Source organism: Avibacterium sp. 20-132 (assembly GCF_023611925.1).
Lineage (GTDB): Bacteria > Pseudomonadota > Gammaproteobacteria > Enterobacterales > Pasteurellaceae > Avibacterium.
The window spans coordinates 2510415-2568085 of record NZ_CP091456.1 but is presented as its reverse complement, the minus strand read 5'-3'; the positions used below and the strand labels follow the sequence as shown (position 1 = coordinate 2568085).

Below are 57671 nucleotides of genomic sequence, written 5' to 3'. Positions count from 1 at the left end.
GCCGTATTTATCAAATTGGGCGCGCACCATTTGTAAGCGTTTTAAGGTGAGTATTTTGCGAATTGGGCGGAAACGTAGGATTTTTACGCCATAAAGGCGTCCTAGCCAATACATTGTGCTGTCGCCAAGTAGCACACCCAATATACTGACTACCAGCATAATATGTGGATTGGTATAGCCTAAGCCAGAAATTACCCCGCCTGAAACAAGGGTGATGTCTTCAGGAATTGGCACACCAAAACCACAGATAATTAAAACAAACAGTACCGCGAAATAGCCATAGTCAGTAAAAAAGTTGATTAAAAATTCCATATCAAATCCGCATTTAATTTGCCACAATGGTGAAATTCAAGATGCTGATTATTGTAACTTTTTTTGTGAAAATAGCCATTAAAAATGTGGAAATAAGTGGATTTCTATTTGCCTTAAGGGCGGGCATTGATTATAATTTGCGACCTCAAAGATTCCTTTGAGCTTGATTTTATGAAATCGCTGGGTCGCCTGCGATTTTTTCGATTAACTTTTTATTAAAGAGAATACAATTATGTCATTCAAATTTAACGCTGAAGTGCGTACAGCGCAAGGTAAGGGTGCGAGCCGCCGCCTGCGTCATAATGGTCAAATTCCTGCAATCGTTTATGGTGGGAATGCAGAACCTGTTTCAATCATTTTAAGCCACGATGAATTAAACAATGCTCAAGTACACGATGCTTTCTATTCAGACGTGATCACCTTAGTGATTGATGGTAAAGAAGTGGCAGTAAAAGTGCAAGCAATGCAACGCCACCCATTCAAACCGAAATTAGTTCATATCGACTTTAAACGCGTTTAATTCCGTATTGAATGAAAAAGCACCTTTTTTAAGGTGCTTTTTTGTTATCCCCGTTTTAGAATGTATATTCAATTTTTGCCCAATAAGTACGAGGCATTCCAAGCACGGCAAAACTGCGGTCATATTTTCCGCGCTGTACTTGCCAATAATGCTTATTGAACAGATTTTCTACTCCAGCTCGAAGGATAACCTCTTGGTTTTGGGACATTTTGAAACGATATTTTGCCCCAAGATCTATGGTGGCATAAGACGGAAATTTATAGGTTTTTGCGTAATCTTGGTAGGATTTTCCATAATATTGCACTGCACTACTTAATAACAGATTTGGTGCGAAACTTGGTTCCCATTCTATGGCTGATTTGGCAATAATGCGTGGGCTTGCCACTTGAACGCCGCTGATGATTTCCCCCGCATAGCTTGAGAAGTCAATGAGATCGCCTTTGTTGTAAGTGATGCCGAAACTTGGTCGTAAGCGACCTTTAAGTAAATTTGCATAAAGGTTAAATTCAATTCCACGATTACGTTCTTTGCCCTGCTCCTCTCCGGAAGTGCGGTGATATTTTGTGGCAGATTTTGCACTGATGATACCAGGGCGTGTGATTTGGTAAAGGCTAAGGGTGGTGGTGAAGGTGTCCCCCCAGTTTTTTCTTGCTCCCAGCTCAATTTGACGGCTTACGCGTGGATTAGTCATTGTGCCATCTTCATCTACATAACCAGGTTCAAGATCTTCTAAATAATTTCCATAAAGGACAAAATTGGAATTAGGCACCCAAGCAAGGGTAAGCATTGGGCTAAAGCGGTGCGATTTGCCGTCTGTTTTTATGGATTTTTCTCCTGTTATTGTGTTGGTTTGATAGTTGGTTTGTTTAATCCATTGTAAGCGACCGCCTAAGGTTAAACGAATTTGATCGTCAAATAGACCGAGCGTATCCGCTAAAGCAAGACTGTAAGATTTTAATTTTTGATCCGTATTGCCTTGGGCTAGAGGTTTGAAGTTATCCACTTGAGCAAAGTGAGGGGCGTAGAGATTGCCACCAGAAAATGCTTTAAGCACAGGGCTTTGATCAAAATCTCGTTCGCGTAGTACCGCATCAAAAGCTACATTCCAATTATGGCTTAATGTGCCAGTAAAATGATTCCCTTGTAATTTTAAATTTCCGCTGGTAGTGCGAGTGATAAAATCCATCGCACGCATTTGGCTGATTTTATAATCACCGTTAGGTTGAATATGGGTGGCAAGAATTTGTCCAAAATTGCCGTAATAATTTGATGTCATATGTCCAATGCCGCCAGATAAAGTCATCTCATAAGGTAAGTCATAAGAAGCAGTAAGCATAATGGTTTGATCCCGCGTGGTTTGTCCTGACCAAGTAGGGATTAAATTGATCTGACCATTTGGTGCGGTTGGTAAGGCATAAGTGAGATTTTGAATATCTTGCACCCTTGCGCGCCCACCCTGTGTGGCACGTTTGGCATAGAGATAATCCAAATCAACGCGTAATTTTTCACCACGATAATCGGCGGAAATGGCGAATTCTTTATTGCGTTCATAATAATGATCGCGCGCTGTATCGCCATCACGATAGAGTCCATTAATGCGAATGCCCCATTCTTTATTTGCCCCAAAACGGCGACCAAAATCAAAAGATTCTTGTAAACGGGAATTGCTAAACCAAGTAAAGCCAAGACGATTGATGTTTTTATCAGTAGCGTGTTTGGTTTCAATATTAATTGACGCGCCTGATGAACCTTCAGGATCCATTCCCACAGTGGCAGTAGAGGCACCTTTAATTAGCTGGGCTGAGCTGACAGCAGCGGTTGGGGAATTGTAAGTGGAATATAATCCTGCTAAGCCGTTTAAACTAAATTGACGGGCATCTAATTGTAAACCACGCACATAAACGCCTTGCAAGGTGTTAGTTTCACCACCAAAATTCATTACAGAAGCATCTGTTTTTGCGATTGCATCAACAATATTGCGAGGCTGGCTATCAGCTAGTGCCTGTTCATCATAATTTGCTACGGTGATAGGCGAGGTAAAGGCAAGTTGTTCGCCTAAAAGGCTTAAATTGACTTCTGATTTGAGCTTATTGGTGGCTTTGAATTTTTCTAATTCTGTAACCACATTGATTTCATCTAACGATTGGCTCGTTTCAGCTGAAGCGGAAAAAGAAACCCCAAAGAAAAGTGCGGTGTAAATTGTGCTTAATTTTACAGGAATGGAATATTGCATAAATTTCTCATTGATAATATGTTGGACTTGTAAATGAAAGAAAAAAGTTATTTCTTTGCATTTGCCTATAAAAACAGGGGGGATTATAGAGTAACTATATTGCTCTTATCAATGAGAATTATTCTTGTTTATAGGTGGATAGCCATTCGCATTCCTTTATCCGCACTTTCATAGACCAATGCAATCAATTTCAGTACGTCAATGGCTTGTTGCGCCGTAACCTGCAATGGGGCTTGTTCGGTGAGAACGGCGTAAATGTTGTCGTAATAGGCTTGGTAGTTGCCACGTTCGCTCTCTATTGGGCTACGAATAACAATGCCGTTGATTTCGGTATGGAGTAATCCCCAGTTTTTTTCTGGTTCAGCATTCCAATCGCCTTGCGGTTTTATGCCTTTGAGTAATAGGGCTTCTTGGTTATCCATTGTGGCTTTGATGTAACTGCCTTTGGTGCCTTGCAACATAATATAAGGTGCGGGTTCGCGTGCGCATTTGGTGGAAGAAAGTACCACTTTTTTATCAGCATAGTAGAAAATAATTTCAAAATTATCTTCAGATTTTGCCCCTGCGCGTTGTGCTTTCATATCCGCATAAAGTGCGGTGGGAATTCCGAATAAATCCACACAATGATCGATTAAATGAACGCCCAAATCATAAACTAATCCAGCGCCAAATTCGCCCGTTTCTTTCCACGCTTTACTATTTGGTTTTTGGCTAAAACGTTCGTAACGCATTTCATAATGCACAATGTCACCCAATATTTTCTGGTCGAGTAGTTTTTTCACCGTTAAAGCACCGTTATCCCAACGGCGATTTTGGTAAACGGAAAGCATTACATTATGCTGTTTGGCAAGTTTATCTAGTTCTTCTGCTTGCGCAGGGTAAACCGCAAGAGGCTTTTCTACGATGACATTTTTTCCCGCTAAAATAGCTTGTTTAGCCATTTCATAATGCGTGAGATTAGGCGTGGTGATAATCACCAAGTCAATTTCAGGGCTGAGTAATTGTTCAAATTGATGTACCACTTGAATATAAGGGTACGCGTGTTTTGCATTTTCACTGTTACGCTCAAACACTTTACGCACTTGAAAACGTGGATCGAGATCTAAAAAAGGCAGATGAAAGGTTTTAGCAGACATTCCAAAGCCTGCAATGGCTACATTAATGATTTTTTCCATTTGATTTTCCTATTGAATTGCTTTTAATTTTTGCAAAATCGCCTGTTCGGGTAAGGCTTGAATTTTACGAATACGTTGAATAAGTAAGAATGCTGCCACGGTTAGGCTTACCACAAAACCTACCCAAAATCCTGCAGCACCGATGCTTGGCATTAGCCAATCGGTTCGCGATAATAGATAGCCCAGCGGCATTCCGATGCCCCAATAACAAAACATTGTGATGTATAAAATAGATTTGGTGTCTTTGTAGCCACGCAATGCCCCTGCGGTGATTACCTGAATGCTGTCGGAAAACTGGTATAACGCAGAAATCAACAATAAATGGCTAGCGATTAAAATCACGTCTTGATCTGAAACGTAAATTTTAGGAATTTGTTGATTAAATAAAACCATAATGAGTGCAGTAAAACAGGCGAGGCTCAGCCCCACAGCAAGCGCTGAATAGAATACTGCTTTTGCTTGTTGCAATAATCCTTCGCCCAAACGTTGCCCCACTAAAATGGTGGTTGCCATACCTAAGGACATTGGCAACATAAAAATAAAGGAACTGGTTGTCAGGGCAATTTGATGGCTAGCCACCACATCTGTTCCAAGGGGGGAGAGCAAAAGGGAAGAAAGGGCAAATAATGCCACTTCACAGAATAACGCAATACCAATAGGGAAGCCTAAGCCTAGCACTTTTTTTAATGTCGTCAGATTGGGTTTTTCGATCAATCCGTTAAACACGTTCAAATCACGCTGGCTTCTTGCGTGGCGAGAATAAGCAATCATCATTATACACATTGCCCAATTGACTATTGTCGTCGCGATCCCACAGCCTACCGCACCGAAAGCAGGCACGCCAAATTTACCATAAATAAATAGGTAATTGAGCGGAATATTGAGCAATAACCCAGCAAAAGTAATCACCATTGCTGGTTTTGTTTTTGCAATGCCATCATTCAGGCAGCGGAAATTTATCATCAGTAAATAGCCGGGTAAGCCCCATAGCATAATATGCAAGTAATCAATCGTGATATGGGCAAGTTTAGGATCCATTCCCATATGGCTGACAACATAATCGCTAAAATAAATGATAAGACCAATAGGAATGCAGCTTAATACCACCACCCATAAGCCTTGATGCACATAATGCGCAATGCGATGACGTTGCCCTGAACCATTAAGATAAGAAATAATTGGCGGTAAAGCGAGCAGTAAACCGTGTCCGAGCAAGACAAGTGGAAACCAAATTGAACCGGCGACAGAAATTGCTGCCATATCTGTGGCACTTACTCGCCCAGCCATAATGGTATCGACAATGCCCATTGAGTTTTGGGCAAATTGCGCCAGTAAAATAGGAAAAGCGATGGCGATTAACTTTTCCATTTCTTGGCGATGACGTTGAATGAACTTAAATAACATAAAAATATCCGAATTTGTTATATACTATTGCAAGTTTTACCGAATTAGCGGTGATGATTATTAAGATAAGAGAGTTAATTATGTTTACAGGAATCGTGCAGGGTGTTGCCCAAATTCATTCTATTGATGAAAAAACACATTTTAGAACACAGGTGGTGAAAATGCCACAGGAATTAACGGAAAATCTGGAAATTGGTGCGTCTGTGGCAAATAATGGCGTATGCTTAACGGTCACCAAAATCGAAGGCGATTTAGTCAGCTTTGATTTGATGACTGAAACCCTACGCATTACCAATTTAGGCGAATTGCAACAAGGCGATTGGGTGAATATTGAGCGTGCGATGAAAATGGGGGACGAAATTGGCGGTCATATTTTATCTGGCCACGTTTACACCACAGCAAAGGTATCGCAACGCATTGTGTCAGAAAATAATTTACAAATTTGGTTTACGTTGCCTGATCCTAGCTTGATGAAATATATTCTCACCAAAGGATTTATCGCCATAGACGGGATAAGCCTGACGATTGGTGAAGTAAAAGGCGATGAATTTTGTGTGAATCTTATCCCTGAAACACTTCATCGCACCTTGATTGGCAAACGTGAAGTGGGGGATTTCGTGAATATTGAAATTGATCCGCAAACCCAAGCCATTGTAGATACCGTGGAACGCTATTTAGCCAGCCGAGGTGAATAAAACATAATAAACCTAAAGTGCGGTGGAAAATCGTGAAATTTTTCACCGCACTTTGATCGGCAGCATTATATGCTAGGATATGAGCGGTTTGCAGCGGCAATAGAGGGGGGCAATATGCAAAACGATTTTTGGCATTCCGCGCTTTTTTCCATAAGCGTGACTTTACCGACGTTATTATTGTTAATACTTGGTATCGGATTACGAAAACGCAAAGTCATTGACGATAAATTTAGCCAGCAAGCCACTAGTGTGGTATTCAAAATCACCTTGCCCGCCTTACTTTTTCTTAATGTATTTAAAAATCCCATTGCGCAGTTGAATGAACAACTCGTTATGATTTTGGCGTGTGTGTTCGGAACCTTATTGCTATTCCTTTGTGCGGAGATTTTTGCGGCCAAATATGTGCCAGAAAAACGCGAACGTGGCACCTTTGTGCAAGGGGTCTATCGTGGAAATTGTAGCATTTTAGGGCTGGCGTTTTGCCTAAATGCTTATGGTGATGCAGCATTAGTGCCAGCCACCATTTATGCAGCGACTACCGCGATTATTTACAATGTGTTAGGTGTGATTACCTTAAGCCGCTCCCTTTCAGATGGGAAAGTGCATATTCCACGAATGATCTTAAACGTGGTAAAAAATCCCTTAATTATCAGCATATTATTAGGATTTTTAGCCAGTTATTTAAAACTGGCTATTCCTAAATTTATGCTCACCACAATTCAATATCTCGCCACGATGACGTTACCGCTCGCGTTAATTTGTGCGGGGGGCAATATTGAATTAAAAGCCTTGTATAAAATTTCTGGGATTTCTTTATGGGCAAGCGTTGGGCGTGTGATTATTGCACCGATCTTTATGGTGTTACTGGGCAAATTATTTGGTTTTAGCGGGGTAAATTTAGGGGTGATTTTTTTGATGAATGCGACACCAATGGCGGCTGCGGCTTATGCAATGGTGCGTGGAATGGGCGGCAATGCTAACACGGCAGCCAATATTATTGGCATTACAACCTTTGCATCAATGTTTATTTCCGCCTTGGGCTTAACCATTCTGCACCAAATGGGCTGGGTGTAAGAATAAAGCGAGATAAAAAGCAAAAAGGGCGAAAATCTTCGCCCTAAAATTTATTAAAAAATCACCGCACTTTATGGATTAAGCGAAATCTTCACCGAACAACATTCCCCTTGTTGGAGCGGTTGGGCAATTCTTGCGGTTTCCAAGCAAACCATTGTTTTATAACCTGTTTTACTAATGCCACTGGTGGATTTATGCCAAGGATTCCATAGCACGACATTACTTGCATTATGATGTGCGACATTAATGGTGCGTGCGTCCCCTTTATCTATAATTTGATGAGAAACAGGGGATTGCACTTTATAAATGCAATCAATGTGCTGATTAATTAAACGGGGAGAAGGCACATTTTCTTGTTGTTGGGTTAAGGTATTGAAACATTCGGTAGGCAAGTTTTTCACTTCCACATTAGCTACATCGCTCAAATTAAAATAACTGTGTAAGGCTAATTGAGCAGGCTGTTGAGCATAATGTTGGAAAATAATTTCGCAATCTTGGCTGAAGATCATTGTGGTTTTTGCTTCGATCAAATGATCAGATGAAAATAAGCAAAATTCCAACCGCACTTTATTTTCCTCAATTTTATAATCGCTGAGTTGCCACAAACTGATACGGGCGTAACCGTGTGCAGGGGATTTTGCTCCGCCGAACCAAGGGTAGCAAATTGGCACCCCACCGCGAATGGCATTGCCTAAGGTAAAGGGTTCAATTTCACTGAGCCAAAGCACCTCTTTTGACGTTCCTTTCGGCTGCCAGCTAAATAAATGTGCGCCTTGCAAGGCAATTAACGCTTTTCCTACGCGGTGTTCTAAAGCGATCACAGGGATTTCATTATATTGTTGTAAACGTAATTCTGGGGTCAGTTGTTTAATAGTGGTTATTGTTGTCATTCAATGCTTCTCCTTTAATTAGTTTAATGGTTTACTTCTTCCCGCAAAAATTTTCCGTGTTGTAGGAAAAGGGTGCGGTGGGTGAGTTTACCCAGTTCAGGATTATGCGTAACCATAACGATAGTTCTACCTTGCTGATTGAGTTCTGTGAGCAAATTCAGCACCAGTTTTTCATTTTTCTCATCAAGGTTTCCTGTAGGTTCATCGGCAAAAATAACGGGAGGCTGATTAACTAACGCTCTGGCAATACACACCCGTTGTTGTTCACCGCCAGAAAGTTGGCTTGGGCGGTGATTTATACGGTGTGCTAAGCCCACTTGTGTTAAAACCGCTTTTGCTGCCTCTTCATCAATCACACTGTGATAATGTTGTGCGAGCATCACATTTTCTAAGGCGGTGAGATAGGGAATAAGGTGAAATTGTTGGAATACTAAACCTATCTTTTCCGCACGGAAGCGTTGACGTCCTATTTCGTCTAGTTCTGCGGCGTCTACACCATCAAGAATCACCTTGCCTTCTGTTGCCGTATCTAGCCCAGTAAGAATGTTCATTAACGTTGTTTTACCTGAGCCTGATGCGCCCATTATGGCGACAAATTCCCCTTGAGCAATATGAATATTAATGTCTTCAAGGGCAGTAACTTGCCCAAAGCGTTTATATAAATGTTGGGTTTCTATCACATATTTTTCCATTTTATTCGCCTTTTAAAACGTTGGCTGTTTGAATTTCTAAAGCTCGGCGTGTTGGCACAATCACGGCAATAAACGCCACCGTGAGCGAGAGCAAAATCGTGATTGGAATCACTGGCAAGCGTAAATCAATATAAGCTTTAAATACGGTGATACCAAGAATTTGAGCAAGTAAATAACCTAAGATTAGCCCTACCACGATGGCACAAAATGCAATGAGCAAAATTTCTGTGCCAATTTGTTTAATAATATCTTGCTGTCTTGCGCCTAAGGCTTTTTGTAGTGCAAATTCTTTTGCTCGTTCACCTACAATCGCGATTAAGGTGGTGTTCACGCAAAGGGTGGCGAGAATGAGAATGACCACAGAAATCAAGCCCATTAATCCTTTGATTTTATCTAAAATCTGTCCTTCTGAAGCGGATACTTTAAGAATAGGGCGAATGGCAAGATCAGGATAGCGTTGTTGTAATTGGTGAGCAAATTGACTGACTTGTCCTTGATCGTTTTTCACATTTAGCAAGGTATTGGTGATCAAGCCTGTTTTATCCAGCCATTGTTGTGCAAATTCCAAGTTTACAATCAACATATTATCTGTGGCATCACCACTTTCTACAATGGCTTTAATGGTGAACTGATGCTTTTCCGCCCCTTTATTTAAGGTAATTTTATCGCCAAGATTAAGGTTTAACCGTTGTGCAAGCGATTTACCGATCATCGCATTGCGATCATCAAAATTGACGCCAATGGCTGACCCTGTGATTTGCCAATAAGGCGAGAGCGTGTGCATTGCATCAAACCATACGCCCATTATTACCACTTTTTCTAAATCAGCCCGTGCCACGCCATAAAGATAAGGGCTGGCTGCGGTAATTAATCCTTGTGGAGCTTGACGAAGAATTTGATCAAGGTCTTTTTCGTTCATTAAGCCACTGCTGTTTGAACCAATGTAAAAATTCGCCCCAAAGGTGCGTAATTCTTGGCTCATTTTGGTGTTGATGTCAAAATACACCGCTGCCATTGCCGTAACAATACTTGCACCTACGGTGAGTGCCGCAAAAATGATCATCACCCGTTGTAAACGTAACCGCAGTGCATTGATGATTAAACGCCAAAACATTGTACGTTTATGGATTAAGTGGGCATTATTGGCGACCATATAGCACCTCCACAGGATAGAGTTGTGCAATACGATGTGCTGGGAACCACGTACCAATTAGGGCAATAATAACGGACAGGACTAACACGCAAGGCACTACAATCCAAGCAAAGTCTAATGGTGCGCCAAATAGGGTGATCCCGATAAATTTGGCTAACCCCCAACCTGCCACGCAACCTAATGCACCACCAAGCAGGGCGCTGATAATGGCTTCACAGTAAAACAGTAAGACAATTTGCCATTGGTAAGCTCCTAGTGCTTTCATTAAACCAATTTCTTTGCTACGTTCGATAATGGTGGTGGTCATCAGTGAAGCTATCCCCATTGCAGCAGCAACGAGTGCGGCGACCGTAACCACTGCAAGTAAGAGCTGGATTTTTTCAATGACCACGCCTTCTGAGGCGGCAACTTGCCAGATTGGGCGAACCACTGCGCCAGAAATGGCTTCTTCTAATTGATGCGAAATAGAAGAAACATAAGCGGTGCAATACCAGCGATCATATTCTTCCGCCGCTAACGTATCAGGGTTATCGCGTGCTTTACGTGAAAGTTTATTTTCAGGTACTGTCAGGGCGGAAACCTTAATGCCTTGTACCTTGCCAGATAAATTTAATAAATTTTGCACCGCACTTAGGGGTAACACGATTTGCTGTTCTTCCGCGCCACCTGTGGTTAAAATGCCGACAATATGAATGCTAAGGGTTCGTTGGGTTTTACCTTCGTGATAACTTAGCTGAATTTGATCACCGATTTTCCATTTTGTGCTGTGCGCTAATTGATTTCCCAAAAGTGCGGGAATATTTTCAGCAAAATTATTCTGACTATCGTCCACCCATTGTCCTTCAACTTTCCAATAAGGGCTAATAATGCGTTGCCCTGTGTGGTAATCTTCTTCATCAGGAATGGCGATTTGATGGTCAAAAAAAGTGCCTAAAATGCCTATATTATGGGTATTGTTTTGCGTTAAATTGTTACCCTCAACTTCCGCACTGAGCAGAGGGGCAAAGCCCACAATATTATTACGCCAGAAAATATCTTTAACATTGGGCAATTCTTTCTCATCTAAAAAATCCTGTGTGGAAAGGCTATTACCCCCGTTAATTTCAGCCGAAAGCACTGCACTGCTGGCAGGTTCGATCAAAATATTTGCACCATAAGATTTCAGCTCACGCGCCATCTTATCGCCAATATCAATAGATACCGCAAGTAGTGCAGAAACAAGACCTGCGGCGAGAAAAATAGTCATAATAGCGAGCAGTTTACGTTTTAACCCGTGTCGCCAAGATTGTAATAACATTCGACTGAGCATTATGGATTTTCCTCTTTTGCCACATAATTTTCAGGGTGATCACGGAACGCATTGAGATTTTGCTCGTTAGCAAAAAAGTAAGTTTTGCCTGCGTAATTATATTTATGTTCCGCCGTGGTATTTTTCAATGTTGTGCCATCCACAGGATCTTTTACGTCTAATTCCACAATGGTAGAAAAATAGTTCAAGCCATCTTCAAGACTTTTTTTGCTGATGATGACGTCCGTATCCGTTTGTTGCCAATCTTCAATTGGCACAGGATTACATCCACCGGGCTTACCGATGGAAGGAATAAACATTCGTACGCCACAACCAACACAAACGACTTGATCGCCTTCCATTACATAGCCTTGATCGCCACACAAAATACAAGCATCAAACACTGCCGCCAAGCTGAGAGTTTTCGTTGAGCGATTGATAATGAAAAAACGTACCGCTTTACCATCGCTTGCAATCCACACGAAACGGTGCAGTTTTCCGTCTTTCACTTGTTCGATAGGAATGTGGATCCTGTTTTGTTTATCCAGTGTTACTACTTTAGCTTCAGAAAGTTGCGGTGGGCGAGAGGCAATTTGATCCCAATAAAGTTGTGCAGATAACATCGTACATAAGGCAATGCCTCCCCATAACAAAGTGCGTTGGCTTGTTTGCAATATCGCCAATTTTTTACGTTTTTCAATAGGCTGATGTGTCTGTTTTACCACAGCTTTATTGGCAAAATGTATTTTAATGGTAAATAAAATCAGGCTTAATGCGGTAAGTGCTGCGATAAAATAATTGGTATAGCTGATTAAATTGCTGGATTTTGCTACAAAACTTAACCGCGCTTTGGTCAGATCAATCACTTGCAATTTCATTAAGCCAAGTAACACTTCGCCTGTTAAAGGCAAGAGTAAAAAGAGGGTAGTGAGAGAAATCAGCAAAAAGGGAAGTGCGGTGCATTTTTTTGCTGTTTTCGTTTGTTTTAATAAAAGGTAGAGCCAAAATGCAAATAAAAAGCAAAAAATAAGGGCAAAAATCACCGCACTTAGATGTAGGATAAAATCCGTATTAATCACGTCTGTATTGGTAATCGCAGAAATATTGGGATCTCTTGCCCATAGCATTCCTGCGGCAAGATAAAGCATAAATTGGCAAAAATAAGCGAATTTACTTGAATGGAAAAAATGGACAAGATAGAACAGTACAAAGAGGGTCATTAAGAAAAGGTTTAGTCCTAGCTTAATTTGTTGGTTAGTTGGTAATTGTAAATATCCCATTACACCACAAATTAATCCTAAAAGAGAAAGTCCTATGATGGATTTGAGTTTAATATTTTGATAGTTAAGCCAGTTTATCCCTAATAATAATGAAATTGGTAAAATGGCTTGTAGTAGAAAGACAATGTAATAGTTCATAGCTTTTTAGATTTATATTGTATTTTAGTTATTTTAGGTGAATACATAGGTTCACCTCTACTGTTTTTGGATGTTTATTTATATCGTTGCATTGTTTTTGGACAGACATACAAGTCCGCCCTTACGGTTATGGAACTCTATTAATATTATTCCGTTGTTTTGGGCGGACAAACAGATCCGCCCCTACGGTTATGGAACTTTATTAATATCATTCTGTTGTTTTTGGGCGGACACACAGGTCTGCCGCTACGGTTATGGAACTTTATTAATATCATTCTGTTGTTTTTGAGCGGACACACAGGTCCGCCACTACGGTTATGGCACTTTATTAATATTATTCCGTTGTTTTTGGCGGACACACAGGACTGCCGCTACGGTTATGGAACTTTATTAATATTATTCCGTTGTTTTTGGGCCGACATACAAGTCCGCCCTTACGATTATGGAACTTTATTAATATTATTCCGTTGTTTTGGGCGGACGCATAGGTCAGTCCCTACGGTTATGGAACTCTATTAATATTATTCCGTTGTTTTGGGCGGACGCATAGGTCAGTCCCTACGGTTATGGAACTCTATTAATATTATTCCGTTGTTTTGGGCGGACACATAGGTCCGCCCCTACGGTTATGGAACTCTATTAATATTATTCCGTTGTTTTTGGGCGGACACACAGGACCGCCGCTACAGTTATGGAACTCTATTAATATTATTCCGTTGTTTTTGGGCGGACACACAGGTCCGCCTCTACGGTTATGGAGCTTTATTAATATTATTCCGTTGTTTTGGGCGGACACATAGGTCCGCCCCTACGGTTTTGGGAGCTTCGTTAGAAATATTGTGTGATATTTTGTATTTACTATATTATGTAGGGGGGACCTATGTGTCCACCCATTACCTTACCATCAATTCTGAAATAAGCTATCATTATTCCAATTATATGGATTACATTCTATATATTCAGCAATTTCGAGATAGGATTTTTCATTCCTTATAATATGCTCATAATAGCTTCTTTGCCAAAGTTTTCCCTCAAATGGTTTCCAATGATTGTTTTTGACATTTTTTATATAATTGTTTGTTGTCATTGTTTTAAACCATTGCACAATGGTTGGAATACTGTATTTTTGTTGTTCTTTAATGTATAAAATAAAGTGAATATGATTTGGCATCACGATATATTCTAAACATTCTACATTAGGAAATTTCTTTCCAAGTTCTAAGTACCAATATTGGATCATTTTTCCAACATCATTCATTAGCATTTTATGATTTTCGATATTACCAAATAGGCATTCTTTATTGTGAGTACAGACCGTAATAAAGTAGAGTCCTATTTGTGAATAGTCATAATGTTGTAGCCGAATTACTTTTCGTTTTGGTTTTTCCGTTACATTAGTCATTTTTATTTTGAGATATGGGCGGACACATCGGTCCGCCCCTACGGGTTATGTAACTCAATTTGTATCATTCTGTTTTCCGGGAAGACATATAGGATCGCCCTTACGGTTATGGAACTCTATTAATATTGTTTTGTTGTTTTTGGGCGGACACATCGGTCTGCCTCTACAGTTATGGAACTTTATTAATATTATTCCGTTGTTTTGGCGGACACATAGATCCGCCTCTACGCGTTATGTAACATTCAAATATTCTAGGGAATGTTAATAAGATATTTCTAGCATTGTAGGGGCGGACCGATGTGTCCGCCCAAAGACTAGAGATATTATTTTCTAATTTATCCGAGTGCTATGATATAAACTACTTCAATCCAGTAAATTTAAACTCATAGCTTACATCAAAAGGTTTCCACCAGCGACCTACTCCTGTTTCGCTGTCAGTATGGCGGTGCATACCTGCTTTTGATGGCGGATCGATATGATAGGTTACTTTGTAGTTACCCACGCCCATCATTTTCACGTTTGCGCCATAATGTGGGCCATCGCCGGCTACCATTGGCATAAATGTACCTTCTTGTTTTTCACCCGTATCGGTGTTTACAAGGGTGTATGCAATGGTTAAATATGGCATCCATTCACCTTCACCAAAGCCATTGTCGTTGCCTTTAGTGGCGTGAATATCCGCTTCAAGGTGAATATCTGAATCTTTAGCAGATAATCCCATTCCACGTGGTTCCATATCAATAGGTTGTAAATAAACGGCAGCAATTTCCATACCGTTCATTGTTACCGCTTCACCAATTGGGTATTCTTTGAAGGCAAGGGCGGAAGGTGCGGTTAAAATTCCCGCTAATAAAGTGGCTGCAACAAATGTTTTTTTCATAGGGACTCCTATCTGTTAAGGGGTTAAAATCAACATTAAGCCTGTTTTTTGCTTTGATATTTCATATAGAATAAAGCAAAAACGGCGGCGATAAGTAAAATAGCCTGAGGCGTTAGGGTTTCAACATAAGGATAAATGCCGAGCCACGAAATTTCTGGTACATTGGCAACCAGCGTTGGTTCAAACAGTTTTCCTTCAATCAGTTCTAGTACCGATTTTCCTGCGAAAATAAATGCCATTAAATACATAAAAGATCCCGTAAACATAAAGAACGGTTTAAGCGGTAATTTAACGACAGAATAACGCATAATGACATAGCAAATAGCAAGCACCACAATGCCTGCGACAATGCCCGCAAATAAATAGACATAGCTCATTGCATTAGTGGCATCCCCCGCTAACGCATAATAAAACAATACGGTCTCCGCACCTTCGCGATAAACAGCAAGAAAACTGGTGATCCACAAACCGATAAGTGATCCCGTGGTGAGGGCGGCGGAGAGTTTCCCTTCTAAATAGCGTTTCCAATTTTGCGCTTCAACTTTGGAAAGTAGCCAATAACTCATCATAAATAGCATTATTACTGCAATCATCATCGTAAAGCCTTCGAGTAATTCTCGACTTGCACCAGAATTAGAAAAGACCAATTGGAAAATCGCAGCGGTGATGACACTTGCAGTTAAGGCAACATAAACGGATTGTTTAATCACAGGCAATTTATCTTGATGATTATTTTTCACTAAATAAGCCACAATGGCCGCGACAATCAATAAGGCTTCTAAGCCTTCACGAAGCATAATCAAGAAACTGTAAAGAAACATTGTCCAATCGCTTTGCTGATTACCTTGCAACATTTCTACAGCTTTAGTTAAGTTTTGCGCTAAACCTTCTGCTTGTTGATGAAGCTGTTGTGCAGGCTGGTTGGCTTTCATCAAGCTGACTAAACGGGTAAAATAGCCCTCAATTTCCGTTTTGAAATGACTATCACGAGAGCCTATTTTATTTTCCATTCCACTGCTTTCAAAAATATCAAAATAAGTGTCTTGCACAGCAAGAATGGCTTTTTTACTTTCTCCCTTTTCAAATAAGGCAATGGCATTGGTAATACCTTGATTAACTTGGCTTGCCACGTCTGCCCAATTTTGATTATCAGAAAGATCTTGCGAATTTTGCACCGCACTTTGATTTGTAGCTTGCGCTGTTTTCGTGGTTGGAAGTTGAGGAAGTTGTTCTTCTATATCTTGTAATAAGGCGGTGATTTGGTAACCCAAGGCATTAATTTGTTGAGGCTGTTCACTTAATTTGATGAGATCGTAAAATTGCTGATTGATACTCGCAGAAATAGCAGCAGAACGATTTTTACGAATGGACATTTCCATTTCGCTGTTTTTATAGCCATCGTATTGGGCTTGCTGAATAAGTTTTTTCGCTTGGGTAAGATCACCTTTTTGGTACGTGCTGATGGCTTGTGCGAGTAGATCATCAATGGTTCTAAAACTTTCCTGCCAATAAGGATCAATCTCATTATGCTGATAAACATCGTGCTGATTAGAAGCGTTGAGCTGATGACCTTGTTCTAAAACAGGCAAGACGAATTGCAGATCTTGTTTTAGTTGGCTGATTTTATTCTGCACTTCAGACAAGGGTTTACCTTCACCGATCATTTTACGGATTTCACCAAAAGTGGCTTCCATTTGGTAACTTTTTTGCGCAGAAAAGTTAATGCGAATTGGCCCTTCTAAATTTTCAAACACTTCAAAATAAGCCATTTGCACTTCGCTGCGCGCGTCATCAACTTGCTTTTCTTGGTAAAGCTGAGCGGTTTTATCAAGACGATTTTCGATGTCTTGAATCCATTGTTGATAGTTTTCAGATGCAGAGGAGAAAGAAGTGAAAAAGATCAAAGCTAAACATAATAGATAACGATAGTAACGCAAAAGCCCCATTTTTATTCTCTAATCTAAATAAAAGTTATTCTTATTTCTCTCTATTATCCTCACATTTAGGAATTTGGCAAGAAAAAGAGCAGGAATATTCTGAAACGAGTTTCTTTAGTTGATAGAGATCAAAGTTCATTTTCCCAGAATGATTAGGAATATCCTAAAAGGAATGTGTTTTTAAATTTACAAAAGATTACATAAAAAAATTTGAGAATTTTCTATTTAATTGATACTATTTAATCGATTTACTCTAGGCTAGGGTATCACTCTATTGTTGAGTTTTAAAGTAGTTAGCCAGTTAATCATGTTGGTTAATTTTTATTTTTTAATTTCCATTTAGGATTTTTAGTATGAACAAAATATTTCGTATCGTCTGGAATCAGTCCCTACAGACGTGGGTGGTTGTTTCCGAATTAGCCTCTCGTCATGGCAAACCGACAACAATCGTTGGTTCTGTTAAAAAGACATCAAAAACCTTAAAAAGTTTCTTTTTAAATTCTCTTTCTCTCAGTGTGCTTCTTGCATTGCCTACAGCCGCAAATGCGTATGTAGCATTTAACTATACAGATGAAGATGGCACAGTACATAATGTTGATACAGGTGTTATAGGCGGTGATTCATCTGGCACAACAGTTAGACGTAAGGCACAGGCAAGCGATGATCCTAAAATTCAGCCTTTAAATTATAGAACCCCTGGTAATATGACTTTTGCAACGCCAGATGATACTACTCTTTCTACTGCGGCTACAGGTTCAGGTGGATCTAAATTATATACTGAAAATACCGGTATGACTCAAAGTGGTATTGCGATTGGTAATTTTGCTAATACAATTAGTAAAGCTGGACAAAGCAGAACGAATGGTGGGGTTGCATCTTCAGGGATTGCAATTGGTAATTATGCAACTGCAGAAGGTGGTATGTCTATTGCCTTAGGTTCTTTTACTCATGCGAGTGATATTGGTGCGATTGCTTTAGGAACAGCAGCGCGTGCAGCGGCATTCAATTCTTTAGCGGTGATGCGCCAAGCTTCGGCAGCAGGGAACATGTCGATGGCAATTGGTACTGCAGCTTATGCTAAAGGAACTGGTGGCATCGCAATGGGACAATCAGCTACCGCAACAGGTAATCGTTCGGTTGCTATCGGTAGTGCAAATGCGGATATTAAATTAGTTGATGGTGGTTTAGGCTCTACTGTTGGAATGACTACTTATACAGAGGACAGTAGTACAAAAGCTGATGGTGATTCCTCTGTGGCCGTGGGGTCTGTAGCTCGAGCGGGAGGAGACAGATCAATTGCGATAGGTGCTAATGCGAGAGTCGAAGCTGATAATACAAGTGCCGATAATAAAGCGCCTAATGCTATTGCAATTGGTTCAAGTGCAAGAACTAACTATGAAAATAATATTGCGATTGGTAATCAGGCTACGGCCACAAGCCCTTCATTAACCTATTCAGGAGTGCGTGGCAATAATGGTCACCCTGGAATCTTAGAAGCAAATGCTTTAGATATGTATTATCGTAATGCTGATTCAGAAGCTCTTAAAGGATTTGGTACTGTTTCAGTTGGTGATAGAGCAAGTGCTATGAATGGTGGGGTTGCGCTTGGGGGAAATGCCATTGCTAATACAGTGTCTGTTTCGGTGGGTTTACAATCTAACTCTGCTAATTCGGGTGTATCTGTAGGTACAGCGAGTTACTCTGACAATGCTTCCGTTGCAGCCGGTCGTCAAGCATATTCTGATAAATTAGGTGTTGCTGTAGGTACAACAGCGGTAGCCAATGCGATTAGTACTGTTGCTGTAGGTGCTTCAGCCACTGCAAATGCTAAGGGGGCGATTGCTATTGGTGGGCGTGATACTTCGACCAATACATTAACTAATGGGGATTATGATTATTCTTTAGAAAATTCAACAAAAGCAACGGGCGCATCTTCTATTTCTATTGGTACAAAAGCGAGTGCAAGTAAAGCCAACGCTATTGCCCAAGGTACCTTATCAAATGCGGCAGGAACGAGAAGTATTGCTATCGGTACAGAGGCTGTTGCGGGTAATAAAAGTGAACAGGTAGATACTATTGCGATTGGTACTAAGTCTTTAGCCAATACCGTGGGAGGTATTGCGCTTGGTGGAGAAGCTAAATCTACAGGCAATGGCGCTACTGCGGTAGGTTCTTATGCAAATGCTTTGGCAACAGCATCTTCTGCGTTTGGTAATCATGCAAACGCTTCTGCAGAGGCTGCTACTGCGATTGGTCGTCAGTCTCTTGCTGGTAGAAATGCTTCTGCACTTGGTACAGCAGCTAAAGCGACAGGAGATAGCTCTATTGCTATTGGTGCTGGAGCCCAAGCACAAGGAGCTAATGCCATTTCTATTGGTACAGGAAACGTCGTAAGCGGAAATAACTCTGGTGCAATTGGTGATCCTACAACAATTAGTGGTGAAGGTACTTATTCTTTAGGTAATAATAATGGCACTATCGCTGCTAGTAATTCTGGAGTCTTTGGTAATGATAATACTTTTGCAGAAGGCGCTAATGATAGTATCCGTGTGATTGGTAACCATAACACAATACAAACTTCCAATGTTCAGATTTTAGGTAATGATATTACTGCTGGGGTTGCTAACTCTGCTTATATCGGTTCAAGTAGCCGAGCAGCTGCTGGCAATACAGTAGGGTCTAAAAATAAGAAAAAAGATGGTTCAGATGGAAATACGACAACTGCAGGTGATGGCGGTACAGTAACTAATGCAACTGTTGGTGCAATCACTTATGGTGGTTTTGCCGGGGCTCAAGCTCACGGTGTAGTAACCGTTGGAGCAGCTGGAAATGAACGCCGTATCCAAAATGTTGCCGCAGGTGAAATTTCTGCAACTTCAACAGATGCAATCAATGGTTCACAGCTTTATGCAACAAATAATGTGGTTAATAATGTTGCGAATAGTGTTAAAAATGTTTTAGGCGGCGATGCAGCAGTAGATCCGAATACAGGAAATATTACTTATGGTAATACAACTCAAAACGGTAGTGGTGATACCGATGGTGTTGGTGGTACTGGTAAAACAACGATTGATGAAGCCATTAAGCATGTAAATCAAGGTTGGAAAGCAACAGTATCTAATTCTGATGGTGGCGAACAATCTGGTCAAATGGAAGATGCTATTCAACCAGGTGAAACTTTAACTTTTGATGCGGGTAAAAATATTAAATTAACCCAATCAGAAGGTAAGATCAGCATCGCAACTAAAGATGATGTTAATTTAAATAGTGTAACAGCAAATACTGTAACAACAGGTAATACATCAATGAATACTGATGGTTTAACTATCACTAAAGATGGGAAACCTACAAAAGTTGAAGCTGGTAAGGTTACAGGTTTAGATGAGCGTAATCCAACTGATAATAAGGTTGATTATGGTACAGGTGAAAATGCTGGTCGTGCTGCAACTGAAAGTGCGGTGAAATCTGTTGATGATAAAGTAAATGCGGCTGAATTTGGCTTAAAAGCACAAGATACCAAAGAGGTTAAGAAAAAACTTAATAACACTATTGAAGTGGTTGGTGCTGATTCAAATATTTCAACTAAAGTTGAGGACAGCAAATTAAAAATTGAACTTGCTAAAACCCTTGATTTAGGTGAGAACGGAAGTGTTACTATCAATGGCAATACTCTAAATAAAGATGGATTAACACTTGCAAATAATGGACCAAGCATCACTAAAGATGGTATTAGTGCAGGTAATAAAAAAGTAACTAATGTTGCTGATGGAGAGATCTCTGAGACCTCTAAAGATGCAGTAAATGGTAGCCAGTTATATGCAACTAATAAGAAAGTTGATATTAATACTCAAAACATTGCCAAAGGCACAAAATATGCCGGTGATGTTGGCGAAAACAGTGGTGCAAACACGTTTACTCGTCAGTTAGGTGAAGTAACTAATGTTAAAGGTGGTGTTACCGAAGCGGAGAAACTTTCTGATAATAATATCGGGGTGGTTTCAAATAACACTGATACTTTAACTGTTAAATTAGCGAAAAGTTTAGCTGGTTTAACTGATGCAACTTTTGGTACATCAGATGCTGACAAAACTGTTATCAATAAAGATGGTGTAACTATCAACAAAGATAATGGTAGCGGTGCAAATGATCCAGCTAAAACTGTTAGTTTAACAGAAAATGGATTAAATAATGGTGATAACAAAATCACTAATGTTGCAAGTGGTTTAGATGGTCAAGAGTTAGATAAAGCTTCTGGTGATACGCTTAAAAATGCTACCAATGTAGGTGATTTACAAAAAGCTGCGAATGATTTAACCGATAAAGGTTTTGCTTTAGCTGATGATAAAAACACTCAAGTGAAGAAAAAATTGGGTGAAGCTATTCAGATTAAAGGTGAAGATGGCATTACTGTTACTGCGGATAGCACAGATAATTCATTAAAACTAGCTTTAGGAAATACTGTAACTGTTGGTGAACCTGAAAATGGTGGAGCTGGTCAAGCTGGCACAATCAATGTTGTTGGTAAAGATGGCAAAGATGGTGTAAGCATTAAAGGTGATACTGGAGCAGAGGGTAAACCAGGTATTAGCATTGCAGGAAAAGACGGTGTTGATGGCGTAACTTTAACGACAAAAGTTGATGGTCAGCCTGGTGTTGATGGTAAAGGTGCGACTGACGGTACAAACACTAAACCTCGTCTTGAAGTCAATGGTGAAGAAGTTGCGACTTTGAATGATGGTTTAAAATTCCAAGGTGATAAAGGCGATGTCATTAATAAGAAGTTAAATGAAACTTTAGCTATTAAAGGCAAGTTAGGCTCAGATGCAGAAGTTACTGATAAAAACTTGCGTGTAGATAGTGAAGGTGGTGAATTAGTTCTTAAAATGGCTAAAACCTTAACTGAATTAACCAGCGCGACTTTTGGTAATGATCCTACTGCTTCTGATGCAGGAACAAAACCAGGGGTTAAAATTGATGGTGATACAGGTGCTATTACCTCTAATAATGCAGCAGGTAACACGATTACGATCAATAACCCAGAAGGTCAAATTACAGGTGTTACTAGTGGTTTAGGTAGTAAGACAATTTCTTCATTAGGAGATAATGCACCTGAATTAACTAATGTTGCTAATATTGGTGATTTGAAAAATATTGCTGATACGGGTTGGAAGTTACAGACTAATTCTAATACTGAGACCACAGTTAAAATTGGTGATACTGTTCAAGTAGTTGATGGTGCAAATACCAAAGTTTCAACGGTAACTGATGCTGATGGCAAACATACTTTCCATGTTGATGTAACTGGTTTACCAGTTGCGTATACTGACGCAAATGGAAATCCGTTAGTGAAAGTAGGTGATAAATTCTATAAAGCTAGCGATGTAACTAACGGTGTTGTAAATAATAATGCTGAAGAGGCGACCCCAACAGGAACAACTTTAGTTTCTAAAGATGGTGCAGCAGAACCTCAAACACTAGATAATGTGAAGAGTGCGATTGACCCTGATGGTAATAAAACCGACAGTGACTTTACTGACGCTTTAGAGACCGCAGCAACAAATTCACCAAATAAAGCAGTAAATGTTAAAGATCTGAAAAATACATCGGATGCACTGACAAATAAAGGTTTTGCTTTATCTGATGATAGTAATACCGAAGTGAAGAAAAACCTTGGTGAAGCAATTCAGATCAAAGGTGAAGACGGTATTACGGTTACTGCTGATACTGCAAATAACTCATTAAAATTAGCATTAGGCAATGAAGTTACAGTTGGCGAAAAAGCTAAAGATGGTACGCCTGGACAAGCGGGTACAATCAATGTTGTAGGTAAAGACGGCAAAGATGGTGTAAGCATTAAAGGTGATACTGGACCAGAGGGTAAACCAGGTATCAGCATTGCAGGAAAAGATGGTGCTAATGGTGTAACGTTAACCACAAAAGTTGATGGTAAGCCTGGAGTTGATGGTACAACTAATAAGCCTCGTCTTGAAGTCAATGATGAGGAAGTCGCAACCTTGAATGATGGCTTAAAATTCAAAGGGAATGGTGATGAAACTGTAGCTAAGAAACTGAATGAAACCTTAACTGTTAAAGGTGGATTGGCTCAGGGTGAAGATGCTACTGATGCGAATACGCGTGTTGATGTAACAGGCGGAGAGCTAGTTGTTAAATTAGCTAAGAATCTTACTGATTTAACTTCTGCAACATTCACTGATAATACGACAGGTGATTCTACAGAAATCACAGGCGGTGCTATTACTACAACTAATAATGATGGTAGTAATGTAGCATTACGTACAGCAACTGAAACCAGTTTCATCGGTGGCCCTAATGATACCGTTAAATTAAGCAATGAAGGCTTAGATAATGGTAATAATCAGATCACTAATGTTGCAAGTGGTTTAGGTGACACTGCTCTTGAAGATGCAACGGGTGATACATTAACTAATGCTGCAAATATTGCTGATGTGAAAAAAGCTAGAACGACAGTAACTTCTAGTGATGACTCTATTCTAGTTGGAGAAACAACCGAAGAAGATGGGCATACAAATTATGATTTAACTGTTGATAAACAAAAAATTGTAGAGGGTGCTCAATTACCAGTTGTTTATACAGATGCTGAAGGCAATAAATTATATAAACAAGCAGATGGTTCGTTTAATACTCAGGCAGATGGTCAGGGTAAACGTGTTGAAGCAGCTGATGTTATTGCTTCTATGAATAGTGGTGACGGTTCAACTTCTACACCAACTAAGTTAGCTAATGTTGGTTCAAGCATTGCAGATCAAAAAGGCGATACTTATCTTGATAAATTAGATGCTGCAAATACAGCAAATGCGAACAATGCTGTAAATGTAAGTGATTTGAAAAACACTGCTGATGCATTAACTAATAAAGGTTTTGGTTTAACCGCACAAGACGGTAACGCTGTAACCAAAAAACTTGGTGAAACAGTTGAAGTTGTTGGTGGGGCTGAAGATGCTGTAACTACTACCGCGAAAAATGTTCGTACTGTTGTGAATAACGGTAAAATTGAAGTTCAAGTAGCAGAAGCACCGGAGTTTAAAGAGGTTACTGTAACCAATGGTAAAGATGGTGCAGATGGTAAATCTGTTGTTGTGAAACCAGATGCAATCGTATTCAACGGTGTTGATGGTGTGGACGGCAAAGATGGTACCGATGGACAAAATGGTCAAGTAAGCGTAAAAGTAGAGAAAGGCGAGCCTGGACTTGCTGGCAATGATGGCAAAGATGGCGAAAGCAAAACTCGTATCGTTTACGAAAAACCAAATGGTGACAAAGAGACTGTTGCAACCTTAAATGATGGCTTAAAATTCAAAGGTAACGGTGACAAAGTTGTTGAGAAAAAACTTAACGAAACTTTAACTGTTAAAGGTGGATTAGCCGAAGATAAAGATGTAACGGATGCAAATACCCGAGTTGATGTTGATGATGAAGGTAATTTAGTTGTGAAAATGGCTAAAGAGCTGACAGATTTAACCAGCGCGGTGTTTGGTAATAATCCTGTTGATAATAAAGGTGTAGAAAATAAACCAGGTGTCAATGTAGATGGTTCAACAGGTGCAATTACCACACAAAATGCTGCAGGTAACCAGATTGTGATTAATAATCCTGCTGGTCAAATCACGGGCGTTGAGAGTGGTTTAGGTGATACTAAACTTGAAGAAGCTAAAGGCGATACATTGAAAAATGTTGCTAATATTGGTGATTTGCAGAATGTTTCTAAAAAATTAACGGATACTGGTTGGAAGTTACAAACTAATGATGGTACTGAAAGCACAGTTAAATTAGGTGAAACTGTTCAAGTGGTTGATGGTGCAAATACCAAAGTTTCAACAGTCACTGATGCTAATGGCAAACATACATTCCATGTTGATGTAACCGGTTTACCAGTTGCTTATACTGATGAAGATGGAAATCCGTTAGTGAAAGTAGGCGATAAATTCTATAAAGCTAGTGATGTTACAGATGGTGTGGTTAACCAAGATGCACCAGAAGCGACACCAACAGGAACGACTTTAGTTTCTAAAGATGGTACTGCTACGCCTCAAACATTGGATAATGTGAAGAGTGTAATTGAAACTCCGACTGAGGATAAAGATTTCTCAACAGTATTAAAAGAAGCTGCTGACAGCAAACCAAACAGTGCTGTCAATGTAAGTGATCTGAAAAATACTTCAGATGCTTTAACAGCTAAAGGATTTGGTTTAACTGATGATAGCGGTAATAAAGTTACTCAAGAATTAGGTAAACAAATCCAAATTAAAGGCGTTGATGGCGTAACAGTAACGGCTAAAGATGCAGAGCAAGACGGCCGCCGCCTAGAAGTTTCACTTTCTGGTGATGTTCGTGTAAGCGGTAAAGATGGCAAAGATGGAACTATCGGAGTCAAAGGTGCTGATGGTCGTGATGGCACAACAATCACTAAAGATGCAATTGTCTTTAATGGTGTTGATGGCGTAAACGGCAAAGATGGTGCTGACGGTAAAGATGGTCAAGCAAGCATTAAGGTCGAGAAAGGAGCAAAAGGCCTAGATGGTAATGACGGTAAAGATGGCGAAAGCAAAACTCGTATCGTTTATGAAAAACCAAATGGCGAAAAAGAAGAAGTTGCAACATTAAACGATGGTTTACGTTTTGAAGGTGATACTGGTGAAACCATTGATAAGAAACTAAATACCACGTTAAAACTATCTGGAAAAGCAAGTGAGAATGGTGGTTTAGAGTCCGATGCTGCAGTAACAGATAAAAATTTACGTGTAGATAGCATCAATGGTCAATTAGTAATTCAAATGGCGCAGGCATTAAGAGATTTAACTAGTGCAACATTTGGTAACCCAGAAAATCCAACATCAGATAATCCGGTTACGACGATTACTAATAATGGTATGACTATCAATAACGGTACGCCAGCAGAAACGGTAAGCTTGACGAAAGATGGCTTAAATAATGGTGGAAATCAAATCACAAATGTTGCGAGTGGTTTGGGAGATAAAGATATTTCTTCATTAGAAGATAATGATCCTACATTAACTAACGCAGCTAATATCGGTGATTTGAAAAATGTTTCTGATAATTTAACTAATACAGGTTGGAAATTACAAACTAATGACGGTAATGCACAAACTGTTAAATTAGGTGAAACTGTTCAAGTTGTTGATGGTGCGAATACAAAAGTTTCTACTATTACAAGCAAGGATGGCGTTCATTCTTACCATATTGATGTAACAGGTTTACCAATTGTTTATACTGATGAACAAGGTAATCCATTAGTGAAAGTAGGTGATACATTCTATAAAGCAAGTGATTTAGAAAATGGCTTGCCAAAAGAAGGTGCACAGCCAGCTACTCCAGCAGGTACATCATTAGTAGCACAAGATGGTTCAGCGACTCCACAAACTTTGGATAATGTGAAAAGTGTGATTGCTCCTCAAAATGGTGAAGATTTCACAAAAGCATTAGAAAAAGCAGCTGAAAGTAAGCCAAATAGCGCTGTAAATGTAAGTGACTTACATAATACGGCAAATGCACTAACTGAAAATTTAACGCAAAAAGGATTTGGTTTAACTGATGATAGCGGTAAGGAAGTTACTCAAGAATTAGGTAAACAAATTCAAATTAAAGGTAAAGATGGTGTTACTGTTACAGCCGATGCGAATGATAAATCATTAACCGTTGCTTTAGAAGGTGATGTTCGTGTAAGCGGTAAAGATGGCAAAGATGGAACTATCGGAGTCAAAGGTGCTGATGGTCGTGATGGCACAACAATCACTAAAGATGCAATTGTCTTTAATGGTGTTGATGGCGTAAACGGCAAAGATGGTGCTGACGGTAAAGATGGTCAAGCAAGCATTAAGGTCGAGAAAGGTGCAAAAGGCCTAGATGGTAATGACGGTAAAGATGGCGAAAGCAAAACTCGTATCGTTTATGAAAAACCAAATGGTGAAAAAGAAGAAGTTGCAACCTTGAATGATGGCTTAATCTTCCAGGGTAATGGTACCGACACTGTTGCGAAAAAACTAAATGAAACCTTACAAATTAAAGGTGGTTTAGATAATAATGCAAAAGCAACGGATGCGAATACCCGTGTTGATGTGGAAGATGGTGCTTTAGTTGTGAAAATGGCTAAAGATCTGACAGACCTAGATTCTGCTACATTCGGTAAGGATGGTGATAACACAGTCATTAATAAAGATGGCATTACTATTACTAATTCTAATCCAACTAAACCAAATGTAAGTTTAACTGAAAATGGTTTAAGCAATGGTGATAATAAAATTACCAATGTTGCGGAGGGGACAGATGATACTGATGCTGTTAATGTGAAGCAGTTAAAAGAAGCTGCTGCGGCAGCGACAACAACAGTTGAATCTTCTGATGGTACAATTGATGTAAGTCGTCCTCAGCCTCAACCAGAAGATGGTCATATTCACTATGACTTGAAAGTGAACTCTCAAAAAGTGGTTGAGAATGCACAATTACCAGTGGTTTATACCAATAAAGATGGTGATAAAGTGTATAAACAGGCAGATGGTTCATTTAATACTAAGCCAGATGGTAGTGGTACAAAAGTTGAAGCTGGTGATATTATTGCATCAATGAATAGTGGCGATGGTTCAACTACTTCTCCGACTAAATTAGCGAATGTAGGTACATCTATTGGAGACATTAGTCCAACTGTAGATGGTAAGGCTGTTCCTGCTGACAAAGCGAACTTCTTAGATCAACTTGCAGAAGCAGGTAAAGATGGAAGTAAAGTAGCTAATAATGCAGTTAATGTAAGTGATCTACACAACACAGCAGATGCATTAGTTAATAAAGGCTTTAACATTGCAGCAGATAAGGGTGGTGATGATAATGTAAGATTAGGAGAAACAGTTAAATTTACTGATCCTAATAAAAATATCATTACAACTGTAAAAGACAATGAGATCCAATTTGCCTTAAATAGTGAAGTATCTATTGGTGGTAAAGATGGTAAACCTGGCTCTATTGGTGTGAAAGGTGCTGATGGCAAAGATGCTGTAGCAATCAATGGCGCTGATGGCGGCTCAATTGTTGTTGGTGGCAAAGATGGTGTTCCAGGAAAAGATGGTGCTCCAGGTATTGCAATTAATGGCAAAGATGGTTCTATCGGTATTGCTGGTAAAGATGGTTCAAATGCTGGTGTAACTGTTGCACAAGGCGAAAAAGGACTGGCTGGTAATGATGGTAAAGATGGCGAGAGCAAAACTCGTATTGTTTACACTAAACCAGATGGTAATACTGAACAAGTCGCTACCTTAAATGATGGCATCAAATACCAAGGCGATGTTGGTAATGCTCAAATGACATTAAATAACACAACTCAAATTGTGGGTGGTGTAACTAATGCAGAAGATCTTACTGATAACAACATTGGTGTTGTTGCAAAACAAGATGGTAAGAATGCTAAGCTAACAGTTAAACTTGCTAAGGATCTTAAAGGTCTAAATTCCGTCACTACGACAGATGCAGCTGGAAACTCTACAACTGTTCAAGGTAATGGTGTAACAATTAGCGGTCCAAATGCAGCTGGTAATAACAGTACAGTAAGTTTGACAACTAATGGCCTAAATAACGGCGGTAACCGTATTACTAATGTAGCAGATGGTAAAGATGATACTGATGCTGTAAATGTAAGACAGTTAAAAGGTGCTGTTGGTAACATTAACAATAACATCAATAAACTTAATAAAGACCTTCGTGCAGGTATTGCAGGAGCAACTGCGACAGCTGGTTTACCACAGGTTTATATGCCTGGTAAATCAATGGTAGCTGCAGCGGCAGGTACTTATAAAGGACAAGGTGCTATTGCTGTTGGTTACTCAAGAGCAAGTGATAATGGTAAAGTTATCTTGAAATTAACCGGTAATGCAAATACTCGTGGAGACTTTGGTGGCTCTGTAGGTGTTGGTTATCAATGGTAATTTTCTAAGATAATTATTTATCTCATAAGAATCCTTCCCTTTTAGGGAAGGATTTTTTTTATAAGAATTATATGAAGATTAGTGATATAGGCGTTTGAAATGAAAATAAGGCAATGTGCAGCAACCGCTGTTTACAGATAGCACATAAAGGTGTTGGTAAGATCGTATTATTTTTAGTTTAAATGACTATAAAAATATTGCATTAGATGTATTATTAACGTTAGCTATATAGTTTTTTAAGTATGAAATGAGGTAGCCAGTTGTTAAATATAGTTGATTAAAGTTAAAAAATGAAAGAATGATCTAACTTTACTGGCAGGTACTCAAGGAGTTACTAATACAGTATTATTCATTTACTTTATGTTTTATCTTATATGTATCAATTCTATTTGGTTGCACTGGTAATGAGAAAACAGAGGAAAAACATAAATTTGTTGCTGGTAGCAAGGGCTTAGAATTCTGGTTAAAACTCTAAAAGAAAGTAAGAACAATGCGTTTTACCCCAATTTACCTTATTGGTGTTCAAAGTATAAAGATAATTTAGAAGAACGTTCAGCTAAATCAGCTGACAAAGGTAATTTCCTTATAAATATAAAAAAGAGTAAGAGTGTGAATTATGCTAATCTTAAATATTACGAGAAATAAGCATTTATCTCTAAAGAGCATCTTGAATTAAATATTGAAAAGACAACAAATAGATTATAAGGATTATTTAATGAATTAAAGAGTGCGTTGATAAATTATAACTGATTGAAAAAATGTAATATTATGTTTATGAATGATTTTTTTTAAACGAAATAGTCGCTAACAATCTAAAAAATAATTATTAGCAACTAGTTGTCCGTTACACTGAAAAAGTACTTAGCATAGAATTCGTCAAATATTAAAAATATAATTGAATAGAAAGAAATTTTAGAAAGACTATTTTTTACTCTAAAAGATCATTTTATAAAATATCTATCATTTAATTACACTCAATTTTTCAACCTCAAATTTGCAAATAGTAATTGGTTTTTCTATACAAGGATAAGTAAAAAATATATTATTGTTAGTGCTAATATTTTTAGATAACACAAAAAAATTATTACTTTTTGCAAGGATATAGTACTTTTGATGTTCAATTTCTAGAGATGCATATTCGTGTTTAAAAGCTGGTCTGAAATATCCAATAGTAAATGCAGAAACAATAAAGTATAGGTATATAAAGAGCATAATATAAATTGGATTTAGCTTCTTTCTTTTGATCAGTCTATTAAGATTTTGTGGGCTTATACTTTGATATTTAAGCTTTACAAATAGTGGAATTGTAATTGCAATTAATGTATAACTGATTAGTAATACAGCACTGACATGTTGTATTAGTAAGATTGCTTGTAAAACAATAGGGGAAGAGAGTGCCGTGAAGACAATAAAAACACGTAAGCGGTTCATAAATCTATCAGAAAAATGATCTTTTGCTTTTCTAATAATATACAAACCAACAATATAGACAAAAGAAATAATTATAGAAATAAATAAGACATACCCTAAACTTCTTGCTATATTTGGAATGCCTACTTCCACAAGTTCCCAGGGAAATTGATAATAAAAAGATTGTGCCCAGCCATAGGAATAGGCTACAGACCAACCAATTCCGATTAGAAAAGTAACGATAATTGATGAACGAAGAATTTTTTCTAAGTAGTTATCCATATAACCTTTATTCAGAGAACAAAAAGCCTTGCTTTATAAGCAAGGCTAAAATTCTATTTTTTAATTATAAACCTTCAGAAGCCCATTTAGCAGCAACACAACGATTTGGTGCGGTAACAATTGTACCATCTTTTTTCTTATATGGAGTTGGGTCGTATTCTTTTGTACAACCAACACCATTGTATTCACTTGGATCAACTGGAACTGGTTGGCCAGCTGAAGCGATAACTTGTGAAGATAATAGGGCTGCGATAGCACCTAACATTAATTTAGATTTAAGTTTCATAATGAACTCCTTTGTTATTATTTTTTTGGATTTATTGTTAAACATGAGTTAATAACAACCTAACTCGTTTGTTAGATTACTCTTTTATGTGGGAAAGTCAATACTTTATCTTGTCTGACCAGAAATAATAATTATTTTATTAACTTAAATAAATTCAATAGGTTATGCTTAATATTCTTATTAAGGTTATAGCCATATATATCCATGGATAAATAAAAGATTATTTTGTATGAATAGCATGTTTTCTAGAAAATAGAAAACAGTACACCTTAATGTTTTAGAGAGCTGATGAGCTGAGTATTTGCTCTTTTTCTTATTTTAATTGACGTATAATCGCTGGAGATATTGTTTCGTTAAATTTATGTAATGACCTGAAAAACGATGGCTAAAATTTAATAAATAATAAAGCTGATAAAGCGGTTTACGTTGTGCATAGCCCTCATCAATAGGTAAAGTGCGGTGATAATTTTGGTAAAATTTTTCTGGGAATGGTTGAAACAATTCGCTAAATGCGAGATCGCATTCGTGATCGCCCCAGTAGCAGGCTGGATCGTAAGTAAAAGGTTTGCCAGTTACTGTTGCACAATTTTCAATCCAAAGATTACCGTGTAATAGCGCAGGCTTTGGTTGATGTTTGGCTAAACGTTTGGCAACAAGGGCAACCAACTTATCAATATCCGCAAAGTCTAAACCTTTTTCTTTACAGATCTGTAATTGCCAGCCAATACGCTGTTCGCTAAAAAAGGTTGCCCAATTATCTGACCACCCATTTGGTTGATACACTGGTCCAAGCCAAGTATCGAAATCAAATCCGTAATGCTCAACGTTTCCCCATTGATGAAGTTGAGCTAATTGGGGCGCGAATTGCGCCATACTTTGTTCAGTAGGGGAGGTGAAAGGAAGGGCTTCTAACAGTAAAAAACTGTGGTTTGACGAACAGCCTACACCGTAAACTTGCGGTACTTGAATACAGCCCGTTTTGGCTAGCAACGCCAATTGATCCGCTTCGGCGCGAAACATAGAGCGGTAGGATTTTGTATTGATTTTGACAAAAACAGGCTGGATTCCATCATCAATAATCCAAGCTTCGTGCATTTCGCCCGTATGCACTTTACGTTTTTGCTTGATAAAATAATATGCACCAAGATGTTCGGCTAAAACTTGAGAAATTGATTTCCACATAAGTCCCCCTATATTCAACTTGTACCACTGCTTGATCGTAAAGAAAATTGGCAAAATAATCTGTGATGAACATCAAGTTTTTTATTTGCGGATCAAAAAATTTGCGGTAAGGTAGCCCTGATTTACATAAATAATTTATTAAGGAGCAAAAATGAAGTTATACGTTTATGATCATTGTCCATTCTGCGTGCGTGCCAGAATGATTTTTGGCTTAAAGAATTTGCCCGTGGTAGAGCTAATGCTATTAAGTGATGATGAAGCAACGCCAGTTTCCTTGATTGGAAAGAAAATGGCGCCAATCTTGATTAAAGAAGATGGCACAGCAATGCCAGAAAGTTTAGATATTGTGCATTATGTGGATCAAAACTATGGCAATCGCTTACTGCCAGATGATGAGGTGCGTAGCGATCTGCAAGCGTGGATGAAAGCAGTCGGTAGTTATTATAATCATCTGTTATTGCCACGTTTTGTGCAGTTAGGCTTGCCTGAATTTGCTACCCAAAGTGCGGTGGATTATTTCGTGAAAAAGAAAACAGAAAGTATTGGTGATTTTGCTGAAAATCTTGCGAATTCTGCGCAATATATTGAAAAATTACAGCAAGATTTTACCGCTCTTGAACCATTGATTTTGTCAGAAAATGGGGTAAATAATCAGCTTTCGATGGAAGATATTTTGCTTTTCCCAATGTTACGCAACCTCACTTGTGTGAAAGGGCTTGTTTTCCCGCCAAAAGTGAAAGCCTATGTGGAAATGATGGCGAGCTTATCGCAAGTTGAATTATATTTTGATAAAGCCGTTTAGCGTTGTAAAACGCCGAGGAAAATCGGCGAGAAAGTTGGTTTTCAACGCAAAATAGCGTATGATCACTCGCTTAAATCGAAAGCCCTACCAAAAGCGATTCGATAATAGAGAAAGCACAGTGCGGAAAATACATTGTAGGTATAACAAAGTGCGGTGCTTTTTTAGTTTATTTTTAATTTAATCAACAAGTTACCTCTCGTATGGGTAACCACTGTATAAGGATTTGATATGCCAATTATTACTTTACCCGATGGCTCACAACGCCAATTTGATAAACCCGTTACAGTGCTTGACGTTGCACAAGATATTGGTGCAGGTTTAGCCAAAGCGACTATCGCAGGGCGTGTGAACGGTGAACGCCGTGATGCGTGTGATCTGATTGATCAAGATGCCAAGCTAGAAATTATTACCGCCAAAGATGAAGACGGACTAGAAATTATTCGCCACTCTTGCGCCCATTTATTAGGACACGCGATTAAACAGCTTTTCCCTGATGTAAAAATGGCTATCGGGCCAACCATTGAAAACGGTTTTTATTATGATGTGGATTTAGACCGCTCTTTAACGCAAGAAGATCTTGACGCCATTGAAAAAAGAATGCTTGAACTAGCAAAAACCAATTATGATGTGGTGAAAAAACGCGTAACTTGGCAAGAAGCAAGAGATACTTTTGAACAACGTGGTGAGCCATATAAAATGGCGATTTTAGATGAAAATATCGAAAAAACAGCCACCCCAGCGCTGTATCACCACGAAGAATATATTGATATGTGTCGTGGCCCACACGTACCAAATATGCGTTTCTGTCATCATTTCAAATTACAAAAAGTGGCAGGCGCATATTGGCGTGGCGATAGCAAAAACAAGATGTTACAGCGTATTTACGGCACAGCGTGGGCGGATAAAAAGCAACTTGCCGCCTATTTGCAACGTTTAGAAGAAGCAGCAAAACGCGATCATCGTAAAATTGGTAAAGCGCTTGATCTTTATCATATGCAAGAAGAAGCACCGGGTATGGTGTTCTGGCACAATGACGGTTGGACGATTTTCCGTGAGCTTGAAACTTTCGTGCGTACTAAATTAAAAGAGTACGATTATCAAGAAGTGAAAGGGCCATTTATGATGGATCGTGTTTTATGGGAAAAAACAGGGCATTGGCAAAACTATGGTGATTTAATGTTCACCACCTCATCAGAAAACCGTGAATATGCCATTAAACCAATGAACTGTCCCGGACACGTGCAAATCTTCAATCAAGGCTTAAAATCTTACCGTGATCTGCCAATTCGTATGGCGGAATTTGGTTCTTGTCATCGTAACGAACCGTCAGGTTCATTGCACGGATTAATGCGTGTGCGTGGTTTTACCCAAGATGATGCACATATTTTCTGTACGGAAGATCAAATTGAAAGCGAAGTAACCAGTTGTATCCGTATGGTTTATGATATTTACAGTACGTTTGGTTTCAATAATATCCAAGTGAAACTTTCTACGCGTCCAGAGAAACGCATTGGTTCTGATGAAATGTGGGATCAAGCAGAGCAAGGTCTAGCAAATGCCTTAAAACACAATGGCTTAGAATACGAAATTCAAGAAGGTGAGGGCGCATTTTACGGGCCTAAAATTGAATTTGCTCTGCGTGATAGCCTTGATCGTGAATGGCAATGTGGCACAATCCAGCTTGATTTTGCTTTACCGGGTCGTTTAAATGCGTCTTATGTTGCGGAAGACAATGATCGCCGAACTCCAGTAATGATTCACCGTGCGATTTTAGGTTCATTAGAGCGTTTTATCGGCATTATCACCGAAGATTACGCGGGTTTCTTCCCACCTTGGCTTGCTCCAACTCAGGCTGTGGTGATGAATATTACCGATAGCCAAGCGGATTATGTAAAAGAGGTGGTGAAAGCCCTTTCTGATGCGGGCTTGCGTGCTAAAGCGGATTTACGTAACGAGAAAATTGGCTTTAAAATCCGTGAACATACCTTAAAACGCGTACCTTATATGTTAGTTTGTGGCGATAAAGAAATTGCCGAAGGCAAAATCGCCGTGCGTACTCGTAAAGGGGCTGATTTAGGTACATTCACTATCGCAGAATTTACTGAAATGCTGAAACATCAAGTGAAAAACCGAGAATTAAAATTGCTTGGTGAGCAAGAGTAGAAAACCGCACTAAACATCACAGCAAAAATCACCACACCTTTAAGCATTTTACTTAGTGCGGTGGTTTTTTTTTTTGAGATTTTATCTATTTTTATATTTTTGCCGATAACTCTCTCCCCATATAGCCATTGCATCAAGCACGCTTTTTAGGCTTATTCCGTCTTCTGTAAGAGTATATTCCACCCGTGGTGGCACTTCCGCATAGACTTTTCGCGTTAATAACCCTTGGCTTTCCATTGCCCTTAAATTAGCCGTTAGCACTTTTTGTGAGATGCCGTTTAAGGTTTTTTTCAATTCACCAAAACGCTTTGTGCCAGATAATAATTCACGAATAATCAATACACGCCAACGTTCACTCATCATCATTAATGTGATTTCCACTTCACAATCGGGTAATTTTTTATCTGTTTCTTTCAACATTTTTCCTTATTTTTCAATATAAGTTTCCTTTAAGTAACTACTGCACTTTTGGGTGCTTACTTTCTTTTTATTTGCTAAAGAGATATTATCACGCTCAATAAAAACGTAACAGAACTATTTTTAGTTATCATTAAACAAGGAGAAAGAAAAATGAAACTAGCAGTAATTGGCGCAAATGGTAAAGCAGGGCGTTTGATTGTCGCAGAAGCGGTAGCACGCGGTTTTGATGTAACTGCGGTGGTTCGCAATGAAAATCACAGCAGCGCACAAAATATACTGAAAAAAGATTTGTTTGATTTAACCAACGCAGATCTTGCAGGATTTGATGTGGTTATTGATGCCTTTGCCGCGTGGACACCTGAAACATTGCCACAGCATAGCAGCTCTTTAGCCCATTTATGTAATATTTTGGCAGGAACAAATGTTCGCTTACTCGTTGTGGGTGGCGCAGGTAGCCTTTATATTGATGATAGCTTAACGGTGCAACTTGTAGATACGCCAGATTTCCCCGTTGAATATAAATCGTTAGCCCAAGCAATGGCAAAAGCGTTAATGGAATTGCGTAAACGTGATGATGTGAAATGGACATACATTAGCCCAGCGGCAGTTTTCGATCCTGAAGGCAAGAAAACGGGCCATTATCGTTTAGCGGGTGAAATTTTTACGCTAAATGAACAAGGTGAAAGCTATGTGAGCTATGCTGATTATGCCATTGCGATGATTGATGAAGCAGTAAAAGGAGAGCATATCCGTCAGCGTATTTCTATTTTTTCATAACTCATAAGTCAATCATCTTGTCATTTGAGTTTAGAATAAGATAACAGCGCCGTTATAAAAAGCAGTGCAGGAGATAGCCTTTTAACATCAGACGATGGATATAATGAAAGTGCGGTCAAAAAAATGAAAATTTTTGACCGCACTTGATTTTTTGATGAAGTCTCATCATTCCTCTTTATAAGCAGAGGAATAGCAAGAGGTTAGCGACTTATTTTTGTTTTGCAAACACCATTTTCACCATTTGCCAGAAGAAAGCTAATGCCCCTAAGCCGAAGATAACATCGCCTACCATACGCACCCAGCGTAAGGTAACAAAAAGTTCTTGTTGCATAAAGGCTTCGCCACGCGCATACCATAACCCGTGTACCATATTAGCGTGAGCTTGAATAACACCAATTGGTAGTAGGCTTGAGATAATCATTACAACTAAACCCAGATTTAAACTCCAGAAACCAAATTTCATCAATTTATCATCAAATTGGTGGGTTGGGCGTAAGTAACGTACGATTAAGAATACAAATCCTAAGGCAAGGAAACCATAAACGCCAAATAAGGCGGCGTGTGCGTGTACTGCTGTGGTGTTTAACCCTTGAACATAGTAAAGCGAGATAGGTGGGTTGATTAAGAAGCCAAACACACCCGCTCCTAACATATTCCAGAATGCAACAGCCACGAAGCAATAGATTGGCCATTTTAAACGTTCCATCCAAGGTGCTTTTTGTTGCATAGACCAATGTTCCCAAGCCTCATAACCGAGTAAAACTAAGGGAACAACTTCTAATGCAGAGAATGAAGCACCTACCGCAATAATAGGGGTGGTTGCACCAGCAAAGTAAAGATGATGGAAGGTGCCGGGGATACCACCAATAAGGAAAATCGAGGCAGAAGCAATCGTGGAAACGGTTGCTGTGCGGCGTGAAACAAGCCCTAAACTGACAAAAATAAAGGATAGTGCGGCAACCGAGAATACTTCAAAGAACCCTTCCACCCAAAGATGCACAACCCACCAACGCCAATATTCCATTACAGATAAGTGAGTATGTTCTCCGTAAAAGAGGGCTGGTCCATAGAATAGCCCGATTGCAATGACAGAAGCAAAGAACAACGCGAGTAAATTTTTATCTCCCGGCTGTTTAAACGCATTGATTGTGCCACGTAGCATTAGCACTAGCCAGAACAAAATACCGGCATATTTTACCGCTTGCCAGAAACGTCCTAGGTCAATAAATTCATACCCTTGATGACCGAACATAAAGCTTAATTCTTTTGGAATTTGATGTGCAATGGCTAAATAACTTCCGGTAAAGGAACCGACAACCAACGCCACTAATGCCCAAAAGAGGATATCTACGCCTAATTTTTGATATTTTGGATCTTTACCGCCATTGATAATTGGGGCTAGGAATAATCCGCCCGCTAAAAATGCCATAGCAATCCAGAACAACGCACTTTGTACGTGCCAAGTACGAATGAGGGAATAAGGAAGGTAATCTGATAATGGGATACCATAAAAATCCTGACCTTCAACCGTATAGTGTGCGACGATAGTCCCAAACGTAACCTGTGCAATAAATAACGCCACAACCGTAAATAAATATTTACCAAGCGCTTTTTGTGAAGGGGTGAGTTGAATTTTAGTTAGCGGATCAACGGCATCAGGAATTGGATCTTTCTCATCTTCTTTTTTCTTAAATGCCCACACCCAAACCATCATACCAATGCCTAAAATCAGGAAGACAACACTGGCAATAGACCACATAATATTTTCTGCGGTTGGCACATTATTAATGAGTGGTTCGTGTGGCCAGTTATTGGTATAAGTTGCCTCTGTATTTGGACGATTCGCCGAGGCAGTCCAAGCAGTCCAGAAGAAAAATTTTGTTAAATCTTGACGATCTGCTAATGCGGGCAAGGTGTTATCTTTCATCGCAAAATGATCGCGAGTGAGTTTGAACTGCGGATCATCACCATATAGCGAAATATAATATTGTGCTGTTTTTTCAATGGCTTGCTGACGTGTATCAGATAATTGTACAACACCATTTTCGATTTTACTGCCTCGATATTCACGAGTAAGACGCGCTTGTAAAATGGCTTTTTGATCGTCATTTAATTGATCAAAATTTTTACCAAATTCTTTTTGTGCTGTAATATCTAACCAGTTGGTCAATTCACGGTGTAACCAGTCAGCCGTCCAATCAGGCGCTTGATATGCACCGTGTCCCCAGATTGAGCCAAGTTGCATTCCTCCAGTCGTTTGCCAAGCGGTTTGACCTTGCAAAATATCATTTTTAGTAATTAGGGTTTCACCATTTGCATTGATGTATTTTTCAGGAATAGGCGGCGCTTCCCGATAAATATCTACCCCAAAATAACCCAGAATAGAAAATGCCCCGATAAGCACAACGATCAACGTGTACCAGAGCTTTTTATATTGCCCCATAATCAATTCTCCATACATAAAAATAGAATAAACCATAGCAATCGCATTGCTATTGTGTGCTAAGGATAAATGGTTATTTCTTTACAAAAAATAATACTTAACCTTAAATATCGTATTAATACCTGACTAATTTTATCAACTATTTTATGTATGCGTGATCTAAATGCGATTTTCTTGTCTTAGATCAAAATTTATTAGCCACTTTTTGACAGCAGGCTTCCATTTGGCAAGTTTGACATTTATTGAGGTGAGAAAGATTTTGCATCGCATTTTTTCAAAATAGTGCTAAAATTTTCTGCGTTACAGCAATCTTTAGGCTAGTACACCATTATTTTGATATTGATTTATAGAAGGAAAAGTTTATGAGTACATTAACGATTACATTTACAACAACCCGCATTTTCGCTCACGATTTAGTTTCTGAACTATTAAATATCGGTGCGGTATCGGCAGAAGAAACGAAACAAAAAGGCGAAGATGTAGCAGAAGTTGTTGCCGTTTTCGGTGAGAATGTTGAGGCACAAGATGTTATCGCTGCTTTAGCAGAATCAGGCATCACCAACATTCCTTATGTGGTGAGCTAAGAATAAAAAACCTGTTTATGCAAGTAAGCAGGTTTTTTTAGTTTTGTTATAGAATCTAATGAAGCGTGAATTTACTCTCCACTAATTTGGTTTATGGTGGAGCCTCCTAGAAGATTGTCGCCTTGCGTTTCCTGTATTTATATAACGTTTAACCTCTTCGTTTTTATCCTTTAAAAAATATTATATGTCAATAAATTTTAATTTATTGTAAAGCCCTTTTTTACATAAGTTTACGCAACCTTTTATTTTTCTTTATGACTAATGCAATGTTAGGCGATATGCCTACTTATTTTATTATTTAATTTAACTTATAGGATTCAAAAAATGAAAAAACTGTTTGCTGAATTTTTCGGAACATTTTGGCTTGTGTTAGGAGGCTGTGGCTCTGCTGTGTTGGCGGCGGCATTTCCTGAACTTGGGATTGGTTTTGCGGGTGTTGCATTGGCATTTGGTCTCACCGTTTTAACAATGGCATTTGCGGTGGGGCATATTTCAGGTGGACATTTTAATCCAGCTGTTACATTAGGCTTAGTGGCGGGTGGACGTTTCCACGCTAAAGAGGCATTTGGCTATATTATTGCTCAAGTTATTGGTGGGCTTTGTGCTGGTGCGGTGCTTTATGGGATAGCTTCAGGTAAAGCTGGGTTTGATGTCACAGCAAGTGGCTTTGCTTCAAATGGTTTTGGAGAACATTCACCCGGTGGTTATTCTTTAACGGCAGTTATTCTTGCGGAAATCGTTTTAACCGCATTTTTCTTAATTGTGATTCACGGCGCAACAGATAAACGTGCTTCAGCGGGGTTTGCACCTATTGCAATTGGCTTAACCCTCACAATTATCCACTTGGTTTGTATTCCTGTGTCCAATACATCGGTAAATCCTGCACGTTCTACTGCAGTAGCGTTATTCCAAGGCACTTGGGCTATTGAGCAACTATGGGTATTCTGGCTTGCGCCTATCGTAGGTGGAATTATTGGTGGTGTAATTTATCGTACATTATTAGAACAAGAGTAACTTACAAACTTAGGCGGCTAGAATTAGCCGCCTTTTATTTTACTCAAAAGTTGGAAAATTTTAACCGCACTTTATATTTTGTATTTTAGTCTAATCCAATAATTTTCCAACGATTATGGCTTTTTCCTTCAATTTTTCCTTGTTTCACTTCGCGGATATAATTCATCATCATATTTTGAATTGTGCCATTTTCCTGTCCTAATGCCACTTTAGATTCCCATAATAATGGAATTTGTTGTCCTTCAAAAATTCCGCCTTTTTTGATTAATTGTCCAAAACGATAAGAATTCATTCCTACTTTAAGTTTCATTTCATCAGTTACTGGACGACCATCAGCCAAACGAAGGTTTACAATTTTATGACCTTGCTGGTTACGCAAATCAATTTGATAATTTACGCCACCAAATAAATCAAAAGTAACGTATTTAGATTTAGCTCGTTTGGTATTATAGCGATAGACTTTATCACCCGGTTCAAGGGTATCAAAATAATCTGCAGACCATTCCATATATTGTTTGAGTTGTTTTCCTGTCATCTCATAAACGCTAACATCACCACCAGCGTAGCGATAATTGTAAATAATGTCTTTTTTCTTAATATCTCCTTTTTCTAGGCGAACTTTCTGATGATCAAAAGCAAAGGAAACAACATCCGCTTGGCTATAATATTGTTCTACATCGTGGATAAAAGAAGATAACCCCGTATCTTGAGAAAAAGCAAAAGAGACACCATAATTTTCACCTTGAGGTACCATGGTATTTTCTGTTTGACCAATAATCACATTATTTAAACGGCGTAATTCATCGTGGTAAGGTTGATAAATTTTAATAATATTTTCATCAGCTTGGAAATCTTTTACTGGCACTGTTTTTGCTGTTTTATTTATCAGTTTTACGTGAGCGTTCTTAATGTCAAAGGTAAGATCTACTTCTGAAACGACAGTGCCATAACGATGAGGTTCTGTAATCAATGTATCCTTAATAGTTACGCGAGGAATATTTTTATGCATATGTCCTGCAATAATCACATCAATGCCATCTACTGCATTGACAAGATCAGCAACTCCCGTATCTGGAATGTTATTTTCATTTTCAATGCCCATATGAGCTAAAACCACAATCGCATCAACCCCTTTCTGTTTTAATTGGGTAATTTGTTTTTTGGTTTCTTCAATTGGGGAAGTAAAAATCATTTGATCGAGATAGCCTGTGTCTAGCTCAAAAGTGGCAGACATTGGCGTAGTCAATCCAATTACACCTATTTTTACCCCATCTTTTTCAATTATCGTCGTTGGTGTAAGATAACGGCGACCATTTTTATAGTAAAAATTTGCCGTTAGCTTTTGCGCCCTTATATCTTTTAGGATTTCATCTAATGCGGTCATACCAAAATTGAATTCGTGATTGCCTAGAATGAAAATATCATATTTCATTTGATTAAGTATTTTAGGAATAGGGTGATTTTTATAATATTCAGGTGTTTTTGCGAATACTTCTACTTGATTATCTTGAATCGCATCACCAATATCTACCAGAATAACATTAGGATTTTTTTTGCGGACTTCATTTACATAAGTGGAAATTTGAGCATAAGAACCTGAATAGTCGGCAATATCTGCGCCATAACTCCAAGGTACAACTCTACCATGTACATCTGAAGTACCTAAAATTTTGATATTTACCTCTTTCGCAACAGCAATACTTATAGAAGAAAGAGTAAGAATAGTGGTGAGAAGTTTTTTCATCGTGTCTCCTAGTAATATGAATAAAAGCTTACTAAATTTTGGCAAAAACATAGAAGATTATCAATAGGTTAAATATTTTATTAGTTGGTAAGGACAAAGTTTGGAGGGGATTGCTCGTGTGAAAGTCAGTCGCTACTTTTAAGGAAAAGCCGATCTTATGATCGGCTTAGATAAAATTTTCGGTTAAATTAACCAATCACTTTCGGTAAATAACCCGCTTGGATTAAAAATGGGACATTCATAATTAATAATCCTAATAACAAGGCAATAAATAAGCTTATATTTCCACCTAGTACACGGTATGGCATATCAGGATAGCGTTTCCGTGCTTGCCAAGCCATTCCAACGGGTAACACTAAACCATAGAAAGTAAACATTTGTCCTGCATAACCTAAGGCAGCAATAAAGCCATCTGGATAGAATAAAGCAAAAGCAAGTGGTGGAATAAAAGTCAGTAAACCGAGTTGGATGCGATTTGCTTTAATGTTTACACGTTTTAATAAATCGTCTAAGCAGTCAAACAGTGATAATGCCACGCCAAGGAAAGAGGTAACTAATGCAAGGGTTGAGAATGTTCTTACAGCACCGCTAATTAATGAACTCCCTGTCGCTTGGAAGGTGGCATTGATTAATCCATTTAGTGTGGGATCATTATTTACAATTTGCACAAATTCAGATTGTGGGAAAACGCCGTGCGTTGCCATTTGCCACAAAATATAAGCTACTAATGGGATTGCTGTTCCTCCAATAATGGCAATACGTAAACGGCGAATATCACCATCTAAGTATTTGTTTATGCTTGGAATAATCACGTGGAAACCAAATGAGGTGAAAAATACAGGGCTTGCAGAAATGATTAAGAAATCTTTTAATGGCATTGCAAGCAAGTTATCTGTTGTAACTAGCGGTAACATCATACCTAATACAAGTAAAAATGCCGCAAGTTTAATTAAGAAGAGTAAGCGTGTTAGCGCATCAACTGCGCCTGTACTAATCACGATAAAGACACCTAATACCAGCGTAAATAAAACGATGGATACAGAAGTGGCGTTATCCCCTAAAAATGGCATTAGCCCAGCAAGTAATGAACCACCGCCTGTAACATAAGCGGAAAGAATAGCATACATAAAAATAACAAGGGAAAGGGTAGCAAGTACACGCCCAGCGATACCGAAATATTGTTCAGCCAATGTGGCGATCCCTGCATCTTTGCGTTCCGCTTTTTGATACACTTCAACAAATAATAATGCGCTGTAAGAAAGTAAAATCCAAAGTGCGAATAATAATGCAAGGGTATAACTAAAGCCCATCTCCGCCGAGGTGAGAGGCATTGCTAGCATTCCGGCGCCTATTGTCGTTCCTGCGACAAGTAAGGCACTGCCAAAAGTCTTATTTTTCATAATATTTTCCTGATTAAGTTTAGTAAAAGTGCGGTAGATTTTATCGTATTTTTATTGAAATGTAATTATATTTTTACATAGTGTTTTTATTTCTTTACAAGTGAGCTGTGAGGGAATTGCTAATGTAATATTGAGAAGAGGTAGGAAAATATCTTTCCGTGTCAAATTGTTTTTTCTTTGTATTTAACAATGGGGGCTTACTGAATGCGTTATTCTCTTTTGTTACATTATAAAATGTAGAAGATCACTTCCGATCTTCTACATTCAACCAAAACTAAGCAGCAAGTTTTACGGCTGTTTACCAATATATGCCAAGATACCGCCATCAACGTATAAAATATGACCATTGATGAAGTTTGAGGCATCAGAAGACAAGAATACTGCCGCACCTGCGAGATCTTCTGGCGTACCCCAACGCGCTGCAGGTGTTTTAGCGATGATGAATTGATCGAATGGGTGGCGAGAGCCATCAGGTTGTCTTTCGCGTAATGGCGCTGTTTGTGGTGTGGCGATATAACCCGGGCCGATCCCGTTACATTGAATATTTGCTTCACCAAATTCTGAACAGATGTTTTTGGTGAGCATTTTTAATCCACCTTTGGCGGAGGCATAACCCACCACAGTTTCACGGCCTAATTCACTCATCATTGAGCAGATGTTGATGATTTTACCGTGTCCTTTTTTGATCATAGAAGGCAATACCGCTTTCGACATAATGAATGGACCCGTCAAATCGATGTCGATAATTTTACGATAGTCTGCTGCGGTGGTTTCTAGCATTGGGATACGTTGGATAATCCCCGCATTGTTTACTAAAATATCAATTACGCCCACTTCGTTTTCAATTTTAGCGACGTGTTCTTTTACCGCATTTTCGTCTGTTACGTCAAATAAATAACCCTGTGCATCAATACCTGCTTCTTTATAGGCAGCGAGACCTTTTTTGAGGTTTTCTTCATTTACATCATTGAATACAATTTTTGCACCTGCCTGACTGAGTGCTGACGCGATAGCAAAGCCGATACCGTATGATGCCCCTGTAACTAAGGCGATTTTACCTTTTAATGAGAATTGCTCTAAAATATTTGACATAGTTGCTCCTTAAACTCCTTAAAATGAGGTTGTCATTGAAATTTATTATTTAGACTTTGTAATTTTAAAATTATTAAACCATTATTTCAATTTTATTATAGCGAATTATGAGAAATAGAATGTGATGTAGTTCACATTTTTGTGAATTGCACCGAATTTTTATGCCTTATGAGGTTTTTGATGAAAAATTTGAGTAAATAATCAGCGATTTTATTTTTGAACTCTGTTTTTTGTTTAATCTCTCCTCACTCTTTTTAGTCAGTGAATTAAATGTTGAATAATAAAGTGCGGTAATTTTTTTAAAAGTTTTTAAAAATAGAGGATTTTTTAATTTTTTATTCTCTTTTTTATCCTAATTGTTCTCTCTTTATATAAAATCTATTAGAATGCAGTCTTTCATTATGAGGAGAAATTATGATTGAGCAAATTATCAGCAACGTGGAACACGCCTTAACGTGGTTTGTCGAAACATTTGATGGCCCTCTTTGGGATATTACCGTAATTACCCTTTTAGGTGTCGGCATTTTCTTTACCGTGACGACGGGGTTGGTGCAGTTACGTTTATTTCCACAAAGTTTACGTGAAATGTGGTTTGGGCGCGCTTCTACGGGGGATTCTTTAACACCCTTTCAAGCCTTTGCAACAGGGCTAGCGAGCCGTGTGGGCGTAGGGAATATTGGCGGTGTTGCCACAGCAATTGCGATTGGTGGTGAAGGTGCGGTGTTCTGGATGTGGGTAACGGCGTTGATTGGTATGTCTAGCGCAGTGGCAGAGTCGTCTCTTGCTCAATTATATAAATTAAAAGATAAAGATGGGGTGAGCCGCGGTGGACCTGCTTATTATATTGTGCAAGGCTTAAAATCTCGCTGGCTGGCGGCGTGCTTTGCCATTGCGTTAATCTTTACCTTTGGTTTTGCCTTTAATGCGGTACAATCTAATGCCATTGTTGAAGCAACAGGTAATGCGTGGAAATGGAATCCAAATTACGTAGGAATTGGCTTGGTGATTTTAACCGCCTTAATTATTTTTGGTGGGGTGAAACGTATTGGTAAAGTATCGGCTCGTATTGTACCGATAATGGCACTGTTCTATTTAATTATGGCAGTAATCATTATGGGAATGCATATTGAAATGATCCCAGCTGTGATTGCTAACATTGTGCATAGTGCTTTCTCTTTTGATGCAATGGCTGGCGGTATGTTTGGTGCGATTTTCTCTAAAGCAATGCTAATGGGAATTAAACGTGGTTTATTTTCTAACGAAGCGGGTATGGGATCGGCGCCAAATGCGGCGGCCACTGCGGATGTTAAACACCCGGTGAGCCAAGGGGTAATTCAAATGCTTGGCGTGTTTGTTGATACCATTATTGTATGTTCTTGTACGGCTATCATCATTTTGCTATCAGACAATTACGGTGGTGAAACGCTGAAAAGTATTTCCCTTACACAAAACGCTTTACAATATCACGTGGGTGAATTTGGTTTGCATTTCCTTGCTTTTATCTTATTGCTATTTGCATTTTCTTCTATTATTGGTAACTATGCCTATGCAGAAAGTAATATCCGTTTCCTCAAAAATCGCCCAGTAGTGGTGTTTCTTTTCCGCTTAGTGGTGCTATTTTTCGTGTACTTTGGTGCAGTGAATTCAGGGAATGTGGTATGGAGCTTCGCCGATACGGTAATGGCGGTGATGGCATTAATTAACTTGGTGTCTATCGTGTTGCTTTCCCCGATTGTTTGGACGTTATTAAAAGATTATCAACGCCAAATTAAAGCAGGCATTCGTGAGCCAGAATTTAAAATTAAAGAACATCCAGAGCTTCTTAAACGTGGCGTAAATCCGGATGTTTGGAAATAATTATTGATGTAAGTATAGTATGAGGTTGTTTGATGTCAGCACAACACATTGAATTTCAAGAAAAGGTGCAAGCCTTGCTAAAACAGCATAAAGGTGAGCGAATTATTAGCTTTGAATATGAAAATCAGCGCTACTGGCTCAAACAACCTGAACAACTTAAAGGCGTTTGGCGTTTACTTAAACCTCAACCCAAAAAAGCTTTTCAAAACGAATTGAACACCTTGCAGTTTTTAGCTGAAAAAAAAGCACCCGTGCCACAATTAATGGCATTTGGCGAAGATTTTTTAGTGCTAAAAGATGCGGGTAAGACTATCAGCTATTGGGTGGATAAACCTGATCTCAGTTCAATACAGAAGCTGGCTATTTTGGAAGATGGGGTAAAAGCCTTAACGGATTTGCATAAGAAAGGTTTGGTTCACGGTCGCCCAGCACTACGTGATATGGCGTGGCACGAAGGCAAGGTACAGTTTATTGATTTTGAATCCCGTTCTAATCAGACGAATTTAAATTGGCAAAAAGTACGAGATAGCCTTATTTTTATTCACAGTCTTGGGCGTTCAGATAGCATTTCTGATGAGCAAATGCGTTTAACCATTGAGAAATATCAACAATACTGTGAACCTGATATTTGGCAACGAACGGTTTCTTTTTTGCGAAAAAACCGTTGGCTGTATTATTTATTGTTACCTTTTAAGCCTATTGCAAGAATGGATCTTATTGCGATTTATCGTTTATTTGAAAACACCTTAAACAACTAAGTGCGGTGCTTTTTTACAAGTTTTTTTGATAAAGCCTTGCTATTTGTTTTTCTATAGGTATAATACGCCACATATTTCGGACGCGGGGTGGAGCAGCTTGGTAGCTCGTCGGGCTCATAACCCGAAGGTCGTTGGTTCAAATCCAGCCCCCGCAACCAATTCATAGAAAGTTCAGTAAAAAGAACCCCAATTTTGGGGTTTTTTTGTACGAGCAATTTAGATGTAGAACTGGGCTGATAGCCCTTTTTTTACGTCCTAATTTTGTGTAGGAGGCGTTAATTGGCAACATTAGAAGAAAAATTATCTGATTTACTCAAGGATTCTGTACAGGATTTAGGCTGTGAACTTTGGGGTATCGAATGCCAGCGTATGGGAAGATTTTTAACCGTGCGTTTATATATTGATAAAGAAGGTGGCGTAACCGTTGATGATTGTGCAGATGTGAGCCGTCAGGTCAGCGCGATTTTAGATGTGGAAGATCCGATTGCGGATAAATATAACCTTGAAGTCTCTTCACCGGGGCTTGATCGTCCATTATTTACCTTAGCGCAATATGCTCGTTTTATTGATCAAGAGATTATCGTGCATTTACGTATTCCTGTATTAGAACGCCGTAAGTGGCAAGGAAAATTAGCGCATATTGAAAATGATATGCTGACGTTAATGGTTGATGGACAGCCTCAAGTATTGGTATTTGGTAACATTCAAAAAGCCAATGTGGTACCTAAATTTTAAGTTTATATAGGAAGAAAAGAAAAAATGAGTAAAGAGATTTTATTAGCTGCGGAAGCAGTATCAAATGAAAAATTGTTACCTCGTGAGAAAATTTTTGAGGCTTTAGAAAGTGCGATTGCTCTCTCTACGAGAAAAAAATATGAACAAGAAATTGATGTGCGTGTAGTGATCGATCCAAAAACGGGTGAATTTGATACATTCCGCCGTTGGTTAGTGGTGGATGAAGTAACCAATCCAACAAAAGAAATCACCCTTGAAGCGGCACAATTTGATGATCCTAATGTACAGGTTGGGGATTATGTGGAAGATCAAATTGAATCTGTGGCGTTTGACCGTATTACAATGCAAACCGCACGCCAAGTGATTAGTAGCAAAATCCGTGAAGCGGAGCGTAACAAAATCGTTGAGCAATTCCGTTCTAATGAGGGCGAAATTGTGACGGGAACGGTGAAAAAAGTAAACCGTGAAAATATTATTTTAGATTTAGGTCAGCAAGCGGAAGCGGTGATTTTGCGTGAAGATATGTTACCACGCGAGAATTTCCGCCCGGGTGATCGTGTGCGTGGTGTGTTATACCGCGTTAGCCCAGAAAGCAAAGGCGCACAGCTTTTTGTTACCCGTGCAAAACCTGAAATGATTATTGAATTATTCCGCATTGAAGTACCTGAAATCGGTGAAGAGCTGATTGAAATCAAAGGTGCAGCACGTGATCCGGGTTCGCGCGCTAAAATTGCTGTAAAAAGCAATGATAAACGTATTGATCCTGTTGGGGCTTGTGTCGGAATGCGCGGTTCACGCGTGCAGGCAATTACCAATGAATTAGGCGGAGAGCGTGTTGATATTGTGTTATGGGATGACAATCCAGCTCAGTTTGTGATTAATGCAATGGCACCGGCGGATGTGACGTCTATTGTTGTTGATGAAGATAATCATTCTATGGATATTGCGGTTGAAGCGGAAAACTTGCCACAAGCCATCGGACGTAATGGACAAAATGTACGTCTAGCCAAACAACTGACAGGTTGGACATTAAATGTAATGACCACAGAAGAGCTTAATGAAAAACATCAAGCTGAAGATAATAAAGTGCTTAAACGCTTTATTGAGGCATTAGAAATTGATGAAGAATTTGCTCAAATCCTTGTAGAAGAAGGGTTCACTAGCTTAGAAGAACTTGCTTATGTTCCCGTTAATGAATTAACCGCAATTGATGGGTTAGAAGATGAAGATCTTGTTGAGGAATTACAAACTCGAGCTAAAAATGCCTTGACTGCTGCGGCATTAGCGGAAGAAGAAGCGTTAAAACAAGCGCATATTGAAGATAAATTATTAAATCTTGAAGGAATGAACCGCCATCTTGCGTTCAAATTAGCAGAAAAACAAATCACGACCTTAGAAGAGTTAGCAGAACAAGGTGTGGATGATTTAGCCGATATTGAAGAATTAAGTGCCGAACAGGCCGCAGATTTAATTATGGCGGCACGTAATATTTGTTGGTTCAGTGAAGAATAAAGAAGGGTGTAAAAACTATGGTAGATGAAGTCAAAAAATCGGATGCACCGAAAAAATTAAGCATACAACGCCGTACTAAAACTACGGCAAATACCACCACAAGTACCGGTAAAAATAAAACGGTACAAGTAGAGGTACGCAAAAAACGCACTGTTCCAACAGAAGCTGCAATTCGTGCGGAAGAAGAGGCTCGCTTAAAAGCAAAACAAGAAGCAGAGAAGAAAGCGGCTGAAGAGAAAGCAGCCGCAGAAAAAGCACAGAAAGAAGCTGAAAAAGCGAAAAAAGAAGCGGAAAAAGCAGAGCAGGAAAAACGTCAGGCTGAACAAAAAGCAAAAGAAAATGCGGATAAAACCGCAAAAGACAGCGCGAATAAAGCAATTAATGAAGAAAAAGAACGTCTTAAAGCCGAAGAAGCAGAACTTCGCCGTAAAGCGGATGAATTAGCACGTCAAAAAGCAGAAGAGCAAGCACGTAAAGCGGCAGAAGAAGCGAAACGCTATGCGGATTTAGCAAGTGCGGATGAAAAAAATGAAATTTCTGAAGATTATTCAGATTATCATCTGACTTCAAGCTATGCGCGCGAAGCAGAAGACGAAGAAGAGCGCCGCAATGAAAATCGTGGTCGTGGTAAAAATAAAGTTGCCAAAGCGAAAAAAGGCGGACGTGAAGACGACAACAACAAAAATGAGCGTGAATCAAATCGTCGTAATCAAAAAGACATTAAAGGTGGCAAAGGCGCTAAAGGTAAGCAAGGTAAAAAAGGTAGTAGCTTACAACAAGGCTTCACCAAGCCTGCTGCACCAGTAAACCGTGATGTGGTGATTGGGGAAACCATTACCGTCGCGGAACTTGCGAACAAAATGGCAGTGAAAGCCACTGAAATCATCAAAACAATGATGAAAATGGGCGAAATGGTTACCATTAACCAAGTGATCGATCAAGAAACAGCACAGCTTGTAGCCGAAGAAATGGGACACAAAGTGATCCTACGTAAAGAAAATGAGCTAGAAGAATCCGTATTAGGCGATCGTGATGTGAATGCTGAAAAAGTAAATCGTGCGCCAGTGGTAACTATTATGGGACACGTTGATCACGGTAAAACTTCCTTACTTGACTACATTCGTAAAGCTAAAGTGGCAGCTGGCGAGGCAGGCGGGATTACTCAGCACATTGGTGCTTACCACGTTGAAACAGATGATGGCAAAATGATCACTTTCCTCGATACCCCGGGACACGCCGCCTTTACCTCAATGCGTGCGCGTGGTGCAAAAGCAACGGATATCGTCGTGCTTGTAGTTGCCGCAGATGATGGTGTGATGCCACAAACCATTGAAGCAATCCAACACGCAAAAGCAGCAGGTGTGCCAATCGTTGTGGCGGTGAATAAAATTGATAAGCCTGAAGCAAACCCAGATCGCGTCGAACAAGAGTTATTGCAACACGAAGTAATTGCAGAAAAATTTGGTGGCGATACCCAGTTCGTTTATGTTTCTGCGAAAAAAGGAACAGGGGTGGATGAATTACTTGAAGCCATCTTATTACAATCTGAAGTGTTAGAACTCAGTGCCGTGAAAGACGGAATGGCAACTGGGGTGGTGATTGAATCATATCTTGATAAAGGCCGTGGTCCAGTGGCAACCATCTTAGTTCAATCAGGAACATTACGCCGTGGTGATATTGTGCTTTGTGGTTTTGAATATGGCCGTGTACGTGCAATGCGAGATGAAAATGGTAAAGACATTTCAGAAGCAGGCCCATCAATTCCAGTAGAAGTATTAGGCTTATCTGGTGTGCCATCTGCGGGTGATGAAGCCACTGTGGTACGTGATGAGAAAAAAGCCCGTGAGGTGGCATTATATCGTCAAGGTAAATTCCGCGAAGTGAAATTAGCCCGTCAGCAAAAAGCGAAGTTGGAAAATATGTTCAGCAATATGGCAGAAGGCGATGTGGCAGAATTGAACGTTATTGTCAAAGCAGATGTTCAAGGTTCAGTAGAAGCGATCGTTCAAGCCTTACAAGAGCTTTCAACCGCAGAAGTGAAAGTGAATGTCGTTGGTTCTGGCGTGGGCGGAATTACTGAAACCGATGCAACTTTAGCTGCGGCATCTAATGCGATTATTGTTGGTTTTAACGTTCGTGCCGATGCGTCAGCACGCCGTATCATTGAAAATGAAAATATTGATTTGCGTTATTATTCAATCATTTATGAACTACTTAACGAAATCAAAGCAGCAATGAGCGGTATGTTACAGCCTGAATTTAAGCAAGAAATTATCGGTCTTGCAGAAGTGCGTGATGTATTCCGTCATCCGAAATTTGGTGCAATCGCAGGTTGTATGGTTACCGAAGGTGTGGTGAAACGTAATAACCCAATCCGTGTATTACGTGATAACGTGGTGATCTTTGAAGGGGAATTGGAATCTCTCCGCCGTTTCAAAGATGACGTCGCAGAAGTGCGTAATGGAATGGAATGTGGTATTGGCGTGAAAAACTACAACGATGTGAAAGTTGGTGACCAAATTGAAGTCTTTGAAGTGGTTGAAATTAAACGCTCAATTTAATGAATGAGAAAGTGCGGGTGTTTTTATCCGCACTTTTACTTAACACAATAAATGGGATAGGCTTTTCGTCATAGGTTACACCTTAAGCGAGGCAAGCATTATCCTCTTTTTATTTATAGGAAAAGGAAATGGCAAGAGAATTTAAACGTTCAGATCGCGTAGCACAGGAATTACAAAAAGAAATTGCAGTCATTTTACAGCGTGAAGTCAAAGATCCTCGTATTGGAATGGTTACCGTTTCTGATGTAGAAGTGTCGCGCGATTTGGCTTATGCAAAAGTTTTTGTAACTTTTTTATTTGATCAAGATGAAAGTATTATTGAAAGTGGAATGAAAGGGTTAGAAAAAGCTGCACCTTATATTCGTTCATTATTGGCGAAAGCGATGCGTTTACGGATCGTTCCTGAGCTACGTTTTATTTATGATCAATCTTTGGTCGAAGGAATGAGAATGTCTAACTTGGTGAGTGAAGTGATTCGTGATGATGAAAAACGCCACCAGCCAGAACCGCATAACCAAGAAGATGCCGACAAAAATAATGAGTAGAGCAAAAAATAAAGGTCGCCACATTCACGGAATTTTTTTGTTAGATAAGCCACAAGGGGCAAGTTCTAACCAAATTATGCAACAAGTGAAACGGCTTTTTCAGGCAAATAAGGCAGGGCATACAGGGGCGTTAGATCCCCTCGCTACGGGGATGTTGCCCATTTGTTTAGGTGAGGCGACCAAGTTTTCGCAATATTTGCTTGATTCTGATAAGCGTTATTTGGTCACGGCGAAATTGGGTGAACGTACAGATACCTCTGATGCAGATGGACAAGTGGTGCAACATCGAGAAGGGCGGGTGGAAATCTCAGAAATTTTGACCGCACTTGATCAATTTCGTGGCGAGATTATGCAAGTGCCGACAATGTTTTCAGCCTTGAAACATCAAGGGAAACCGCTATATGAATATGCGCGTGCAGGCATTACCGTGGAACGTGAACCACGTCCTATCACCATTTTTGAACTGAAATTTATTGATTACCAAGCTCCTTATTTAACGCTGGAAGTACATTGTTCTAAAGGCACTTATATTCGCACTTTAGTTGATGATTTAGGTGAAGTGTTAGGTTGTGGCGCACACGTAACGATGCTTCGCCGCCTTGCGGTGGCGGATTATCCTCAGCAAGCGATGATGCGCTTAGAAGATCTTAACGCCTTAAGCGAACAGCAGGATTTAAGTTTGCTAGATCAGCATTTATTACCTATCGACAGTGCGGTGAAATCCTTACCCGCTTTGCTTTTAACTGCTGAGCAAAGCCGAGCCGTAGGCTTTGGGCAACGTGTGAAGTTTGATAATCCCCAACAGATTTACGGACAGGTGCGGTTATTTTCTGATAAACATCAGTTTTTAGGTGTGGCAGAAGTGGATAAAAATAACGTTATCCGACCAAGCCGAATGGTCGCATTAGATTTATTATAAAGATTAAAGGGGCAAACGCCCCTTTTTTATTCGTTTTGATTTTATTTGGAAAATTATTCCACTTTAACAATCCAACCTTCAGGCGCTTCAATATCACCAAATTGAATGCCGGTCAGTTCGTTATAAAGACGTTGGGTGATTTCGCCAACTTCTGTTTCTGAATAGAAAACGTGGAAGTCATCGCCATATTGAATACCGCCAATTGGCGTAATCACTGCCGCTGTTCCGCAAGCCCCAGCTTCTTTAAATTGGTCTAATTCATTAATATAAATATCCCCTTCAAGGGTGTCTAACCCAAGACGTTCTTTTGCCAAATAGAGCAGAGAATATTTCGTGATACTTGGTAAAATTGATGGGGAGAGTGGGGTAATAAATTTATTATCTTTCGTGATACCAAAGAAATTTGCTGAACCCACTTCTTCAATTTTAGTGTGAGTGGCGGGATCAAGATAAATACAGTCACTAAAGTTACGCTGTTTGGCTAATTTGCCCGGATAAAGGCTTGCTGCATAGTTTCCGCCCACTTTAGCCGCACCAGTACCTTGTGGGGCTGCACGATCGTAGCCAGAAACAATAAAATTAGTCGGTTTCATTCCACCTTTGAAATAGGCACCGACAGGGCAACAGAAAATAGAAAAGATGTATTCTTTTGCAGGGGTTACGCCTACATTATCTCCCACGCCAATCACAAATGGACGTAAGTAAAGTGTTGCTCCTGTGCCGTAAGGGGCAAGCCAAGATTGATTCGCTTTGACAACTTGTTTACAGGCATCAATAAACATTTCAACAGGGACTTCAGGCATGAGTAAACGTTGGCAACTTTTTTGCATTCTTAAGGCATTTTGATCTGGACGGAAAAGATTAATTGAGCCATCTTTACAGCGATATGCTTTTAACCCCTCAAAGCATTGTTGCCCATAATGTAATGCGGTAGAGCCTTCGCTAATATGAAGCACATTATCTTGGGTGAGTTCCCCTTTAGACCATTCTCCGTCTTTCCAGTAAGCAATATAACGATAATCTGTTTTGATATAGCCAAAACCAAGATTTTGCCAGTCAATGTTTTTTAGTGTCATTTTATTTCCTTATTAATGATGTTGTTACAACAGAATGGTTTTAATCTACACCATTATTTAAAACTTGCAACAATAAAAGTGCGGTTATTTTTGAATTTATTTTTTCTTAGAAAAAATACGATGTCTTCTGTACAGCTAACAAGGAAATCTATTTCGGGGAAAAGTGAAACTGTGGTAGGATCTCGCACATAAAAAAACACCGCTCAATTGAGCGGTGTCTAACCTAATTAGGTCAAAAAAATATACAGGAAGTGAAATGAGTAACTAATCAGTTACTCTGTTCGGTTTCCCGAACTATGCAAACACAACATCATACTTAAGTCGAAACTCTTAACCAATAAGGAATTACCAATCATTAAGTATGTGCGTATTGTAGTGAGATGTATGGACGAGAACAAAGGATATTTTTTTATCCCTTGCATTAAAAAAACTAATAGATAAATCAGTGAGTTAGTATAACTGATTATTTTTCATTTGAGAAGAATTTATGTATAAACGTTTGCCTCCCTTGAATTCACTGAAAGCTTTTGAATGTGCGGCTCGCCATTTGAGTTTCACAAAAGCAGCGGATGAACTCTTTGTGACCCAAGCAGCAGTGAGTCATCAAATTAAATTATTAGAAGATTTTTTAGGCATTGAATTATTTAAACGTCAGCACCGAGCGTTAGTGCTAACTGAGTTAGGACAGATTTATTTCAAAGAAGTGACAGAAATTTTACGCCGTTTGTCCGAGGTTACGCAAAAATTAATGACGCAGAAAAATGAAAAACATATTGCGATTAGTGTACCCCAAACCTTTGGCATTCAGTGGCTTGTGCCTCGTTTAAGTGGGTTTAATGCCCTTTATCCAGATATTGAAGTTCGCTTGACAGGCGTGGATCAAGATGAAGGATTGCTGAACCGAGAAATTGATATTGCGATTTATTATGGACGTGGCGCGTGGGAAAATCTGCAAGTGGAAAAATTAGCAGAGGAAAATTTGCTCTTGCTTGCCTCACCAAAATTATTGGCTAAACAGCCGGTATATTCAGCAGATGATCTTAAAAAACATACGCTGATTCATATTCATACCCGTGATAACTGGCAAAATATGGCGAATCATTTACAATTAAAAGCGTTGGACATTCAGCACGGCCCTATTTTCAGCCATACTTTTATGGCCTTGCAAGCTGCGGTACACGGACAAGGCATTGTACTTGCTAACCGTGTGCTAGCTCAGCAAGAAATTGATCGTGGTACATTGCAAGTGGTGTTACCAATCCAACTCAAAGATCCAAAATCTTTTTATGTGGTTAATCAATTAGATAAAGCGAATGATGAACAAATTCTCGCATTTCGCCAATGGATAATTAAAGAAATAAGAAACAATAATGAATAAACTTGCCTTATATTGCCGTATTGGCTTTGAAAAAGAACTTGCCGCCGAAATTACTGATAAAGCAGCCGAACGTGGAATTTTTGGCTTCGCCCGTGTTGAGCCAAATTCAGGTTATGTGATTTTTGAATGTTATCAGGCTGGTGAGGCGGATCGATTGGCACAAGAACTGCCTTTTGACCAACTGATTTTTGCTCGCCAAATGATTGTTGTATCAGATTTATTACAAAATCTCTCACCTGAAGATCGTATTAGCCCTATTTTATTGCAATATCAGCAAGATGAATTGGCGAAAAAACTCAAAAATAGCACCGAATTATTTGTTGAAACTGCCGACACCAATGAAGCAAAAGAATTGTCTGGATTTTGTCGTAAATTTACCGTACCTTTGCGTAATATTTTGAAAAAAGAAGGCTTTTTACAGGGCAAAGGCAATCATCAACATACCCTAACGTTGCACGTTTTTTTCTTGCAATCAACAGCGTGCTATGTAGGGTATTCGTACAACCATAATCATTCGCCATATTTTATGGGCATTCAACGGCTTAAATTCCCCGCAGAGGCACCAAGTCGCTCGACCTTAAAATTAGAAGAAGCCATTTTAACCTTCATTCCTAAACAAAAAGAAAGCCAATACTTAAATGAAAATCAGTATGCGGTTGATCTCGGTGCTTGCCCGGGAGGATGGACGTACCAATTGGTTAAACGTGGTTTATTTGTTTATGCGGTAGATCATGGCAAAATGGCAGCGAGCCTACACGAAACGGGTCGCATTGAACATTGTGCTGAAGACGGTTTTAAATTTCAACCACCGAAACATCGCCGTATTGATTGGCTAGTATGTGATATGGTCGAACAGCCAAGTCGCATTGCACAATTAATTACAAAATGGTTCATTAATGGGTGGTGCCAAGCCAGCATTTTTAATTTAAAATTGCCAATGAAAAAACGTTATACGGAAGTGAAAGAATGCCTAACAATGATTGAACAAGCCTTAGATCAACAAGGAATGAAATTCAAACTTAAAGCAAAGCATCTGTATCACGATAGGGAAGAGATCACCGTTTATCTCTATTTACTGCCTTAATTAAAGTGCGGTGGAAAATTCATAAAAATTTCACCGCACTTCTTGCCTTTTAGCAAAATCCCCCTATAATTTAAAACTGTATAAAAAAACAGTGGTGATGTGATGGATATTTCAGAATTACTTGATGGATTAAATGATAAACAACGCGAGGCAGTCGCTGCCCCCTTGGGCAATTACTTAGTGTTAGCTGGCGCGGGTAGTGGTAAAACGCGAGTGCTAACTTATCGTATTGCTTGGTTGATTGCGGTAGAGCAAATTTCTGAAGGCAGTATAATGGCAGTCACCTTTACCAATAAAGCCGCCGCAGAAATGCGTCATCGAATTGAGCAAACATTGGCGAAATATTCATCACAACGCATAATGGGAATGTGGACTGGCACATTTCACAGTATTGCACACCGTCTATTACGCGCCCATTATGCAGATGCTGGGCTACCACAGGATTTTCAAATTTTAGATAGTGATGATCAGCAACGTTTGATTAAACGCTTGATTAAACTACATAATATTGACGAAAAAGCGTATCCGCCGAAACAGGCGTGCTGGTATATTAATAACAAAAAAGAAGAAGGTTTGCGTCCGCATCAACTTGATGATGAGGGCGA

General features: G+C 39.2%; 40 protein-coding genes and 1 tRNA gene (2 of these 41 cut by a window edge). 20 read left to right on the top strand and 21 right to left on the bottom strand.

From position 1 onward, the window contains the following. Nucleotides 1-312: the 5' portion of a DedA family protein gene (locus L4F93_RS12325; protein ID WP_250350509.1), read on the bottom strand. Its footprint begins 300 nt before the window's first position; only the first 312 of its 612 coding nucleotides appear in the window; it begins with the start codon at nucleotides 310-312; its stop codon lies beyond the left edge, outside the window. 232 nt (nucleotides 313-544) lie between these two features. On the opposite strand from L4F93_RS12325, the gene rplY reads away from it, so the two are divergent. After that, nucleotides 545-832 carry a 50S ribosomal protein L25 gene (rplY, locus tag L4F93_RS12320; RefSeq protein ID WP_250350508.1) on the top strand — a complete coding sequence of 96 codons (288 nt, stop codon included), beginning with the start codon at nucleotides 545-547 and terminating at the stop codon, nucleotides 830-832. Between the two features lie 55 nt (nucleotides 833-887). Here the strand turns inward: rplY and L4F93_RS12315 are convergent, their stop codons facing one another. The 3 genes from L4F93_RS12315 to L4F93_RS12305 all read right to left on the bottom strand — a co-directional run bounded on the left by L4F93_RS12315 (nucleotide 888) and on the right by L4F93_RS12305 (nucleotide 5644). Further along, entirely contained in the window at nucleotides 888-3065 is a 2178-nt protein-coding gene (locus L4F93_RS12315; RefSeq protein ID WP_250350507.1) for a TonB-dependent receptor, read from the bottom strand. A gap of 128 nt (nucleotides 3066-3193) precedes the next feature. After that, entirely contained in the window at nucleotides 3194-4240 is a 1047-nt protein-coding gene (locus tag L4F93_RS12310; protein WP_250350506.1) for a Gfo/Idh/MocA family oxidoreductase, read from the bottom strand. Nucleotides 4241-4249: 9 nt separating this feature from the next. After that, nucleotides 4250-5644, bottom strand: a complete 1395-nt coding sequence (locus L4F93_RS12305) for an MATE family efflux transporter (protein ID WP_250350505.1) — start codon at nucleotides 5642-5644, stop codon at nucleotides 4250-4252. A gap of 80 nt (nucleotides 5645-5724) precedes the next feature. On the opposite strand from L4F93_RS12305, the gene L4F93_RS12300 reads away from it, so the two are divergent. After that, on the top strand, nucleotides 5725-6339 hold the full coding sequence (locus L4F93_RS12300; protein ID WP_250350504.1) for a riboflavin synthase subunit alpha: 615 nt from the start codon (nucleotides 5725-5727) through the stop codon (nucleotides 6337-6339). 114 nt (nucleotides 6340-6453) lie between these two features. Beyond that, nucleotides 6454-7413, top strand: a complete 960-nt coding sequence (locus L4F93_RS12295) for an AEC family transporter (protein ID WP_250350503.1) — start codon at nucleotides 6454-6456, stop codon at nucleotides 7411-7413. 71 nt (nucleotides 7414-7484) lie between these two features. Here L4F93_RS12295 and L4F93_RS12290 read toward each other — a convergent pair whose 3' ends face one another. The 8 genes from L4F93_RS12290 to L4F93_RS12255 all read right to left on the bottom strand — a co-directional run bounded on the left by L4F93_RS12290 (nucleotide 7485) and on the right by L4F93_RS12255 (nucleotide 17082). Then, complete coding sequence (locus tag L4F93_RS12290; RefSeq protein ID WP_250350502.1) at nucleotides 7485-8303, bottom strand: D-hexose-6-phosphate mutarotase; 819 nt, start codon at nucleotides 8301-8303, stop codon at nucleotides 7485-7487. Nucleotides 8304-8326: 23 nt separating this feature from the next. Continuing rightward, entirely contained in the window at nucleotides 8327-8995 is a 669-nt protein-coding gene (locus L4F93_RS12285; protein ID WP_250350501.1) for an ABC transporter ATP-binding protein, read from the bottom strand. Between the two features lies 1 nt (nucleotide 8996). After that, the gene (locus tag L4F93_RS12280; RefSeq protein WP_442778823.1) at nucleotides 8997-10148 is read right to left on the bottom strand and encodes an ABC transporter permease; all 1152 of its coding nucleotides are present in this window, start codon (nucleotides 10146-10148) and stop codon (nucleotides 8997-8999) included. Then, a complete protein-coding gene (locus L4F93_RS12275) occupies nucleotides 10135-11457 on the bottom strand; it encodes an ABC transporter permease (RefSeq protein ID WP_250350500.1) in 1323 nt (440 codons plus the stop codon). The genes L4F93_RS12280 and L4F93_RS12275 overlap by 14 nt, the downstream gene beginning before the upstream one ends. Then, complete coding sequence (locus tag L4F93_RS12270) at nucleotides 11457-12854, bottom strand: Fe-S-containing protein (protein ID WP_250350499.1); 1398 nt, start codon at nucleotides 12852-12854, stop codon at nucleotides 11457-11459. The genes L4F93_RS12275 and L4F93_RS12270 overlap by 1 nt, the downstream gene beginning before the upstream one ends. A 904-nt stretch (nucleotides 12855-13758) precedes the next feature. After that, nucleotides 13759-14256, bottom strand: a complete 498-nt coding sequence (locus tag L4F93_RS12265; protein ID WP_250350498.1) for an REP-associated tyrosine transposase — start codon at nucleotides 14254-14256, stop codon at nucleotides 13759-13761. Nucleotides 14257-14614: 358 nt separating this feature from the next. Then, nucleotides 14615-15136 carry an iron transporter gene (locus L4F93_RS12260; protein WP_017805905.1) on the bottom strand — a complete coding sequence of 174 codons (522 nt, stop codon included), beginning with the start codon at nucleotides 15134-15136 and terminating at the stop codon, nucleotides 14615-14617. Nucleotides 15137-15171: 35 nt separating this feature from the next. Further along, nucleotides 15172-17082, bottom strand: coding sequence for an FTR1 family iron permease (locus L4F93_RS12255; protein WP_250350497.1), 1911 nt, complete (start codon nucleotides 17080-17082; stop codon nucleotides 15172-15174). 344 nt (nucleotides 17083-17426) lie between these two features. Here L4F93_RS12255 and L4F93_RS12250 point away from each other — a divergent pair, with 344 nt between their 5' ends. Then, entirely contained in the window at nucleotides 17427-29042 is an 11616-nt protein-coding gene (locus L4F93_RS12250; protein ID WP_250350496.1) for a YadA-like family protein, read from the top strand. Nucleotides 29043-30002: 960 nt separating this feature from the next. Here L4F93_RS12250 and L4F93_RS12245 read toward each other — a convergent pair. The 3 genes from L4F93_RS12245 to L4F93_RS12235 form a co-directional block, all read right to left on the bottom strand. Next, nucleotides 30003-30734, bottom strand: coding sequence for a hypothetical protein (locus L4F93_RS12245; RefSeq protein ID WP_250350495.1), 732 nt, complete (start codon nucleotides 30732-30734; stop codon nucleotides 30003-30005). Between the two features lie 64 nt (nucleotides 30735-30798). Beyond that, nucleotides 30799-31020 (bottom strand): hypothetical protein, encoded by a 222-nt coding sequence (locus tag L4F93_RS12240; RefSeq protein ID WP_250350494.1) that lies wholly within the window; start codon nucleotides 31018-31020, stop codon nucleotides 30799-30801. Between the two features lie 318 nt (nucleotides 31021-31338). Continuing rightward, complete coding sequence (locus tag L4F93_RS12235) at nucleotides 31339-32202, bottom strand: fructosamine kinase family protein (protein ID WP_250350493.1); 864 nt, start codon at nucleotides 32200-32202, stop codon at nucleotides 31339-31341. A 151-nt stretch (nucleotides 32203-32353) separates the two neighbouring features. Between L4F93_RS12235 and grxB the strand changes: the two genes are divergently transcribed. After that, entirely contained in the window at nucleotides 32354-33004 is a 651-nt protein-coding gene (grxB, locus tag L4F93_RS12230) for a glutaredoxin 2 (RefSeq protein ID WP_250350492.1), read from the top strand. Nucleotides 33005-33232: 228 nt separating this feature from the next. Further along, the gene (thrS, locus tag L4F93_RS12225; RefSeq protein WP_250350491.1) at nucleotides 33233-35167 is read left to right on the top strand and encodes a threonine--tRNA ligase; all 1935 of its coding nucleotides are present in this window, start codon (nucleotides 33233-33235) and stop codon (nucleotides 35165-35167) included. An 81-nt stretch (nucleotides 35168-35248) separates the two neighbouring features. Here the strand turns inward: thrS and L4F93_RS12220 are convergent, their stop codons facing one another. Next, on the bottom strand, nucleotides 35249-35587 hold the full coding sequence (locus L4F93_RS12220) for a winged helix-turn-helix transcriptional regulator (RefSeq protein ID WP_250350490.1): 339 nt from the start codon (nucleotides 35585-35587) through the stop codon (nucleotides 35249-35251). Between the two features lie 150 nt (nucleotides 35588-35737). Between L4F93_RS12220 and L4F93_RS12215 the strand changes: the two genes are divergently transcribed. Next, nucleotides 35738-36364, top strand: coding sequence for an NAD(P)-dependent oxidoreductase (locus L4F93_RS12215; protein WP_250350489.1), 627 nt, complete (start codon nucleotides 35738-35740; stop codon nucleotides 36362-36364). A gap of 208 nt (nucleotides 36365-36572) precedes the next feature. On the opposite strand, the gene L4F93_RS12210 is transcribed toward L4F93_RS12215, so the two are convergent. Further along, on the bottom strand, nucleotides 36573-38807 hold the full coding sequence (locus tag L4F93_RS12210; protein ID WP_250351704.1) for a nitric-oxide reductase large subunit: 2235 nt from the start codon (nucleotides 38805-38807) through the stop codon (nucleotides 36573-36575). Nucleotides 38808-39169: 362 nt separating this feature from the next. Here L4F93_RS12210 and L4F93_RS12205 point away from each other — a divergent pair, with 362 nt between their 5' ends. Together L4F93_RS12205 and aqpZ are read left to right on the top strand one after the other, a co-directional pair. Then, on the top strand, nucleotides 39170-39391 hold the full coding sequence (locus tag L4F93_RS12205; protein ID WP_250350488.1) for a hypothetical protein: 222 nt from the start codon (nucleotides 39170-39172) through the stop codon (nucleotides 39389-39391). A 324-nt stretch (nucleotides 39392-39715) separates the two neighbouring features. Next, nucleotides 39716-40405, top strand: coding sequence for an aquaporin Z (gene aqpZ / locus L4F93_RS12200; RefSeq protein ID WP_250350487.1), 690 nt, complete (start codon nucleotides 39716-39718; stop codon nucleotides 40403-40405). Nucleotides 40406-40490: 85 nt separating this feature from the next. Here the strand turns inward: aqpZ and L4F93_RS12195 are convergent, their stop codons facing one another. From L4F93_RS12195 to L4F93_RS12185, 3 genes are all read right to left on the bottom strand, one after another. Further along, on the bottom strand, nucleotides 40491-42149 hold the full coding sequence (locus L4F93_RS12195; RefSeq protein ID WP_250350486.1) for a bifunctional metallophosphatase/5'-nucleotidase: 1659 nt from the start codon (nucleotides 42147-42149) through the stop codon (nucleotides 40491-40493). Nucleotides 42150-42337: 188 nt separating this feature from the next. Then, on the bottom strand, nucleotides 42338-43549 hold the full coding sequence (locus L4F93_RS12190; RefSeq protein ID WP_250350485.1) for an aromatic amino acid transport family protein: 1212 nt from the start codon (nucleotides 43547-43549) through the stop codon (nucleotides 42338-42340). Nucleotides 43550-43837: 288 nt separating this feature from the next. Further along, entirely contained in the window at nucleotides 43838-44641 is an 804-nt protein-coding gene (locus tag L4F93_RS12185; protein WP_250350484.1) for a gluconate 5-dehydrogenase, read from the bottom strand. A 414-nt stretch (nucleotides 44642-45055) separates the two neighbouring features. On the opposite strand from L4F93_RS12185, the gene L4F93_RS12180 reads away from it, so the two are divergent. The 8 genes from L4F93_RS12180 to truB all read left to right on the top strand — a co-directional run bounded on the left by L4F93_RS12180 (nucleotide 45056) and on the right by truB (nucleotide 53528). Continuing rightward, complete coding sequence (locus L4F93_RS12180) at nucleotides 45056-46498, top strand: alanine/glycine:cation symporter family protein (protein ID WP_250350483.1); 1443 nt, start codon at nucleotides 45056-45058, stop codon at nucleotides 46496-46498. Nucleotides 46499-46527: 29 nt separating this feature from the next. After that, nucleotides 46528-47256, top strand: a complete 729-nt coding sequence (locus L4F93_RS12175; protein ID WP_442778822.1) for a protein kinase family protein — start codon at nucleotides 46528-46530, stop codon at nucleotides 47254-47256. A gap of 81 nt (nucleotides 47257-47337) precedes the next feature. Beyond that, a tRNA-Met gene (locus tag L4F93_RS12170) sits at nucleotides 47338-47414 on the top strand. 121 nt (nucleotides 47415-47535) lie between these two features. Continuing rightward, nucleotides 47536-47991, top strand: coding sequence for a ribosome maturation factor RimP (gene rimP, locus L4F93_RS12165; protein WP_250350481.1), 456 nt, complete (start codon nucleotides 47536-47538; stop codon nucleotides 47989-47991). Nucleotides 47992-48015: 24 nt separating this feature from the next. Continuing rightward, nucleotides 48016-49503 carry a transcription termination factor NusA gene (gene nusA / locus L4F93_RS12160; RefSeq protein WP_250350480.1) on the top strand — a complete coding sequence of 496 codons (1488 nt, stop codon included), beginning with the start codon at nucleotides 48016-48018 and terminating at the stop codon, nucleotides 49501-49503. 17 nt (nucleotides 49504-49520) lie between these two features. Continuing rightward, on the top strand, nucleotides 49521-52064 hold the full coding sequence (infB, locus tag L4F93_RS12155) for a translation initiation factor IF-2 (protein WP_250350479.1): 2544 nt from the start codon (nucleotides 49521-49523) through the stop codon (nucleotides 52062-52064). 128 nt (nucleotides 52065-52192) lie between these two features. After that, a complete protein-coding gene (gene rbfA, locus L4F93_RS12150) occupies nucleotides 52193-52609 on the top strand; it encodes a 30S ribosome-binding factor RbfA (protein ID WP_250350478.1) in 417 nt (138 codons plus the stop codon). Continuing rightward, nucleotides 52602-53528, top strand: a complete 927-nt coding sequence (truB, locus tag L4F93_RS12145) for a tRNA pseudouridine(55) synthase TruB (protein ID WP_250350477.1) — start codon at nucleotides 52602-52604, stop codon at nucleotides 53526-53528. The genes rbfA and truB overlap by 8 nt, the downstream gene beginning before the upstream one ends. 53 nt (nucleotides 53529-53581) lie before the next feature. Here truB and L4F93_RS12140 read toward each other — a convergent pair whose 3' ends face one another. After that, a complete protein-coding gene (locus L4F93_RS12140) occupies nucleotides 53582-54604 on the bottom strand; it encodes a branched-chain amino acid aminotransferase (protein ID WP_250350476.1) in 1023 nt (340 codons plus the stop codon). 487 nt (nucleotides 54605-55091) lie between these two features. Here L4F93_RS12140 and L4F93_RS12135 point away from each other — a divergent pair, with 487 nt between their 5' ends. The 3 genes from L4F93_RS12135 to uvrD form a co-directional block, all read left to right on the top strand. Beyond that, nucleotides 55092-55982, top strand: coding sequence for a transcriptional regulator GcvA (locus L4F93_RS12135; RefSeq protein ID WP_250350475.1), 891 nt, complete (start codon nucleotides 55092-55094; stop codon nucleotides 55980-55982). Next, a complete protein-coding gene (rlmM, locus tag L4F93_RS12130; RefSeq protein WP_250350474.1) occupies nucleotides 55975-57066 on the top strand; it encodes a 23S rRNA (cytidine(2498)-2'-O)-methyltransferase RlmM in 1092 nt (363 codons plus the stop codon). Before L4F93_RS12135 ends, rlmM begins: the two co-directional genes overlap by 8 nt. A 102-nt stretch (nucleotides 57067-57168) precedes the next feature. Then, nucleotides 57169-57671: the 5' portion of a DNA helicase II gene (gene uvrD, locus L4F93_RS12125; RefSeq protein WP_250350473.1), read on the top strand. The gene runs 1684 nt beyond the window's last position; the window shows 503 of its 2187 coding nt (coding positions 1-503); its start codon is at nucleotides 57169-57171; its stop codon lies off the right edge, out of view.

What these genes read in the sequence shown, in the direction of transcription:
- rplY (WP_250350508.1), top strand. Translation starts at nt 545, where the DNA reads ATGTCATTCAAATTTAACGCTGAAGTGCGTACAGCGCAAGGTAAGGGT.
- L4F93_RS12315 (WP_250350507.1), bottom strand. Translation starts at nt 3,065, where the DNA reads ATGCAATATTCCATTCCTGTAAAATTAAGCACAATTTACACCGCACTT.
- L4F93_RS12310 (WP_250350506.1), bottom strand. Translation starts at nt 4,240, where the DNA reads ATGGAAAAAATCATTAATGTAGCCATTGCAGGCTTTGGAATGTCTGCT.
- L4F93_RS12305 (WP_250350505.1), bottom strand. Translation starts at nt 5,644, where the DNA reads ATGTTATTTAAGTTCATTCAACGTCATCGCCAAGAAATGGAAAAGTTA.
- L4F93_RS12300 (WP_250350504.1), top strand. Translation starts at nt 5,725, where the DNA reads ATGTTTACAGGAATCGTGCAGGGTGTTGCCCAAATTCATTCTATTGAT.
- L4F93_RS12295 (WP_250350503.1), top strand. Translation starts at nt 6,454, where the DNA reads ATGCAAAACGATTTTTGGCATTCCGCGCTTTTTTCCATAAGCGTGACT.
- L4F93_RS12290 (WP_250350502.1), bottom strand. Translation starts at nt 8,303, where the DNA reads ATGACAACAATAACCACTATTAAACAACTGACCCCAGAATTACGTTTA.
- L4F93_RS12285 (WP_250350501.1), bottom strand. Translation starts at nt 8,995, where the DNA reads ATGGAAAAATATGTGATAGAAACCCAACATTTATATAAACGCTTTGGG.
- L4F93_RS12280 (WP_442778823.1), bottom strand. Translation starts at nt 10,148, where the DNA reads ATGGTCGCCAATAATGCCCACTTAATCCATAAACGTACAATGTTTTGG.
- L4F93_RS12275 (WP_250350500.1), bottom strand. Translation starts at nt 11,457, where the DNA reads ATGCTCAGTCGAATGTTATTACAATCTTGGCGACACGGGTTAAAACGT.
- L4F93_RS12270 (WP_250350499.1), bottom strand. Translation starts at nt 12,854, where the DNA reads ATGAACTATTACATTGTCTTTCTACTACAAGCCATTTTACCAATTTCA.
- L4F93_RS12265 (WP_250350498.1), bottom strand. Translation starts at nt 14,256, where the DNA reads ATGACTAATGTAACGGAAAAACCAAAACGAAAAGTAATTCGGCTACAA.
- L4F93_RS12260 (WP_017805905.1), bottom strand. Translation starts at nt 15,136, where the DNA reads ATGAAAAAAACATTTGTTGCAGCCACTTTATTAGCGGGAATTTTAACC.
- L4F93_RS12255 (WP_250350497.1), bottom strand. Translation starts at nt 17,082, where the DNA reads ATGGGGCTTTTGCGTTACTATCGTTATCTATTATGTTTAGCTTTGATC.
- L4F93_RS12250 (WP_250350496.1), top strand. Translation starts at nt 17,427, where the DNA reads ATGAACAAAATATTTCGTATCGTCTGGAATCAGTCCCTACAGACGTGG.
- L4F93_RS12245 (WP_250350495.1), bottom strand. Translation starts at nt 30,734, where the DNA reads ATGGATAACTACTTAGAAAAAATTCTTCGTTCATCAATTATCGTTACT.
- L4F93_RS12240 (WP_250350494.1), bottom strand. Translation starts at nt 31,020, where the DNA reads ATGAAACTTAAATCTAAATTAATGTTAGGTGCTATCGCAGCCCTATTA.
- L4F93_RS12235 (WP_250350493.1), bottom strand. Translation starts at nt 32,202, where the DNA reads ATGTGGAAATCAATTTCTCAAGTTTTAGCCGAACATCTTGGTGCATAT.
- grxB (WP_250350492.1), top strand. Translation starts at nt 32,354, where the DNA reads ATGAAGTTATACGTTTATGATCATTGTCCATTCTGCGTGCGTGCCAGA.
- thrS (WP_250350491.1), top strand. Translation starts at nt 33,233, where the DNA reads ATGCCAATTATTACTTTACCCGATGGCTCACAACGCCAATTTGATAAA.
- L4F93_RS12220 (WP_250350490.1), bottom strand. Translation starts at nt 35,587, where the DNA reads ATGTTGAAAGAAACAGATAAAAAATTACCCGATTGTGAAGTGGAAATC.
- L4F93_RS12215 (WP_250350489.1), top strand. Translation starts at nt 35,738, where the DNA reads ATGAAACTAGCAGTAATTGGCGCAAATGGTAAAGCAGGGCGTTTGATT.
- L4F93_RS12210 (WP_250351704.1), bottom strand. Translation starts at nt 38,807, where the DNA reads ATGGGGCAATATAAAAAGCTCTGGTACACGTTGATCGTTGTGCTTATC.
- L4F93_RS12205 (WP_250350488.1), top strand. Translation starts at nt 39,170, where the DNA reads ATGAGTACATTAACGATTACATTTACAACAACCCGCATTTTCGCTCAC.
- aqpZ (WP_250350487.1), top strand. Translation starts at nt 39,716, where the DNA reads ATGAAAAAACTGTTTGCTGAATTTTTCGGAACATTTTGGCTTGTGTTA.
- L4F93_RS12195 (WP_250350486.1), bottom strand. Translation starts at nt 42,149, where the DNA reads ATGAAAAAACTTCTCACCACTATTCTTACTCTTTCTTCTATAAGTATT.
- L4F93_RS12190 (WP_250350485.1), bottom strand. Translation starts at nt 43,549, where the DNA reads ATGAAAAATAAGACTTTTGGCAGTGCCTTACTTGTCGCAGGAACGACA.
- L4F93_RS12185 (WP_250350484.1), bottom strand. Translation starts at nt 44,641, where the DNA reads ATGTCAAATATTTTAGAGCAATTCTCATTAAAAGGTAAAATCGCCTTA.
- L4F93_RS12180 (WP_250350483.1), top strand. Translation starts at nt 45,056, where the DNA reads ATGATTGAGCAAATTATCAGCAACGTGGAACACGCCTTAACGTGGTTT.
- nusA (WP_250350480.1), top strand. Translation starts at nt 48,016, where the DNA reads ATGAGTAAAGAGATTTTATTAGCTGCGGAAGCAGTATCAAATGAAAAA.
- infB (WP_250350479.1), top strand. Translation starts at nt 49,521, where the DNA reads ATGGTAGATGAAGTCAAAAAATCGGATGCACCGAAAAAATTAAGCATA.
- rbfA (WP_250350478.1), top strand. Translation starts at nt 52,193, where the DNA reads ATGGCAAGAGAATTTAAACGTTCAGATCGCGTAGCACAGGAATTACAA.
- truB (WP_250350477.1), top strand. Translation starts at nt 52,602, where the DNA reads ATGAGTAGAGCAAAAAATAAAGGTCGCCACATTCACGGAATTTTTTTG.
- L4F93_RS12140 (WP_250350476.1), bottom strand. Translation starts at nt 54,604, where the DNA reads ATGACACTAAAAAACATTGACTGGCAAAATCTTGGTTTTGGCTATATC.
- L4F93_RS12135 (WP_250350475.1), top strand. Translation starts at nt 55,092, where the DNA reads ATGTATAAACGTTTGCCTCCCTTGAATTCACTGAAAGCTTTTGAATGT.
- rlmM (WP_250350474.1), top strand. Translation starts at nt 55,975, where the DNA reads ATGAATAAACTTGCCTTATATTGCCGTATTGGCTTTGAAAAAGAACTT.